At 71.9% G+C, this 55,758-nt stretch carries 52 protein-coding genes (1 of these 52 only partly in view); 23 read left to right on the top strand and 29 right to left on the bottom strand.

Translation table 11 applies throughout. The annotated features are described in order from the left end of the window. Nucleotides 1-163 precede the first annotated feature (163 nt). From ACZ6MZ_RS23290 to ACZ6MZ_RS23280, 3 genes are all read left to right on the top strand, one after another. Nucleotides 164-634, top strand: a complete 471-nt coding sequence (locus ACZ6MZ_RS23290) for a hypothetical protein (RefSeq protein WP_469354007.1) — start codon at nt 164-166, stop codon at nt 632-634. A gap of 209 nt (nt 635-843) precedes the next feature. After that, nucleotides 844-1,227 (top strand): hypothetical protein, encoded by a 384-nt coding sequence (locus tag ACZ6MZ_RS23285; RefSeq protein WP_469354006.1) that lies wholly within the window; start codon nt 844-846, stop codon nt 1,225-1,227. A gap of 107 nt (nt 1,228-1,334) precedes the next feature. Continuing rightward, the gene (locus ACZ6MZ_RS23280; RefSeq protein WP_469354004.1) at nt 1,335-2,432 is read left to right on the top strand and encodes a barstar family protein; all 1,098 of its coding nucleotides are present in this window, start codon (nt 1,335-1,337) and stop codon (nt 2,430-2,432) included. A 22-nt stretch (nt 2,433-2,454) separates the two neighbouring features. On the opposite strand, the gene ACZ6MZ_RS23275 is transcribed toward ACZ6MZ_RS23280, so the two are convergent. The 3 genes from ACZ6MZ_RS23275 to ACZ6MZ_RS23265 all read right to left on the bottom strand — a co-directional run bounded on the left by ACZ6MZ_RS23275 (nt 2,455) and on the right by ACZ6MZ_RS23265 (nt 4,824). Beyond that, nucleotides 2,455-2,994, bottom strand: coding sequence for a P-loop nucleotide/nucleoside kinase family protein (locus tag ACZ6MZ_RS23275; protein WP_469354002.1), 540 nt, complete (start codon nt 2,992-2,994; stop codon nt 2,455-2,457). 324 nt (nt 2,995-3,318) lie between these two features. Beyond that, nucleotides 3,319-4,116 carry a hypothetical protein gene (locus ACZ6MZ_RS23270; protein ID WP_469354000.1) on the bottom strand — a complete coding sequence of 266 codons (798 nt, stop codon included), beginning with the start codon at nt 4,114-4,116 and terminating at the stop codon, nt 3,319-3,321. An 81-nt stretch (nt 4,117-4,197) separates the two neighbouring features. Further along, on the bottom strand, nt 4,198-4,824 hold the full coding sequence (locus ACZ6MZ_RS23265; protein WP_469353997.1) for a TetR/AcrR family transcriptional regulator: 627 nt from the start codon (nt 4,822-4,824) through the stop codon (nt 4,198-4,200). A 119-nt stretch (nt 4,825-4,943) separates the two neighbouring features. Here ACZ6MZ_RS23265 and ACZ6MZ_RS23260 point away from each other — a divergent pair, with 119 nt between their 5' ends. From ACZ6MZ_RS23260 to ACZ6MZ_RS23250, 3 genes are all read left to right on the top strand, one after another. Beyond that, nucleotides 4,944-5,966, top strand: coding sequence for a hypothetical protein (locus tag ACZ6MZ_RS23260; protein WP_469353996.1), 1,023 nt, complete (start codon nt 4,944-4,946; stop codon nt 5,964-5,966). Nucleotides 5,967-6,164: 198 nt separating this feature from the next. After that, entirely contained in the window at nt 6,165-7,799 is a 1,635-nt protein-coding gene (locus ACZ6MZ_RS23255) for an SMI1/KNR4 family protein (RefSeq protein WP_469353995.1), read from the top strand. 122 nt (nt 7,800-7,921) lie between these two features. Further along, the gene (locus tag ACZ6MZ_RS23250) at nt 7,922-9,745 is read left to right on the top strand and encodes a hypothetical protein (RefSeq protein WP_469353994.1); all 1,824 of its coding nucleotides are present in this window, start codon (nt 7,922-7,924) and stop codon (nt 9,743-9,745) included. A gap of 47 nt (nt 9,746-9,792) precedes the next feature. Here ACZ6MZ_RS23250 and ACZ6MZ_RS23245 read toward each other — a convergent pair whose 3' ends face one another. Then, nucleotides 9,793-10,404 carry a TetR/AcrR family transcriptional regulator gene (locus tag ACZ6MZ_RS23245; protein WP_469353993.1) on the bottom strand — a complete coding sequence of 204 codons (612 nt, stop codon included), beginning with the start codon at nt 10,402-10,404 and terminating at the stop codon, nt 9,793-9,795. 89 nt (nt 10,405-10,493) lie between these two features. On the opposite strand from ACZ6MZ_RS23245, the gene ACZ6MZ_RS23240 reads away from it, so the two are divergent. The 5 genes from ACZ6MZ_RS23240 (at nt 10,494) to ACZ6MZ_RS23220 (ending at nt 16,134) form a co-directional block, all read left to right on the top strand. Continuing rightward, nucleotides 10,494-11,294, top strand: coding sequence for an SDR family NAD(P)-dependent oxidoreductase (locus ACZ6MZ_RS23240; RefSeq protein WP_469353991.1), 801 nt, complete (start codon nt 10,494-10,496; stop codon nt 11,292-11,294). A gap of 324 nt (nt 11,295-11,618) precedes the next feature. Next, complete coding sequence (locus ACZ6MZ_RS23235) at nt 11,619-12,440, top strand: hypothetical protein (RefSeq protein WP_469353989.1); 822 nt, start codon at nt 11,619-11,621, stop codon at nt 12,438-12,440. A 55-nt stretch (nt 12,441-12,495) separates the two neighbouring features. Then, nucleotides 12,496-13,707 (top strand): hypothetical protein, encoded by a 1,212-nt coding sequence (locus ACZ6MZ_RS23230; RefSeq protein WP_469353988.1) that lies wholly within the window; start codon nt 12,496-12,498, stop codon nt 13,705-13,707. Between the two features lie 102 nt (nt 13,708-13,809). Beyond that, nucleotides 13,810-14,673 carry a class I SAM-dependent methyltransferase gene (locus tag ACZ6MZ_RS23225; protein WP_469353986.1) on the top strand — a complete coding sequence of 288 codons (864 nt, stop codon included), beginning with the start codon at nt 13,810-13,812 and terminating at the stop codon, nt 14,671-14,673. 201 nt (nt 14,674-14,874) lie between these two features. After that, nucleotides 14,875-16,134: a serine hydrolase domain-containing protein gene (locus ACZ6MZ_RS23220; protein ID WP_469353984.1), complete on the top strand. Its 1,260-nt coding sequence runs from the start codon at nt 14,875-14,877 to the stop codon at nt 16,132-16,134. 10 nt (nt 16,135-16,144) lie between these two features. Here ACZ6MZ_RS23220 and ACZ6MZ_RS23215 read toward each other — a convergent pair whose 3' ends face one another. The 4 genes from ACZ6MZ_RS23215 to ACZ6MZ_RS23200 are packed head-to-tail and all read right to left on the bottom strand — an operon-like array spanning nt 16,145 to nt 20,342. Then, entirely contained in the window at nt 16,145-16,816 is a 672-nt protein-coding gene (locus ACZ6MZ_RS23215) for a response regulator (protein WP_384330067.1), read from the bottom strand. Further along, nucleotides 16,813-18,207, bottom strand: a complete 1,395-nt coding sequence (locus ACZ6MZ_RS23210; protein ID WP_469353983.1) for a sensor histidine kinase — start codon at nt 18,205-18,207, stop codon at nt 16,813-16,815. Before ACZ6MZ_RS23210 ends, ACZ6MZ_RS23215 begins: the two co-directional genes overlap by 4 nt. Nucleotides 18,208-18,217: 10 nt before the next feature. Then, the gene (locus ACZ6MZ_RS23205; protein ID WP_469353981.1) at nt 18,218-19,381 is read right to left on the bottom strand and encodes an acyltransferase family protein; all 1,164 of its coding nucleotides are present in this window, start codon (nt 19,379-19,381) and stop codon (nt 18,218-18,220) included. Next, nucleotides 19,374-20,342 (bottom strand): alpha/beta hydrolase, encoded by a 969-nt coding sequence (locus ACZ6MZ_RS23200; protein WP_469353979.1) that lies wholly within the window; start codon nt 20,340-20,342, stop codon nt 19,374-19,376. Before ACZ6MZ_RS23200 ends, ACZ6MZ_RS23205 begins: the two co-directional genes overlap by 8 nt. Before the next feature lie 226 nt (nt 20,343-20,568). On the opposite strand from ACZ6MZ_RS23200, the gene ACZ6MZ_RS23195 reads away from it, so the two are divergent. The 3 genes from ACZ6MZ_RS23195 to ACZ6MZ_RS23185 all read left to right on the top strand — a co-directional run bounded on the left by ACZ6MZ_RS23195 (nt 20,569) and on the right by ACZ6MZ_RS23185 (nt 23,781). Then, the gene (locus ACZ6MZ_RS23195; RefSeq protein ID WP_384185441.1) at nt 20,569-20,760 is read left to right on the top strand and encodes a DUF1059 domain-containing protein; all 192 of its coding nucleotides are present in this window, start codon (nt 20,569-20,571) and stop codon (nt 20,758-20,760) included. A gap of 105 nt (nt 20,761-20,865) precedes the next feature. Then, on the top strand, nt 20,866-22,752 hold the full coding sequence (gene recQ, locus ACZ6MZ_RS23190; protein ID WP_469353977.1) for a DNA helicase RecQ: 1,887 nt from the start codon (nt 20,866-20,868) through the stop codon (nt 22,750-22,752). 108 nt (nt 22,753-22,860) lie between these two features. After that, nucleotides 22,861-23,781: a DEAD/DEAH box helicase family protein gene (locus tag ACZ6MZ_RS23185; RefSeq protein ID WP_469353975.1), complete on the top strand. Its 921-nt coding sequence runs from the start codon at nt 22,861-22,863 to the stop codon at nt 23,779-23,781. A 25-nt stretch (nt 23,782-23,806) separates the two neighbouring features. On the opposite strand, the gene ACZ6MZ_RS23180 is transcribed toward ACZ6MZ_RS23185, so the two are convergent. Continuing rightward, nucleotides 23,807-24,382: a histidine phosphatase family protein gene (locus tag ACZ6MZ_RS23180; protein ID WP_384185433.1), complete on the bottom strand. Its 576-nt coding sequence runs from the start codon at nt 24,380-24,382 to the stop codon at nt 23,807-23,809. A 107-nt stretch (nt 24,383-24,489) separates the two neighbouring features. Continuing rightward, nucleotides 24,490-25,926, bottom strand: coding sequence for an aminotransferase-like domain-containing protein (locus ACZ6MZ_RS23175; RefSeq protein WP_469353973.1), 1,437 nt, complete (start codon nt 25,924-25,926; stop codon nt 24,490-24,492). Here ACZ6MZ_RS23175 and ACZ6MZ_RS23170 point away from each other — a divergent pair. After that, nucleotides 25,925-26,830 (top strand): DMT family transporter, encoded by a 906-nt coding sequence (locus ACZ6MZ_RS23170; protein WP_469353971.1) that lies wholly within the window; start codon nt 25,925-25,927, stop codon nt 26,828-26,830. The two genes, ACZ6MZ_RS23175 and ACZ6MZ_RS23170, sit on opposite strands and share 2 nt — an antisense overlap. Nucleotides 26,831-26,858: 28 nt before the next feature. Here ACZ6MZ_RS23170 and ACZ6MZ_RS23165 read toward each other — a convergent pair whose 3' ends face one another. Then, complete coding sequence (locus ACZ6MZ_RS23165) at nt 26,859-28,100, bottom strand: glycoside hydrolase family 10-like protein (protein ID WP_469353969.1); 1,242 nt, start codon at nt 28,098-28,100, stop codon at nt 26,859-26,861. Nucleotides 28,101-28,313: 213 nt separating this feature from the next. Between ACZ6MZ_RS23165 and ACZ6MZ_RS23160 the strand changes: the two genes are divergently transcribed. Continuing rightward, entirely contained in the window at nt 28,314-29,174 is an 861-nt protein-coding gene (locus ACZ6MZ_RS23160; RefSeq protein ID WP_384185594.1) for a 3-hydroxybutyryl-CoA dehydrogenase, read from the top strand. 59 nt (nt 29,175-29,233) lie between these two features. Here the strand turns inward: ACZ6MZ_RS23160 and ACZ6MZ_RS23155 are convergent, their stop codons facing one another. From ACZ6MZ_RS23155 to infC, 10 genes are all read right to left on the bottom strand, one after another. Further along, nucleotides 29,234-29,776 carry an NUDIX hydrolase gene (locus ACZ6MZ_RS23155; RefSeq protein ID WP_469353967.1) on the bottom strand — a complete coding sequence of 181 codons (543 nt, stop codon included), beginning with the start codon at nt 29,774-29,776 and terminating at the stop codon, nt 29,234-29,236. Nucleotides 29,777-29,839: 63 nt separating this feature from the next. Next, nucleotides 29,840-31,180, bottom strand: coding sequence for a transcriptional regulator (locus ACZ6MZ_RS23150; protein WP_469353965.1), 1,341 nt, complete (start codon nt 31,178-31,180; stop codon nt 29,840-29,842). Between the two features lie 285 nt (nt 31,181-31,465). Continuing rightward, nucleotides 31,466-32,482 carry a PP2C family protein-serine/threonine phosphatase gene (locus tag ACZ6MZ_RS23145; protein WP_469354089.1) on the bottom strand — a complete coding sequence of 339 codons (1,017 nt, stop codon included), beginning with the start codon at nt 32,480-32,482 and terminating at the stop codon, nt 31,466-31,468. A gap of 271 nt (nt 32,483-32,753) precedes the next feature. After that, complete coding sequence (gene pheT / locus ACZ6MZ_RS23140; protein ID WP_469353963.1) at nt 32,754-35,282, bottom strand: phenylalanine--tRNA ligase subunit beta; 2,529 nt, start codon at nt 35,280-35,282, stop codon at nt 32,754-32,756. Continuing rightward, a complete protein-coding gene (gene pheS, locus ACZ6MZ_RS23135) occupies nt 35,282-36,409 on the bottom strand; it encodes a phenylalanine--tRNA ligase subunit alpha (RefSeq protein WP_469353961.1) in 1,128 nt (375 codons plus the stop codon). The genes pheT and pheS overlap by 1 nt, the downstream gene beginning before the upstream one ends. Nucleotides 36,410-36,571: 162 nt before the next feature. Beyond that, on the bottom strand, nt 36,572-37,684 hold the full coding sequence (locus ACZ6MZ_RS23130) for a sensor histidine kinase (RefSeq protein WP_469353959.1): 1,113 nt from the start codon (nt 37,682-37,684) through the stop codon (nt 36,572-36,574). Nucleotides 37,685-37,767: 83 nt separating this feature from the next. Continuing rightward, nucleotides 37,768-38,607, bottom strand: coding sequence for a TrmH family RNA methyltransferase (locus tag ACZ6MZ_RS23125; RefSeq protein WP_384185408.1), 840 nt, complete (start codon nt 38,605-38,607; stop codon nt 37,768-37,770). A 170-nt stretch (nt 38,608-38,777) separates the two neighbouring features. Further along, entirely contained in the window at nt 38,778-39,164 is a 387-nt protein-coding gene (rplT, locus tag ACZ6MZ_RS23120) for a 50S ribosomal protein L20 (RefSeq protein WP_114626556.1), read from the bottom strand. A 104-nt stretch (nt 39,165-39,268) separates the two neighbouring features. Further along, the gene (rpmI, locus tag ACZ6MZ_RS23115; RefSeq protein ID WP_046504486.1) at nt 39,269-39,463 is read right to left on the bottom strand and encodes a 50S ribosomal protein L35; all 195 of its coding nucleotides are present in this window, start codon (nt 39,461-39,463) and stop codon (nt 39,269-39,271) included. 124 nt (nt 39,464-39,587) lie between these two features. Continuing rightward, a complete protein-coding gene (gene infC, locus ACZ6MZ_RS23110; RefSeq protein WP_384185404.1) occupies nt 39,588-40,274 on the bottom strand; it encodes a translation initiation factor IF-3 in 687 nt (228 codons plus the stop codon). A 351-nt stretch (nt 40,275-40,625) separates the two neighbouring features. Between infC and ACZ6MZ_RS23105 the strand changes: the two genes are divergently transcribed. Next, complete coding sequence (locus ACZ6MZ_RS23105; protein ID WP_384185402.1) at nt 40,626-40,988, top strand: DUF1844 domain-containing protein; 363 nt, start codon at nt 40,626-40,628, stop codon at nt 40,986-40,988. A gap of 48 nt (nt 40,989-41,036) precedes the next feature. On the opposite strand, the gene ACZ6MZ_RS23100 is transcribed toward ACZ6MZ_RS23105, so the two are convergent. Beyond that, nucleotides 41,037-41,768, bottom strand: a complete 732-nt coding sequence (locus tag ACZ6MZ_RS23100; RefSeq protein WP_469353956.1) for an SseB family protein — start codon at nt 41,766-41,768, stop codon at nt 41,037-41,039. Between the two features lie 92 nt (nt 41,769-41,860). On the opposite strand from ACZ6MZ_RS23100, the gene ACZ6MZ_RS23095 reads away from it, so the two are divergent. After that, on the top strand, nt 41,861-42,496 hold the full coding sequence (locus ACZ6MZ_RS23095; RefSeq protein WP_469353954.1) for a serine hydrolase: 636 nt from the start codon (nt 41,861-41,863) through the stop codon (nt 42,494-42,496). On the opposite strand, the gene mycP is transcribed toward ACZ6MZ_RS23095, so the two are convergent. Continuing rightward, nucleotides 42,471-43,685 (bottom strand): type VII secretion-associated serine protease mycosin, encoded by a 1,215-nt coding sequence (gene mycP / locus ACZ6MZ_RS23090; RefSeq protein WP_469353952.1) that lies wholly within the window; start codon nt 43,683-43,685, stop codon nt 42,471-42,473. The genes ACZ6MZ_RS23095 and mycP overlap by 26 nt on opposite strands. 17 nt (nt 43,686-43,702) lie before the next feature. Continuing rightward, entirely contained in the window at nt 43,703-44,509 is an 807-nt protein-coding gene (locus tag ACZ6MZ_RS23085; RefSeq protein WP_469353950.1) for a hypothetical protein, read from the bottom strand. A gap of 679 nt (nt 44,510-45,188) precedes the next feature. Here ACZ6MZ_RS23085 and ACZ6MZ_RS23080 point away from each other — a divergent pair. Then, nucleotides 45,189-46,391: an amino acid deaminase/aldolase gene (locus ACZ6MZ_RS23080; protein ID WP_469353948.1), complete on the top strand. Its 1,203-nt coding sequence runs from the start codon at nt 45,189-45,191 to the stop codon at nt 46,389-46,391. Between the two features lie 48 nt (nt 46,392-46,439). Here the strand turns inward: ACZ6MZ_RS23080 and ACZ6MZ_RS23075 are convergent, their stop codons facing one another. From ACZ6MZ_RS23075 to ACZ6MZ_RS23060, 4 genes are read right to left on the bottom strand one after another with little or no spacing between them, the layout of a single operon-like run. After that, on the bottom strand, nt 46,440-47,303 hold the full coding sequence (locus tag ACZ6MZ_RS23075; protein ID WP_469353946.1) for a DUF2510 domain-containing protein: 864 nt from the start codon (nt 47,301-47,303) through the stop codon (nt 46,440-46,442). Nucleotides 47,304-47,333: 30 nt separating this feature from the next. Continuing rightward, nucleotides 47,334-48,128: a 3-oxoacyl-ACP reductase gene (locus ACZ6MZ_RS23070; protein WP_384330026.1), complete on the bottom strand. Its 795-nt coding sequence runs from the start codon at nt 48,126-48,128 to the stop codon at nt 47,334-47,336. Nucleotides 48,129-48,134: 6 nt separating this feature from the next. After that, nucleotides 48,135-49,511: an aldehyde dehydrogenase family protein gene (locus ACZ6MZ_RS23065; RefSeq protein WP_469353945.1), complete on the bottom strand. Its 1,377-nt coding sequence runs from the start codon at nt 49,509-49,511 to the stop codon at nt 48,135-48,137. Between the two features lie 8 nt (nt 49,512-49,519). After that, nucleotides 49,520-50,884, bottom strand: a complete 1,365-nt coding sequence (locus ACZ6MZ_RS23060; RefSeq protein ID WP_389677238.1) for a glutamine synthetase family protein — start codon at nt 50,882-50,884, stop codon at nt 49,520-49,522. A 78-nt stretch (nt 50,885-50,962) separates the two neighbouring features. Here ACZ6MZ_RS23060 and ACZ6MZ_RS23055 point away from each other — a divergent pair, with 78 nt between their 5' ends. From ACZ6MZ_RS23055 to ACZ6MZ_RS23045, 3 genes are all read left to right on the top strand, one after another. Next, nucleotides 50,963-51,700 (top strand): FadR/GntR family transcriptional regulator, encoded by a 738-nt coding sequence (locus tag ACZ6MZ_RS23055; RefSeq protein WP_384330021.1) that lies wholly within the window; start codon nt 50,963-50,965, stop codon nt 51,698-51,700. Nucleotides 51,701-51,840: 140 nt separating this feature from the next. Next, nucleotides 51,841-53,310, top strand: coding sequence for an ethanolamine permease (gene eat / locus ACZ6MZ_RS23050; RefSeq protein ID WP_384185374.1), 1,470 nt, complete (start codon nt 51,841-51,843; stop codon nt 53,308-53,310). A gap of 41 nt (nt 53,311-53,351) precedes the next feature. Beyond that, complete coding sequence (locus ACZ6MZ_RS23045) at nt 53,352-54,059, top strand: gamma-glutamyl-gamma-aminobutyrate hydrolase family protein (protein WP_469353942.1); 708 nt, start codon at nt 53,352-53,354, stop codon at nt 54,057-54,059. 122 nt (nt 54,060-54,181) lie between these two features. Here ACZ6MZ_RS23045 and ACZ6MZ_RS23040 read toward each other — a convergent pair whose 3' ends face one another. Next, complete coding sequence (locus ACZ6MZ_RS23040) at nt 54,182-55,114, bottom strand: LysR family transcriptional regulator (protein WP_469353940.1); 933 nt, start codon at nt 55,112-55,114, stop codon at nt 54,182-54,184. Nucleotides 55,115-55,184: 70 nt separating this feature from the next. Between ACZ6MZ_RS23040 and ACZ6MZ_RS23035 the strand changes: the two genes are divergently transcribed. Next, nucleotides 55,185-55,758: the 5' end (the start) of a TDT family transporter gene (locus ACZ6MZ_RS23035; protein WP_469353939.1), read on the top strand. 590 nt of this gene lie beyond the right edge of the window; 574 of the gene's 1,164 nt are visible here — the first part of the coding sequence; the start codon lies at nt 55,185-55,187; the stop codon falls past the right edge of the window.

The raw sequence follows: 55,758 nt of genomic DNA, 5'->3' as shown, positions 1-55,758 counted from the left end.
CCTCTCAAGATCCGCCAACAAGAATCCTCGACGCGCTTCTGACCTCCACAGTTCAGATCATGATCCGCCAACTAACACTCTCGGTCACAACGGTGAGACTGAGCGCCTGGTCGGCCAGTGACACTATGGTGATCATCAACGCGCAGGCCTTGGAGGCTGACGATTGAGTTACGTACTCAAGGCGGTAGTCGCCGAGGCGGAACTGCTGACGGCCGCAGCCGCAGGACTCCCGTCGGCCCGGACCGCACCTCTGCGGCATGGGCTCGCGCTGCTGCCCATGGTCGGCGCTTTCTTCCGCGAACTGATCACGGACTCCTCCGGCGTCTATCCGGGGTTCTGGGACCTGCCCGCCGGCCTGGTCCCCACGCTTGCCGAGTGGTCGAAGGTCGGCCCGGTGGCCTATGTCGAATCCGAGTACTTTGGCGGAACGGGCGAGGAGAACACCGCCGTCTGGCGGGACGGACGCCTGGCCCTAGGCCCGTTGCATCTCCTCGAAGGAGATCCCGTCTCCGCCCAGGGGTCACCGGTCGCGCGGGCGCTTCGCGAGCTCGGGATCCAGCCCGCCGGTTCAAGCGACGAGTTCGCCGTAGCCGGACTTGACCAGCACCGTGAGAGCGAGAGCTGGCTCTCCTGAACATCGTGCCAACAGCTTCATCCGAGCCGCCTGCCACCGCGAATCGCCCGGCAGACTGCCCGCCGCTTTCGGGAGACTGAGCGGCTGAGTTGGCCCGTGAGCGGGGGAGTTGGACCGTTGGGTCTCTGTACTCCGCGTTCTTCGCGCAGCAGGTCTTCCGCTCGCGATATGCCGTAGCTGTCGGGCGGCCCGGCGGGCAGACTGCGCACATGCAGCTCCCCGCCGAAGCCGTTGCCGCCACCGATCTGATCGAGGTCGTCAGGATCTCCGCCCTTCCGACCGAGCGGGGCGTTCCCTACCCCGGCAGGGCGGTCGCCCACTGGATCGGGAGTGAGGCCACCGACGTCCTGACCTTGATCGAGAACCTGCCCGGCAGCGAACAGCACCGCTGCGGCTTCTCGCCGGGCTGGAGTGTCCGGGCGTACGAGGACTCTCTCGATCTGGCGCTGTTCGAGGCAGCGTTCTGTTTCAGCTGCCACGAGGTCCACATGCACGGAACGGCCGTGCCACCCGCGCTGGCCACGCAGTTCTTCGACGCGGACACCACGCCGGCCCAGACCCTCCTGGCCCTCTTCCGAGCGGCGGCCCCGTAGCCGGCCGACACCGAGCGAGCGCCGCCGGCCAAGGGCGGCCCCTGCCTGTGTGCCCGGCGGGAGCGCCCGGCTTCGGCGCCGGAGCGTGGTCGAAGCGTGGTCGGAGCATGATTCCCACCGTGTATGACGATGAGAACCATGGCGGGCACACGCGGTACACGTTGACCGAGACAGAGCATGGCCATGCCTGGGGCGTCTGCGTCGAGGCGGAGGGTCTGTTCGGGAGCCCCCGGCGTGGGACGTACGAGATGCTCGGCTGGGTGCCGGACAGAGCTGAGGTGCACGGCTGGGTCGGCAGCCGGGTGTGGCTGGTGCCGGACGACGAGGCACTTGAGCCCTGGCTGCTGGAGGACGCGGAGAGCCTGGGGCAGCTCGCCGGGGCGGACAGTCTCGTGCTCACCGGCCTGGACGACTACGAAGGCCCGCCGGAGGGACACACGGGCCCCGTCCGCGTACACGACGGGCACCGGTGGCTCGGCTCGTGCCAGGAATTCGCCCGTGTCCTGCCGCACGAGCAGGCGGCGCCTCCGCTCGTCCTGCGAGGACTCGCCCCGGGTGATCAGCTGCGGGCGGCGCTGATGAAGGGCACTCGGCGGGCGCTGGATCTGGCGGAGGCCGCCCTTGAGATATGGGATGACCAGGGCGAGCCGCTCACCCAATGCCTGCTGTGGAGCCGAGTCAGCGCCTGGCGTCCTTCCTCCTACGGGACGGATCTGATCGACCTGGAGCTCGACGGAGAGCTCTTCACGCCCGTTCCCGAATACGCCCGGCCCGTCTGGGAGCGATGGCTCGCCGGGCCGCCGGACACCCTGGGCGCCTGGGACAGCCTCGACACCCGACTCCGCGGGGTCTGGCTCGAACTCGTACGGGAGCGGGCCTGCCGACGCGCCCATCATGACCGGCCGGCCGGGCACGCATACGAACTCGACGGCCGCCACATCACCGATGAGGCGGGCCTTTACCTGGCGCTCGGCGAGGCGGTGAACGGGCCCGGCGGCTACTTCGGCGGTTGCCTGGCCGCCCTGGACGACTGCCTGCGCGGCACGTTCGGCTACACCGCCCCCGGCGCCTTGCTCTGGCGGAACGCTGCGACCGCACGCGAGCACCTGTCCCAGACCCTGAAAGCGGACGGCCGGCCCTACGACCTGTTCTCCGAGGTCCTCGACGTCCTGGCCGAGGGCGGCATGCACGTCACCTTGGCATGACTTCGCCCCGCCCGCCCGGTACCTACGACTCCCCGCCCCTCTCCGTCTTGACGGCCTCTGCGATCTGTAGCGCGGCCTGGGCGGGCGTGAGGTGCGTGGTGTCGACGACCTCGGCCTCGCCGTGCAGCCACGTGCGGGCCGCCTCGGCATAGGGCTCAAGGTATGTGAGACGGAATGAGGAGGGGCCAAGAACAGCGTCCCCCTCGATGCGCCCGCGAAGGGTGTCCTGGTCAGCGTGGAGGACGAAGTGCCTTACCGGGATCGCATGTTGGGCGAGGCCCGTGCTGATCTCGCGCCAGTACTGCTCGACCAGGACAGTCATGGGCATCACCAGGGTGCCGCCGGTGTAGTCGAGTACGCGCCGGGCGGTCTCTACGACCAGCTGCCGCCACGGCGGCCAGTCCTGGAAGTTGCCCGTCCAGGGCAGCCCCGGCGTGACGTCCATGAGCGTCTCGCCGACCTTCTCGGCGTCGAACACCCGTGAATCCGGGATCAGCTGCTGCACGAGTGCACTGGTTGTCGTCTTGCCTGCGCCGTGGGTGCCGTTGAGCCATACGATCATGGGCCCGACGCTAGCGGTGTGCGGACCGCAGGCCGGTGCCCATCACGTCACAGAACGGGCACGGCAGAAGACCGTACGGCCTCGGCGTCTCATCGGCGCCGGTCACCGGACGTTGGGCGGATCGTGTCGTCGGGATCGACGACGTCCGAGTCGACGTCACGACGACGCGGACCCCGGAGCCGGTGCCGGTGGCCTGCAGGCCGAGGTCGACGTGGGCGGTGAAGGGGTGTGCCGCGAGCCGTTCCGCGTGGAGGCTGCGCCCGTAGCGGTCGTAGGTCTCGACCGGGCGGGGCCGCTCGGCGAGCGATGAGGAGTGCCGCGGGATCAGAGCGGGAGTACCGGCCGGGTGGAGAAGTCCTCGTAGATGCCTTCACCGTCCGGGCCGTACGCGAACTCGGCCATATAAGGGTTGCGGTTGGCGGTGGCCAGGGGCAGCCACGCCAGCATGTAGCCATATCCCCCGCACACCGACTCGCCGCCGTCACCACCGTGGACCGCGGTGACGTCGCTCGTCAGCTCCGTCCGGTAGGTGTCGTAGGCGATGTGCAGGCCGAACCCGCTTGGCTGCTCATGCGGGCCGATGCGGTCCCCATAGGGGATACGGTCGAGGGGACAGTCATTGCCCCACCGGAACAGAGTGTCCGCGCCCGCTCCACAGGCGTGCTCCCACTCGTCCGAGCTCGGCATCCGTAGGCCACGAGCCGCAAGGACGGCCGGCATGTCGGCAGGCGGTTCGGTCAGGTCCTCGTCCTCCACAGCCATGAGCACAGTGGCCAGGACGGCACTCCGGCGGGGGCTGAGTAGCTGCGCGAGGTGGGCCCGGAGATCGGAGCCGTAGCCAAAGCCCTGATCCAGGCTCTCCGCATAGTCGGCGACCTGCCCGGGCGTCGGCTGCCAGGCGTCGAGATCGAATCCGAGCGTCACTGCGCCGCCGGGTATCAGGGCGAATTCCTGCCTGTCCCGCTCGATCCGAACGCGGTGCAGCGGAGCGCCGAGGTGCTCAACCGTCTCCACGACGGTCACGCGGCCATCCACCCGGTGGGCCGCCTCCTGGGCGACGCGACGTGCGGCAGACAGCTCGAAGGACCGCCACTGGTCGAGACTGAGATCAGCGAAAGACATGGGCCGCAGTGTCGCACTCAGGTCTGACACAGATCACCAACCATCGGTCTTCGTCACACCCCCTGAGTGGCCGCAGGGGGCTCAGCCGGGTGGCGTGGCGCGTTGGCGGATCAGCGGTAGGTAGACCTCGTCGACGATCTCGATGAGGACCTCGTCGGGTGCGGTGGGGACTCCGCGTACGACGAACTCGTTGCGGAGCAGAACCATGGCCACCGTGGCGACCCGGGGATGGAGCGCTTCAGGGGTGGCCTCGCCGCGGGCGACCGCGCGTCCCAGGATGGTCAGCCAGGTGGCGGCTACGGCGTCGGTGGACTGCTCGGGCAGCTGCGCCACGAACTCCGACGCGCCGCCGGCCGCGGACATGAGGTCGCGCAGGACTTTGCCGAGCGGGGAACTCCAGTGGCGGTTCGCCCGGCGGAGCAGTTCGAGGACGTCGCCGCGCAGATCGCCGGTGTCGGGGGATTGGACCGTCGTGGCCAGTCGCCGGTAGGCGGCGATGCCGAGCGCGAGGCGGTTGGGCCAGCGGCGGTAGATCGCGTTCTTGTTGGTGCCGGCGCGTCGGGCGACCCGGTCCATGGTCAGCCCGGCGTATCCGGACTCGGTGAGTTCGTCGGCTGCGGCGCGCAGGATTGCCTCTTCCAGGGCGGCGCCGCGGCGCCGCGTCTGTCCGGTGCCTGGCTGCTTCGTCGGATCGTCATCGTCCGCCATGGCCTCTCCCCTGCACTGCGGTACCGAAGGTTCCTCCTCACTTTGGGCTTGATCCCAGACCACACGCAAGTAAGGTACTACGCGTACCTAATTCGGTCCGATGGAAAGGGGCATGACACGTGCGTGCCAAAGGCATCACCTACGACACCGGCTTCGTCCGCTACGGCATGAACTCCCGCGAGCGTTTCGACCCGGAGCTGGTCGAGCGTGAGCTACGCGTCATCCGTGACGACCTGCACTGCAACACGGTCCGCGTCACCGGCGGTGACCCCGAACGGTTGGAGCTCATCGCGGGATTCGCCGCCGACCTGGGTCTGGGGGTCTGGTTCTCGCCGTATCCGCTCGAGCTGACCACCGACGAGATGCTGTCGCTGTTCGCCGACTGCGCCGAGCGGGCCGAACGGCTCCGACAGCGCGGCGGCGAGGTCGTGTTCGTCACCGGTGCCGAGCTGAGCCTGATGAACAAAGGGTTCCTGCCCGGCGACACCCTCGACGAGCGGGTCGAACTGCTGACCCGGCCGGACCGCCTGCGCGAGCAGATCGCCGAGGTCGGTGCGCGTGTCAACGACTTCCTCGGCACGGCCGCGGCCCTCGTCCGCCAGCGGTTCGGCGGCAAGATCACCTACGCCGCCGTACCGCTGGAGCGCGTCGACTGGGCCCCCTTCGACATCGTCTCCCTGGATCTCTACCGGACGGCCGGGACCGCCGGCCAGTTCACCGAGGGCGTCCGCGGCCTCGTCGCGCAGGGAAAGCCGGTCGCGATCACCGAGTTCGGCGCCGCCAGCTACCGCGGCGCGGGCGATGTGGGCGCTCGCGGTCTGGAGATCGTCGAGTACGACAAGGACGCCGGACCGGTCCGCCTGAACGGCGCGTACGACCGCGACGAGCCCGGACAGGCCGCGTATCTGCGCGAGCTGCTCGAGGTCTTCGACGCCGAAGGCGTCGACAGTGCCTTCGTGTTCATCTTCGCGCTCTACGACCATGTGCACCGCCCCGGCGGCGACCCCCGCGACGACCTGGACCTGGCCAGCTACGGCATCGTCAAGGTCTTCGACAACGGCCACGGAGACACCTACCCCGACATGCCGTGGGAGCCCAAGGCCGCCTTCACCGCACTTGCCGAGTACTACCAAGAGCACTGAGGCGTCGTGTGCGTCTCGGCCTCGGCGAGCGGAGCGCGGGGCCGCACCGCCGGGCAGATCGACGCCCGCGGCAGGCCCACGCTCGCCGGCCCGCCGGGCCATCCATAACGCTCAGCCATACCGCTCAACTTCATCTGGTCGGCTCTGCGATCATGACCGCTTCGCAGGCAGGACAGGAGCGAGACATGGGGGCGGGACATGGTTGAGCAGGCTGCGCGGCGGATCGTCGAGGAGATCGTCGCGAGTGCGCCGGCGGGCTGGACGCGGGCGCTACTGGCCAGCACCGCGGGCGGGGGCAGCGTCTCGGTGGCCGGCGGCTACGCCGTCCCCGGCTCGCCCCTGTGGGGCAACCAGGTACCCAGCCTCTTCGAGGAACTGGGCAGGCTGGCGGACGCGTTGCGGAAGGTGCGGGGCTGGGAGCGCACCAGCCTGGAGATCGAATGCCGGCCGTCCGGAGCGTACGGACTGGTCGCGACCACGGACGCGATCACCAGCCTGCGCGGACGGGACGGCGGTTTCCAGGCCATCCTGGACCCCGGCTACCGGCTGCCTCAGCCCGGTGTTGAGCAGGAGGAGGGGACGGCCGCACCGGGAGGCGACCCGACGCTGGCGGTGGCGCGGTTCCGTACGTACATGGAGCGGCGCGCCGCGATCCTCGGGCGGCCCGAGCGACTGCCGCCGCCCGTGTCCGCCGCCGCACTCGACGAGGCCGAACGCCGCATCGGCCGGCCCCTGCCCGCCGACCTGCGGGCGCTGTACCTGATCGCTGACGGCGACGGCGTCGACCACGACCACCTCTACCTGCTCGGGGGCAACGCCTGGATGGCGCTGGAACGTCTGGTCGCCGTCCACAGCGACCAGCGCGAACCGGCCTGGCACAGCTGGGAACTGAGCTGGTACTCGGTCGTCTTCGACGCCGAACCGCACGAGAGCGTCCGGCGTTGCGACGGGCACCCGGCGTGGCTGCCCTTCGCCACCGGCGAGGACGGCAACTACCTCGCGGTGGACCTGTCCCCGGCCCGCAACGGCCGCCCCGGCCAGGTGATCGCCATCGGCCGCGACTACGGCGACGGCCCCGCCTACGTCGCCGACTCGATAACCTCTCTGCTCGGCCACCACCTGGATCAGCTGGAGCAGGGAGCCTACGAGCTGGAGCAAGGAGCCTACGAGAAGGACGGCGACCGCCTCTTTCTGCTGGAGCCCGCCGGCAGCCCCGGCACCCGGAGGATCATCGGCGGTATCCCCGACGAGGTCCCGCCCACCCTTCAGGCCATCCATATCAACGACGCCGCCGGCCCGGTCGATCTCGCCCCGCTCACCGCCGGCCCGCACCTGCGGCTGCTGCACCTCAACCGCTGCGCCACCGCTTCCCTGACACCGATTCGTACGATGCCGGTCGAGGCTGTGCGCGTCACCCTGGACGGCGGCGGCGACCTCACCCCGTTGGAAGGGCACCGCACCCTCACCTCCCTGGACCTGGGGACCACCGCCACCTCCCTGGACCTGGGGACCACCGCTCCGATCGACATCGCCCCGCTGCGCACCGTCCCGAACCTGCGCGGCCTGGACCTCTCCCGGGCCACCGTCCGCGACCTGACTGTCCTGACCGACGTGCCCGACCTGCGCTACCTGGCCCTCACCGCTCGGCAGTGGACCACCTTGCTGGACGCGGGCGCGGCACCGCCCACCCTCGCCGCGGCCCGCCTGGCCGACGACGACGTCACCCTAGACGACGTCACACTCGACGATGCCCTGACCTGGGCGGCCCGCCTCGGCCCCCACACCCAGGACGCAGTCCGCGTCACCGGCACCCTCGGATCTGACGGCGAGTGAGCCCCGGCTGCGTTCCGGGCCGGTCACCTTCGCCGTCGCAGACGGCGCAATTCCTTCGACAGAGCGCGAACCGGCTGGCAGGCTACGCACATGACCTATGGAATCGAGTCCCACCGCGCCCGGTGAGCGCCCAGGAAGAGCGCGACGCGCTCACCCTCCCGCCCAGCCTGTACGAGCACGCTCTGCACCTGCTCCGCGAGGCCCCCGACGGGATCCCGCCCCGGCGCGGCTACCCCCTCCCCCAGAAACCAGAACCGGGCGAGGCCCCGCTGTCCCACGAAGAGGCGGCGAACGCCATCCGCGACGCGCTGAACCCGCTGCCGGACGACTCCGCGACCCTTCACCGCCGCTTCGCCCGCCTCGGCATCCGGGACCGCCACACGTACTTGGTCCGGTCCGCCGTCGCCGGGCTGCCGCTGCCGGCCGGGCAGCGGGACGCGGCCCGCTCCCTGGGCCGGCAGCTGACCCGGACCGGCACCACCGCGCCCGCCGTCACCGCGGGTCTCGCCCTGCTCATCCGCCTCGGCGAGCCCGAGGACGTCCCGTATCTCTCCGTTCTCGGCCTGTTCCGGGAGTTCGTACGCCCGGCCGTCGACGCCCTCGACACCCTCGACCGCCCGTGCGCCGCCGTCGTCTGGCTCGCCGGCTACACCCGCCGCGATGAGCTGCGGCCGCTCGTCCGCGCCCTGTGGACGGGAGACCGACAGGCCGTCCGTACAGAGCTGGTCACGTTCCCCGCCACGCCCCGGTTCGTCAGTACCACGGTCGCCCGCCGTATCGCGGAGGCCGCCCGGCTGCCCGAGCTGCTCGACCAACATCCCTCCGACACGGCCCTGTTCGCCCGGGCGGGCAGGCTCCTCGTCCGGATGGGGTCCACGCGCGACTACCGGACCGACCTCCTCACCTACGACGACGCGCTCATCCTGTACGAGAGCGTCGTCACCCGGGCCGGCCAGCTGCCGCCCACCCTCGACCACCACGCCACCCTGCTCTCGCTCGCCCTGGACCTGAGCAGCGGCACCGGCGTACTGCTGGACTGGCCTCCGGGCCGGCGCGCGACGCTGCTGGAATCACTCGGGCGGCAGCTGGCCGGGCCCCGGTGGGCCTCGCCGGCGAACACCGACGGAGGTGAGGCGGACCAGCGGCTGCGGGCCGGCTGGATCCGGCGCACCGGGCGGCGGCCCTTCACGCGTCAGGCCACGCCCGGCAGGCTGCGCGTCGAGGTGGTGGCGGGCGACCTCGTGGATCGTGAACCCGTCGAGACCCGCATTCTCCTCGACGGGCGTCCCGTGGTCCCGGAGTTCTTCGCCCACGGTCCCGCCCGTAGCCCCGAGTACCTGCTGGACGACGGCCGGCTCCGGGCCGGGCCCGAGCCCCGGGAGGTACAGCTCGCGGAGGCGTACTGCACCGAGGGGTGCTGTGGCGCGCTCTACGTCACCATCCGTCGCGACGGAGACCAAGTGGTGTGGGAGGACTGGCGGCGGCCGCAGGACATGCCAGGTTCCCGGGAGCCCGCGCCCGAGCTGCCCGCCTACAGGTTTGACGCCGCCGCCTACGACGCGGAGATCGTCCGGGCGGAGAGCGACCGCTCCTGGTCGTGGCCGGCCCGCACCGTGGCCCGCCTGATCAAAACGGGGCTGATGGAACGGCCGGACCTGCTGAGCCGATGGGATGCCAACCGGGGCTGGATCAGCAGCGGCTTCGAGGACCCGGACACCACCGTGGTCACCTTCTCGTACGCGCCGGGACTCGCCGCCGGGAAGCAGGACGGCATCCCCCTCCAGTTCCGCTGGGTCGTACCGGACGACGGTACTCCACCCGAGGCGCAGGCCGACGCCGCCCTGCGCCGACTGGCCGAGGAGGACCCGAAAACGTACGCACAGGTGTGCGGCGGCAGCCGCGAACGCGCCGAGGAACTCGGCTTCCCCTGGCCCGACAACGCCTGAGCCGCGGGAATCGGTCGCGACGGAACCACCCGCCGGCCCGGAAACGGTCACGAGGCAGACGGCCCACCGCGACTGGCTCCCGCGAAGATCGCGACCATGCCGGTGACTTCATCGGTGACGCTGCGGTGCCATACGTAGCGGCCCTGGCGGCGGCGGCCCGCGACGATGCCGTGGAGAGCAGTCCACAACTGCTCGGCCCGCTCCAGGGCACCCGCTTTGTCGTCGACCGCACCGGCGGCCAGCAAGTCGTCCGCCATGGCCGCGACGTGCTCCTCCAGTGACGCACGGACCGCATCGGTTCCCTTGAGCCAGTCGATGCTCTCGAAAAGCAGCTGGTACGGGCCTTGGTGTGCGAGTCCCCAGTTCACAAAGGCCAGCGCGAACGCGTCGAGCCGCTCGCGGGACGGCCCGGCGGCGGCCGTCGCGGCCTCGATCTGGGTACGGGCATCGGTGAAGTGCTGTTCGAGTACGGCCTCGATGAGTGCGGTCCACGAGTCGAAGTGCAGGTACACGGCAGTCGCCGAGACGTTGCACGCGCGGGCCACGGCACGCAGCGAAGGGGCGGGAGCCCGGGGGGTCTCCTGGAGCATCGCCGAAGCGGCGTCGATCAGGGCCTGGCGCAGATCGCGGCGGCCTCCGCCTGATGTGTCAGCGGTCATGCGCCGCCCTCTCTCAGCTGCTGCCCGGTTGCCGGTTAACAGGTGTCAATGTAGCGTGGTTAACACCCGTCAACCTGATGAGGAGTCTCATGACACGGACCACAGTCGTCACCGGAGCGAGTTCGGGGATAGGCAAGGAGTTCGCGCGCCGCTTCGCGCAGCGCGGCGATGACGTGGTTCTCGTGGCCCGGCGCCTGGAGCGGCTCGAAAGCCTGGCCGTGGAGCTGCGCGAGCGGTACGCGGTGACGGTGACGCCCGTCCCGCTCGACCTCACCGCACCCCGCCCGGGCGCGGAGCTGCACGCTCGGCTCGCGGAACACGGAATCGTCGCGGGCGCGCTGGTGAACTGCGCGGGCTTCGGCAGAACCGAACTGTTCTCGGACGCCGATGACAGCGACATCGCGGACCAGCTCGCGGTCGGCGTCACCGCCCTGGTCGATCTGACGAAAGCCTTTTACGCCGACCTGCAGGACGCCGAGGCGGGTCTCCTCATCAACGTGGCCAGCATGACGGGCTACGCGCCCATCCCCGGGATGGCCGTCTACGCGGCGGCGAAGGCATTCGTGATCTCCTTCACCGAAGCCTTGTGGGTGGAGGCCCGCGGCAGCCGGCTGCGCGTCCTGTGTCTCTCACCGGGAGCAACCAGCAGCGAGTTCTACACCACCTCGGGCACCTCCACCGAAGGCATCCGCTTCCAGACTCCCCGTCAGGTTGTCGACACGGCCTTCCACGCACTGGACACCAGCCGGCGCCCCACCATCGTGTCGGGCCGCGCCAACGCCCTCCTCGCCGGCCTCATGCGCACGCTGCCCAAGAGGCTCGTCCTCGCCCTCGCGGCACGCCAGGCACCCAAGCCCGCCGCCGTCGCCGCAGCCCGAACGCGCCACTAGAGGCCGGGTGCGGGTGGCCGTACGACAGCAGGCCGCTACTCCGGCTGTGTCACAGTCAGCGCCCACCGAATCGTCTCTGCCGAGGCGTCAACAGCCACAGAGAAAGAACCCGGACGGACCACGCCGGGATCACGCGGCGGGCCGCCGGGCTGCTGGGTTTCGCCGTGCCGGCGATAGTGGCGCTCACGGCGGACCGGCCGGTCGGCGACTATGTCCTGGCGGGCGGCTGGCTCGTCCACGCGGCCTGGGACTTCGCCCATTACCGCGCCGACAGAATTGTCCCGCGAGCCGCTGGACGCTCACCGGCGTGGAATGCTCTGGTCCGTGACCGACTCGACTCCCTATGACGACGAACGCGGCTCGTACTCCCGGGAGGCGCTGGCCCGCCTGGTGCTCTCCGATCGGGCGTCAGGTCTCTCCGAGGCCGCCGGCGGCCTGGCGGTCACCCGCTACGACAGGTACACCGGCCCCGGCGGCCGCGTCAGCGAGGCTCTGCAGCTGGCCCGGATCGCGGAACGGCTGCTGGCCGGCGCTGTGGTGTACGAGCGGGAGCGCGGCAGCTCCTGGGAGGACATCGCCCGATACCTGGATGTCGAGGCCGACGTGGCACAGGAGCGGTTCTCTCCCGACTTTGAACGGTGGAACGCCGCGTTCGATGTGCCCTACCGACTCGATGAGACCGGCGGCAAGCGCATTCCCCAGCTGCCCACCGCCGCCTACGACCCCCACAGCGCCTGTAGACGTCTCGACCTCTGGGCCAACGTGCGCCTGAGTTTCGACGACAAGCATGCCGTGAGCGCCGGGCTGGGCGCTGACGTGCGGGCGGACGCAACGGCTGGGCCGGCACAGTACGAGATCGACGGTCGGATAGGGCGACGGAACCTCGAAGCCTTCCTGGCCCTGCTGTCGCAGTACGTCGGCCAGGACCCCGACGAGGCGGACTGGGACATCGTGAAGCTGGGCCTTGAGACCACCGACGACGAGGACCCGGGGAGCTGGTACTCGTTTCCCATGGTCGGTGTCTCTCAGTCACTTGAGATCCGGCTGGCGAACGCGGTCGGAAGTGACGTGCTGTCCGTCGTCGTCGGCGGTGCCGACTCGGCCGTACTGCGTCTGAGAATCGACACGCTCCTGGCTGCCCTCTGATCTTGGTCGGCGGCGCGGTCTGGTGGAATGGGACCGGCGGGCGGAAACTCCGGGGATGAGCGCATTACGGGTGGGCGAGGGGGGCGGGTCGGATCGCCGGGCCGCCAGGGGGCCGGGCGGGCGGGAGCGCGGCGGGCAGGCCAGTGTCGACTGGGGCCGCTGGTTCGGCCCGGCCGGGCGGACGGACTATGACCGGTACGCACGTCAGTACGTCCAGCGGCTGCTTGACGAGGGCCGGATCGAGGAGCTGCGGTCGGCGGCCCTCACCGGTACGGCCTTGGCCCGCGCACGGCTCGCGGAGTTCTACGCCGCGCAGGGCAGGATCGAGGAGCTGCGGGATCTCGCCGGCACCGAGAACGCGCGCCTGGCACTCCTGCTGGCCGGCACACTGGCCGACACGATGGCCGGGCAGGACGGCCTTGAAGCGGCGGTCGCCGTGCTGAAGGTGCGCCTGGAGATCCGCGAGAAGGACGCCCGTGACCAGTTGATCGAGCTGCTTCGCGCGCAGGACCGGGTCGAGGAGGCCGTCACCTTCCTCCAGGCACGCCCGGATGAGAATGACTACGCCGGATGGCACCTGCTGGTCCATCTGCTTCTCGTCCAGGTCCGTATCGAGGACGTACGGGCGATGGCCGGCGACAGCGCGCGTCCTTACGCCCGCTCTTCGGTGGCGGACATCTTCGCCGAGCAGGGCAGGATCGAGGAGTTGCGGGCACTCGCCGCTCCTGGCCATACGGGTCTCGCTCTCCTGCTGGCCCGCACGCTGGCCGGGCAGGGACGCGTGGATGAGGGAATCGCCGTGATGCAGGAGCGCGTCGACGCCAACGAGGAGTACGCCCGCGACTGGCTGATCGATCTGCTGGTGGAGCAAGGGCGCGCCGATCAGGCCGTGACCGTCCTGGAGGGCATGCCGTACGCGCCGTACACATCGATCTCCACGGCCCCTATCAACGTGGCCCGGCTCCTGGATGAACAGGGCCGCGCCGAGGACGCGATCAGAATCCTGCGGACCCGCGGGCCCGCGCCTCGGCAACTCGCCGCGCTGCTGGCCGGGCAGGGCCGTACCGACGAGGCCGTCCAGGTCCTCGACCGCGCCATGGCCGACGCCAAGCACTCATCCGTCATTGAGGAGTTGGCCGAGGTCCTGGCCGAGCTGCTCATCGAGCACGGCCGGATCGATGAGCTGCACACCCGCGCCGAGACGGGCCACCGGGCATTCGGGAGGCGGCTGGCGGCGTATCTGGCGGAGCCCGGCCGGACCGGTTGAGCGCGTGGTCACGGTGGCCAGCCATGGAATGATCGGCCTGGTGCACACGCCGCGTACGGTGCGTCCGCACGAGGAGAAGCGGAAGAAGGAGCGGAAGTCGGCATGCCCGAGGGCTGGGAGTGGGACGAAACGCTGTTTCTGGGTTCGGCCCGCTACTACCGGCGCGGGAGGCTTCCGTACGCTCCGGGCCTTCCGGACGTGCTGGCCGAGGCTCTCCCGCTCGACGGCCGGGGACGCCTGCTCGACGTGGGGTGCGGACCGGGCACCCTGGCGCTGAGTCTGACGCACTTGTTCGGCGACATCGTCGGCGTGGACGCGGACACCGGGATGGTCGCCGAGGCCGAGCGCCGGGCCACCGAGGCAGGCGTATCCGGCAGAACGCGCTGGGTCCGGGCCCGAGCCGAGGAGCTGCCCGCGGACCTCGGGACGTTCACCGTCGCGACCTTCGGCCAGTCCTTCCACTGGATGGACCGTGACGCGGTGGCGGCGACCGTGAAGGGCATGCTCGGGCCCGGCGGGGCCTTCGTACACATCTCGGATCTGCAAACGGAGACCCTGTCCGTCGAGGGTCTCCCGTATCCGGCGGTGCCCTACGCGGCCATCAAGGAGCTGACCGAGCGGTACCTCGGGCCGGTCCGGCGGGCCGGCCGTGGGGTGCTGCTCCACGGCACACCCGGTGGTGAGGCCGCCGTGCTCACTCGCGCCGGGTTCGTCGGTTTTGAGCGGCATGTCGTGCCCGGCGGGCAGGCTCTGGAACGCTCTTGCGCGGATGTCGTCGCATGGGTGTTCTCGACGTCGTTCTCCGCACCGCATCTGTTCGGCGGGCGTCGCGACGACTTCGAGGCAGACCTCGGCCGGCTGCTCCGGGAGGTCTCCCCTGCGGGCCGGTTCTCCGAACGTCAGCCGAGCACCGAGGTCTTCGTCTGGCGCAAGCCCGCGCCGGCGCCCGGGCGGCCTCCGGCGTAAGCACGGCCGGCGGGGCGACCCCAGAGGGCGCGACCCTAGGGGGCAACCCTGACAACTCGCCGTTCGGGCAGCCCAGTTGGCCGGGGACTCACCGGGGTCGGCGCCGTCCTTTGCGATGATCCGGGGCGTCGGTGCGCTCGGCAGGATGAACCGCGTACGGAACTCCGTACGGACAAACCGGTTCACACCACGGAGCGTCTCTTGAGGATCCGCATACATACCGCCCTGGCCGCCACCCTCGCGCTGGGCCTCGGCGTGGGCACGTCGGCCGCGGCGCCCGCCCTGGCCGCAGAACCCGGCGCCCGGGTGGCAGCCGCCCAGGTCGCAGTGAGTCCGTCGCACGGACCGGACCGGGAGGCTTTGCAGGCAGCCCTTCTCGGGCTCCCTGACACGAACGCGACCGCGGCCCTCGTACGCGTCGGCGGCCACGGAAGCTGGCGCGGAAGCGCGGGGGTGCACCATCTGGGGGGAGACCGCAGGGCTGTCGAAGGGGCTCGCTTCCGGGCGGGATCCACCACCAAAGTGGTCACCTCGGCCATCGTGCTGCAACTCGCCGCGGAGCGGAGAGTAGATCTCGACGGCACCGTCCAGAGGTATCTGCCGGATCTGTTGTCGGACGCCTTCGAACCGATCACCGTACGGCAGTTGCTCACGTTCACCAGTGGGCTCCAGCCGGGTGCTTCCCTCGGCCCGGAGAACGCCGAAGGGTACGAGAACCGGTTCACGACCCTGCCCCCCGAGGACGTCGTCGCGGCGTCCGTCGCCAAGGGCCCCTACCGGGGACCGGGCGAGGGCCCGGGCAAGAAGCAGCGCTATGCGAATATCGACTACACCGTCCTCGGCATGCTGATCGAGAAGATCACCGGCGACTCTTACGAGCACCAGGCGCAGGCGCGTATCTTCCGGCCGGCCGGCATGCGGGACACGTCGTTCCCAGGCGGCCCCGACCCGCGCATCCACGGCCCGCACAATCGGGGCTACCAGAAACTGGCGGACGGCAGGGTCGTGGACGCGACGGAGTGGAACATGTCGGACCGGTGGGCGGCGGGTGACATGATCTCCACCACCGCCGACCTGGAGAAGTTCCTCTTCGCGCTGTTCAAGGGAGAGCTCGTCCCTCAACCACTCCTGGAGAGGGAGATGTTCACCCTGCCGGATGTCGAGGGCGCCGAGATGAGCGCGGGACTGCAGTGCTTCGACGCGGGCGACGGACAGATTCTCTGGCTCAAGTCAGGATCCCGGCCGGGCTACAGCACCCTCCTCGCGGCGACCAGGGACCTGTCGAGGACCCTGGTCTACTCGGTCAACGCGCTCGACGCCAAGGCCGAAACCATGAATCCGGTCGGCGAGCGCATCGTACGGGCCACCTTCATGCCCACCGGTGGTGGCCCGTGCGTGTCCCAGAAGTCCCGTGTCCAGAAGTCCCGCCCCGCGCTCGACGCCTTCCGGACGTTTCAGTAGCCGGCCGGGCTCAGTAGCCGGCCGGGCGGACCAGGCCCGATTCGTAGGCGAAGACCGCGACTTGGGTGCGGTCCCGGAGGCCCAGCTTCACCAGGATCCGGCTCACATGGGTCTTCACGGTCTGTTCCGCCACCACCAGACGCACGGCGATCTCCGCGTTCGACAGGCCCTGCGCGATCAGTGAGAGGACCTCGGTCTCGCGTTCCGTCAGGTCGCCGACGCGGTCCTTGAGCGGCGGGCGCGGGGCGCCGGTCATGCGGGAGAACTCGGCGATGAGGCGCTTAGTGATGTTCGGGGCGAGCAGGGCGTCGCCGGCCGCCACTACCCGTACCGCCTGGGCGAGTTCGGCGGCCGACGCGTCCTTCAGCAGAAACCCGGACGCGCCCGCGCGCAGCGCCTCGTACACGTACTCGTCGAGATCGAAGGTGGTCAGTACGAGGACCTTGACGGTGGCGCCGGGGGGTTGGGTGATGCGGCGCGTCGCCTCGATACCGCCGAGTTCGGGCATCCGTATGTCCATCAGGACGACGTCGGGGGCGAGTTCGGCGACCTTGGCGAGGGCGTCGAGGCCGTCCACGGCCTGGCCGACGACCTCGATGCCCGGTTCGGCGTTGAGCAGCACCGTGAAGCCCTGGCGGACCATCATCTGGTCGTCGGCGATCAGCACGCGGATGGTCGTCATGGGGTGTCCTCAACAGAAGCGGCAGGGGCGGCGGAGGCGGCGGGCGCCCCGGGGGTGGCAGGCGCGGCAAAGGGCTTCGTGGGCAGCATCGCGGTCACCTCGTAGCCGCCGTCCCGCGTGGCCCCGGTGGCCAGCTCGCCCCCCAGCATCGCAGTGCGCTCGCGCATGCCCAGTAGACCGTGGCCGGCGCCCGGCGAGGGTGCGGCGGGGCGGTCCGGCGCGGTGTTGGTGACCCGGACCGTGACCCCGGACGCGTGATAGCCGATCTCCACCCGCACCTCCGCTCCCGGCGCGTGCCGCATCGCGTTGCTGAGCGCCTCCTGAACGATACGGAACGCCGAGAGATCGAGGCCCGGCGGCAGCGCGTGCGGCTCCCCGGCGATCTCGGTGGTGACCCTGAGCCCCGCGCCGCGCACATTGCCGACCAACTCGTCCAGCCGGCCGAGGGTGGGCTGCGGGGCGTGCCGAGCGCCCTCAGCCACGGCGTCCTCCGAGCGCAGGACGCCGAGCACCCGGCGCAGTTCGGTGAGCGCCTCGACGGCGTTCTCCCGTATGCCCGCGAGGTTCTCCTTCAGCTCCTCGGACGGGTTCTCGACCAGGTGCGGGGCGACCTGCGCCTGGATGGAGATCACCGACATGTGGTGGGCGACCACGTCGTGCAGCTCGCGGGCGATCCGGTTGCGCTCCTCCAGGAGGGTGCGCCGGGCCCGCTCCTCGGTGGTGATCTCTTCCTGTACGACCAGTTTCGTACGGGCCACCTGGAGGCCGCGCAGCGAGGCGCCGACCACCACGGTGATCGCGAGGACCGCGATGGCCAGGTAGGCACCGGTGTCGCGGCCGGAGAAGAGCGGGCCGGAGAAGAAAGGACCGGCGACGCGGGGGCCGGCGACGAGCGCGCCGCAGACCTGGCCCGTCAGCACGCTGATCACCAGTACTTCGGCCGCGACCCGGGGGCGGGCCCGCAGCGCGACCAGGAACAGGACCCAGGCCAGTACGGCGAGTTCACCGCCGGTCCAGGGGAACACCGTGCCGACGGCGGCGTCCGCGTCCACGGACAGCGCGATCACGGCCAGCACGACCGTCGACGCCCACCAGGCCAGGATCGGGCGGAACAGCGCGACGACGACCGCCGCCGACTGGATCCCGGCGAGCAGCAGGGCGACCCGTACGTCCATCCCGAAGTCACCCACGTACTGATTCGCGTTGGCGACGACCAGGAACGCCGCGCACAGCACCAGCGGCACCACGAACGCCGGCAGCCAGTCCAGCCAGCGCGGCCGCCCCACGCGCGGCAGCGGATCGGCGGCCGCCGTCCACAGGTCCTCGCGCAGGGTGCGCGGCACCGCCCGCGCGACCTTCACCAGCCGCTTCGCCACGCCGTGCCCCTTCACACGCTGCACCTTAGGCACGCCGCACCGCCTTCTCCAGGGCAGGACGTCCCTCGCGCACGATCCGGCCGTTCTTTCGCGGCCGCCCCTGTTCGTACGTACGGAACGCGGCCCAGCAGATCAACAGCGCCACGGCGAAGACCGGCAGCCAGGCCAGCCGGCCGAGCACCCAGCCCACGGAGTCGGGCACGGTGTGCAGTCCTGGCAGAGCCTCGCCCGCGAGCAGGCCGGTCGCGGTGACCGCCATCATCGCGGTCTGGTGCCAGAGGAAAATGGTCATCGCGGAGAGGTTGACCAGTGCCACCGCCGCCCAGGCGGCGGGCCGCGCGAGCGCCCGCCGCAGCGGGCCGAGCAGCAGCAGGGCCGCTCCGGACTGGGCGAGGCCGAAGGTGACCGCCGCGAGGGTGGGCGGGTTGAGGTTGGAGATCCCGGCGCCGGGCACCCCGACCATGGCGGCGGGGTAGCCGGCCCACAGGACCAGCCCTGCGGTGGCGGCCGCGCCGCCCAGCAGCAGCGCCCATCCGGCGGTTCGGCCCGGCAGGCCGCCCCGGGCCCAGACCGCGCCCAGGCAGTACGGCACCAGCCAGCCGGCCGCCACATTGATCCAGCCGAGCCAGGAGGGGCCGCCGAGGCCGAACCGGAACAGGTCCACGTGCAGGACCACCGCGAGCGCCCACAGCGGGTGCACCCTCGTGACCAGCGGGGTCGCCGCCGTCAGTGCCGCGAAGACCAGCAGGAACCAGAGCGGCGAGAGGACCAGCTTGCCGAGGGTGTGTACGGTCTCGAAACCGGCCCCCGTCGCCAGCATCGCGCCCGCCGTCACGGTCCACACCACCAGCACCGCGGCGACCGGTCTGAACAGCCGGGCCATCCTGGCGCCGAGCCACTGCCCGTACGTCGTACCCCGGGCGCGGGCCGACGCGTAACTCTTCGCGCCCATGTGCCCGCCCACCAGGAAGAAGACGGCGAGGGTCTGGAACACCCAGGATATGAAGGCCAGTTGGGGCATGAACTGGAGCGGGCTCGCCGCGCGCACCGTGCCGCTGTCGGCGACCAGGGCGGTCACCAGCCAGTGACCGAGCACCACGCCGAGGATGGCGAAGGCGCGCAGGGCGTCGACGGCACGGTCCCGGTGGGGCGGGGTGGCGGACTCGATCCGCCGGACGAGCTCACGCATGACGGCCCTCCTCGGAACCTGTCTCTCCGGAGACGATCAGGGCGATGTTCCGCAGGGATACGGAACCGGGCTTCAGGTAGTCGCTGTGGCCGCCTGCGCCCGCGTCGAAGACGCGGGCACCGAACCCCTTCGACACCGGGTCGGCCCCGAACCCGAGCGTGGCGAAGGGCAGTTGGAGCCGCGCATGCGGCACGTCCGCGATCCAGTCGCCGGCGCCCCGGCCCGCCCAGACGGTGGCCCGGGTGTGAAACCGGCCGACGTGGTCGACACCGGTGCCGGGGCTGCCGCACAGGACGATGTCGGCGACCCGCAGGCCCGGGGCGGCCCGGGCGCAGACGACCGAGCCGTAGGAGTGGCAGAGCAGCGAGGTCCGGGCGGCGGGCTTGGCCGCACTCAACTCCCGTACGAACGTACGGAGTCGAGGGGCCGCGTCGTCGGCGAGCGCGGGCGTCAGCACCTCGGGGCTCACCGTGCCCGGTGTCGGGTAACCGAGCCAGGCGACGACGGCGGCCCTGCCGCCCAGCGCCTGCTGGAGCGCCCTGGCGCCGGTCCTGAACCGCTCGTACCGGTCGAGGCCGGTGTCCGAGCCCGGCACCAGCACGGCGATCCGCTCGGCCTGCGACAGGTCACCGAAGACCTCGGCGGTGCGGCCGCCGTCGCGGCCGTCGAAGGCGAGGAAGTGGCGTGCCGGGTCCGCCATGGCGCGCAGCACGGCGGCCCGCCTCCGGTCGCCGTGGCCCGCCGCCATCCGCTCGGCCGCCCGGATGCCGTCGCGGTGGGCGGCGTACCGCTCGTCGAGGGCGGCGGGGGTCGCGGCCCGCAGCGGGGCAAGCACGGCGGGGGCGGGCGCCGGGACGGCGGCCGGGCGGGCAGCGCCCGACACCGGGACGGCCACCGAGGCGGTGACGAGTATGGCGAGCAGGGTGCGGCGAAGGCGGCTGTCGCGCGGGCGGGACGCCATGGAGGGTGGTCCTTCCGTACCGGAGGTGTGCGGGGTGTGCGGGGTTTCCGGTACCGAAGGTATGAATCACGTCGTGTGGTCGGCGTCCCCCCGGGGAGTGCACCTTCGCCATAGCTCCGAAGTACTACGGGTAGCGGTCCGGACTCCGGGAAGCGGTCCGGACTACGGGTTCTCCGTATGGCGCCGAGCGGACATACGGGTTGACACTGGTATGAGGAGGTGCATCATGCGCAAGACAGCCGACTGCCGGGATTTTCCCAGTGAAACGAATTGCACCCTTGCCATATCCGGTGAGGAGGACGAAGTCGTCCAGGCCGCCAGTGAACACGCCGTGTCGATGCACGGGCACACAGACAGCCCGGAGCTTCGGCAGCAGCTCAGGTCCGCGCTGAAGGACGAGATGCCGCAGCACGCCTGAGAGCCCGAGTCGCGGCGGCGCGGTGCGGCGCGGATTCCGGCGCCCCCGGGTTCCGCATTCCGGATCGAACGGATCGGGGCGGCGGGAGCCTCGTAGAATCGCCGGATGAGCGCTTCCGATCAAGACACCCGCCCGGAGACACCTCCCGAGAGCCATCCCGAGGGCCGTCCCGAGGCGAGTGAGGCGCAGCGCGTGCTGCACCGCGTCTTCGGATACGACTCCTTCCGCGGGAGCCAGCAGGAGATCATCGATCATGTGGTCGCCGGGGGCGATGCCCTGGTACTCATGCCGACCGGCGGGGGCAAGTCGCTCTGCTACCAGATCCCCGCGCTGGTACGGAAGGGCGTCGGCGTCGTCGTATCGCCGCTGATCGCGCTCATGCAGGACCAGGTCGACGCGCTGCGGGCGCTCGGCGTGCGCGCCGGGTTCCTCAACTCCACGCAGGATCTGGACGAACGGCGCCTGGTGGAGGCCGAGTTCCTCGCGGGTGAGTTGGATCTGCTCTATCTGGCGCCGGAGCGGCTGCGCGTCGAGTCGACGGTACGGCTGCTGGAGCGCGGCACGGTCTCCCTGTTCGCCATCGACGAGGCGCACTGCGTGGCCCAGTGGGGCCACGACTTCCGGCCGGACTACCTGGCCCTGTCCGCGCTGCACGAGCGCTGGCCCGATGTGCCGCGTATCGCGCTGACCGCGACGGCCACCGAGGCCACGCACACGGAGATCGCCTCCCGGCTCAAGCTCCAGGACGCCCGGCACTTCGTGGCGAGCTTCGACCGGCCCAACATCCAGTACCGCATCGCGCCGAAGAACGACCCCAAGCGGCAGCTGCTGCAGCTGCTGCGCACCGAGCATCCCGGCGACGCGGGCATTGTCTACTGCCTCTCCCGCGCCTCCGTGGAGAAGACCGCCGAATTCCTCGTGAAGAACGGGGTCGACGCGCTCCCGTACCACGCGGGGCTCGACGCCCGGATGAGGGCCGACCACCAGGCGCGCTTCCTGCGGGAGGACGGGATGGTCATGGTCGCGACGATCGCGTTCGGGATGGGCATCGACAAGCCCGACGTGCGGTTCGTCGCCCATCTCGACCTGCCGAAGTCCGTCGAGGGGTACTACCAGGAGACCGGGCGTGCCGGGCGTGACGGGCAGCCGTCCACCGCCTGGCTGGCGTACGGACTGCAGGACGTCGTCCAGCAGCGGAAGATGATCGAGACCTCGGAGGGCGACGACGCGCACCGGCGGCGGCTGAGCGCGCATGTCGACGCGATGCTCGCGCTGTGCGAGACGGTCGAGTGCCGTCGCGTCCGGCTGCTCGCGTACTTCGGCCAGGACAGCACCGCGTGCGGCAACTGCGACACGTGTCTGACGCCCGCGGAGTCCTGGGACGGCACGGTCCCCGCGCAGAAGCTGCTGTCGACCGTGGTCAGGCTGAAGCGCGAGCGCAACCAGAAGTTCGGGGCGGGGCAGATCACCGACATTCTGCTGGGCAAGAAGACGGCCAAGGTCATCCAGTTCGACCATGACGCGCTCAGTGTGTTCGGTATCGGTACGGAGCTGCGCGAGGCGGAGTGGCGGAGCGTGGCGCGGCAGCTGCTGGCGCAGGGCCTGATCGCCGTCGAGGGCGACTACGGGACGCTGGTCCTCACGGACGACAGCGGCGAAGTGCTGGGCGGGCGGCGTCCGGTCATGCTGCGGCGCGAGCCCGAGCAGGCGGCCAGGCCGGCGCGGGCGGAGAAGACGGCCAAGCAGCGTTCGGCGCCCGTCGATCTGCCGGAAGCGGCGGTGCCGGTGTTCGAGACGCTGCGCGCCTGGCGCGGCGCCACGGCGAAGGAGCAGGGCGTGCCCGCGTATGTCGTCTTCCATGACGCGACGCTGCGCGAGATCGCGGTCCTGGCCCCGTCGACGCTGGCGGAGCTCGGCACGGTGAACGGCGTCGGCGAGAACAAGTTGGCGAAGTACGGGGAGCAGATCCTGGAGACGCTCGGTACGGCGTGATCGCGGGACCGCCCTCGCGGGACCGTGCTCGCGGGACCGTGCTCGCGGAACCGTGATGGCGGAACCGTGATGGCGGGGAACGGTGGCACACGCGTGAGAATGACCGGCATGCCGCCGCGCCCCGCACCGACGCCCGCGTCCCCGCAGCCCGAGTCCCCGCTGCCAGTGCCCTCGCTGCCCCATGTCCTGTGGATCGGTGGCCCGCCCGGCGCCGGCAAGACGACCGTGGCCCGGCTGCTCGCCCGGCGGCACGGACTGCGCTGGTACAACGCCGACGCCCACACCTGGGAGCACCGCGACCGGGCCATCGCCGCCGGTCACCCGGGTGCGGTCCGGTGGGAGGCGCTGCCGCGCGAGGAACGCTGGTCCGCTCCCCCGGCGGAGCTGCTCGCCATGTCCCTGCACCATGAGCGCGGGCGGATGATCGTCGACGATCTCCGTGCGCTGCCCGCGACTCCGCTGACCGTCGCGGAGGGCACCCCGGTCACCCCGCCGGTGGTCGACGCGGTCGCGGGCGCGGATACGGGCACCGGCAGGGGCAGCCGCGCCGTATGGCTGCTGCCGTCGGTCGAGGTCCAGCAAGCCCGGCTCCATGAACGCGGCCTCGGCCTGCCGCCGGGCACGCACACGCTCTACCGGTCGCTGGCCAGGGAGATCGCGTCGGAGGTGGCGGAGTACGGCGCCAGGAAACTGGTCGTCGACGGGCGAAGCAGCGTGGCGCGGACGGTTGCGGCGGTCGAGAAGATCTTCGCCGACGCCCTGCGGGCGGGCCCGGTCGCGGCCACGGCGACCGAGCGCGGCCGTCTGCTGCGGTACGCCAACCGGGCCACGGTCTCGCAGTACGAGGCGTTCTTCGCCCGCCCGTGGTCCCCGGGGAACGCCGGGACGACCGTCCTCGCCTTCGCCTGCGAATGCGGAAGGGCCGGCTGCGAGGAAAACGTCAGAGTCACCGTCGCGGACTTCCCGCCCCCACCCGACACCGCCACGTCCCCACCACTCCTCGCCCCAGGACACCTCCCCGAAGGCTGAGCCCCCGGCGCTCCCGGGCGCTCGCTCAAGACCTGGCGTCCAGGCGGAGGGTCCAGCGGCCGGGGGCGCCGCTCAGGGTGACGGTGGAGAGGGGGCGGACGTCCACGGACCAGTACGCGCGGGGCGGGGCCTTCAGCGCGTAGATCAGGGCGGCTCGTACGACGGCCGGTTCGGCGACCGCGACGATGGCGGCGATGTCCTCGGCGGGGCGGGTGTCCAGCCAGCCGCCTATCCGGGAGATGAAGGCGAGCAGGGGCTCTCCGCCGTGCGGGGCCGAGCGCGGGTCGGCCAGCCAGGCGTCGAGGGCGGCCGGCTCGCGGGCCGCCACCTCGGCGAGGGTGAAGCCGCGCCAGCGGCCCATGTCGCAGTCCCGCAGGGCGGGCTGGACGAGCGGCGCGTAGCCCAGGGCGTCGCCGGTGGCGCGGCTGCGCAGCGTCGGCGAGCAGTAGCGGAGATCGGCGGCGGCCAGCGGGATCAGCGCGTGGGCGACGAGCTGCATCTCGTGCCAGCCGGCCTGGTCGAGGGGGCGGTCGTCGTCGAAGCGCTCGTCGAACAGGTCCGAGCTGCGCGCGGCGGCGACCAACGTGACCCGAACACTCATGGGCGTGATCGTGGGGCCGGAAGGCCGGTGGGTCAAGAGGCACTCGGCCCTGGCGGTGAAACGGTTCAGCATGCTCCGGCCGTTCCGGGGCCGCAGCCGCCGGGTGTTCAGCCGAGCGCCTCGTCGCAGGCGGTGCGCAACCGCCGTACGCCTTCGGTGATCTCGGCCGGGCCCGCTACCGCCGCGAAGCTCAGCCGCAGCTGGGCGGCCGGCGGTTCGGCGCTGAAATACGGGCGGCCGGGGGCGACCGCCACGCCGGCGCGCAGGGCGGCGGAGACGACGGCCTGTTCGTCGGTGCCGTCCGGGAGGCGGGTCCAGAGGTGGTAGCCGCCGGACGGGATGTGCGGGAGCGCCAGCTCGGGCAAGGCGGTGCGCAGCGCGCCGGTCAGGGTGTCCCTGCGGGTCTTCAGCTCGGTGGAGACGGAGCGCAGATGGCGGTTCCAGGCGGCGGATCCCACCAGCTCCAGGGCCGCTTCCTGGAGCGGGCGCGGCACGAAGAAGGTGTCGACGACATGGATGGCGCGCAGCCGTTCGAGCACCGGGCCGCGCGCCGCGAGCACCCCGACCCGCAGGCTCGGTGAGGTGGCCTTGGTGAGGGAGCAGACATGGACGACGACGCCGTCCGGGTCGTCGGCGGCGAGCGGCGCGGGCAGCGGGCCCGCGTCCGCGTGCACCATCCGCCGCGCGAAGTCGTCCTCGACGACAAAGGCGCCGGCCTGCCGGGCGATCCACAGCACCTCGGGCCTGCGGGCCGGGGACAGTACGGCGCCGGTGGGGTTCTGGAAGAGCGGCTGGCAGACGAAGACCCGGGCTCCGGTGGCCCGGAAGGCGGCGGCGAGCAGGTCGGGGCGTACGCCGTCGGGGTCCACCGGCACCGGCACCGGCCGCAGTCCGGCGGCGCGGGCAATGGCCAGCATCCCCGGATAGGTGGGTGATTCGACGAGGACGGGCGCACCGGGCGGCGCGAGTGCCCGCAGCGCGGTGGTCAGCGCGCTCTGGCCGCCGGCCGTGACCAGGACTTCCGCGGCCGTGCAGGTGTCGGCGATGCCCCGGGCGAACCATTCGCGCAGTTCGGGGAGTCCGTCGGTGGGTGGCCGGCCCCAGGCGCCCGGCCGGCGGCCGGCCCGTGCCAGGGCGGCGGCCATCGCCTGTTCCGGCTGGAGCGAGGGGTGCAGATAGCCGCCGTTGAACTCGATGACGCCGGGCGGCGGGGCGGCGAGGGTGACCAGGACCCCGGAGGCGTCGACGGCGCGCGGTACGAGCTCGGTGGCGGCGTCGGCGCTGAGGGTGACCTCCTGCCAGGAGGTGTCACCGGACGGCGGCGTCCCGGCCCTGGCGGCCGCGCGGAAGGCTCCCGCGCCGGGGCGGGTGACGACAAGACCCTCGGAGGCGAGCCGGGCGAGCGCGCGGGAGACGGTCACCGGGGAGACCCGGTAGCGCTCGACCAGCGCCCTGCTCGATGGCAGTTTCTCACCGGGTGAGTAGCGGTGCAGCTCACTCTTCAGGGAATTCGCCAGCTCTGCCACACTGCTACGCTCGTGCATGACAGTACAGGATAGCGCTACTCCCACCCCTGCGATAGCGGTCAGCGGCGCCGGCGGCGGCACCCTGCTCGCCTCGCTGGGCGTCGTCGCCTTCTCGCTCACCTTCCCCTCCACCGTGTGGGGCCTGGAGAGCTTCGGCCCCTGGTCCCTGGTCGCCGTACGGAGCGGGCTCGCCGCGCTCATCGCGGGGTGCTTTCTGCTGACGCTGCGCGTCCCGGTCCCCGACCGCCGGCACTGGGGCGGGCTCGCGGTGGTCGGCGGCGGGGTCGTGGTGGGCTTCCCGCTGCTGACGACGCTGGCCCTGGAGACCTCCACCACCTCGCACGCGGCCGTGGTGGTCGGGCTGCTGCCGCTCACCACGGCCGCGTTCGCCGCCGTCCGTACGGGCCGCCGGCCCTCCCGTACCTTCTGGTGCGCCGCGCTCGCCGGCGCGGCCGTGGTGATCGCTTTCGCGGTGCAGCAGAGCGGCGGGGCGCTCTCCGCCGGCGATCTGTATCTCTTCGGCGCGCTGCTGGTGTGCGCGGCGGGCTATACGGAGGGCGGCAGGCTGGCCCGGGTGATGCCCGGCTGGCAGGTGATCGGCTGGGCGCTGATCGGGTGCCTGCCGCTCTCGGTGGCGGGCGCGGCGCTGGCCCTGCCCTTCGAACCGGTGCGGCTGACGGCCCACGGGATGATCGGGCTCCTCTGGGTCGCGGCGGGCTCGACCTTCTTCGGCCTGTACGTCTGGTACCGCGGCATGGCGTCCATCGGTATCGCCAGGGCGAGTCAGCTCCAGCTCGCCCAGCCGGTGCTGACCCTCGTCTGGTCCGTGCTCCTGCTGGGCGAGCACCTCACGCCGGCCGCTCCGGTGGCGGCCGTGGCCGTGCTGGTCTGTATCGCGGTCACTCAGCGGTCCAGCGCCTGAAGGCTTCTGCGGGGCGAGCCCGCGTGACTCACCCCCGCAGCCGCGCCCGGGTGCCGTAGTGGTCCGCCACCACCCTGGTCATCGCCCCGATCGGGTCCGCGCCGACCTCCTTCGCCGAGAAGAAGCAGTGGCCGCGCACCCCCGCGTACTCCTTGGCCAGGGTGAGATGCCGGGACAGTTCGGCCGGGTCCTGCCAGGCGGCGGGCTGCGCCGGGTCGGCCACCTTGTAGAGGGCCTCACCGATGTACAGATCGACGCCCGTCCCCCGTACGACCCCATCCCACCAGTGCACCAGCTTCGCGTAGTCGGCCACGGCGAAGCCGATGTTCCAGTACAGCTGCGGGACGATGTAGTCGATCCAGCCCTGCTGGACCCACTTGAGGGTGTCGGCGTGCAGATGGTCGTAGGTCTGCACGCCGGCCTGGGTGTCGGAGCCGCGCGGATCGGTGGCGACGTTGCGCCACACCCCGAACGGGCTGATCCCGAAGCGCACGTGCTTCTTGACCTTCTTGATCTTCGCGGACATCTCCCGCACCAGCCGGTCGGTGTTGTCCCGCCGCCAGGCCGCCTTGTCCGGGAAGCCCGCGCCGTAGCGCGCGTAGGTCTCGTCGTCCTCGAAGACCTGTCCCGCGACCGGATACGGATAGAAGTAGTCGTCCCAGTGCACGGCGTCGATGTCGTAGCGCCGGACGGCGTCCAGCATCGCGTCCTGGACAAAGCTTCTGACCTCGGGCAGCCCCGGGTTGTAGTAGAGCTTCCCGCCGTAGGGAAGGATCCAGTCCGGGTGGAGCCTGGCGGGGTGCCGCTCCGACAGCCGCGACGGGTCGGTGTGGTTCGCGACGCGGTACGGGTTGAACCAGGCGTGCAGCTCCAGACCGCGCGCGTGCGCCTCACGCACCGCCGTGCCCAGCGGATCCCAGCCCGGGTCCTTGCCCTGGACGCCGGTCAGACACTCGGCCCATGGCTCGTACGGCGACGGCCACAGGGCGTCCGCGGTCGGTCTGACCTGGAAGATGACGGCGTTCAGCTTGCGGGCCACGGCCGTGTCCAGATGCCCGATCAGCTCGGCCCGTTGCTGATCCGCCGTCAGCCCCGGTACCGAAGGCCAGTCACGGTTGGCGACGCTCGCGAGCCACATCCCCCGCAACCGCGCGCGCGGAGTGTGAGGGCGCCCCACCGCTTCCGTGGCGACCGCGTCCCCCGAGGCCAGGACCGAGGCCACCAGTCCCGTCGCGGCCGCCACGAACGCTCTTCTGCCGATCTGTCCCATGCGATGTCCCTTGTCCGGTCCGTGCGGACCGCTGGACGATCACGGTCCGCCGTTCCCGCTGAGCATGCCCGCCCCGGCCCCGTGGCGCACCACCCCAGCGGAGTAACGTGCTGTCACCCTGGCGGAGTAACGTCCTGTCCCAGGCGGGCGCCGGAACCACACGGGGGACCTGCCGGGAAACGGACCAGCGAAAGGCACGAAGTGACCGACTCCCTGACCGATATCACCCGCGTCGGTGTGGTGGGCTGCGGCCAGATGGGCGCAGGCATCGCCGAGGTCGCCGCACGCAGCGGCCTGGAGGTGAGGGTCGCCGAGACCACCGGCGAGGCCCTGGAGATCGGCCGTACCCGCCTCCACAATTCGCTGTCGAAGGCCGCGGAGCGCGGCAAGATCACCGAGGCGGAGCGCGACGCGGCGCTCGGCCGGCTCAGCTTCACCACCGACCTCGGGGAGTTCGCCGACCGCGACCTGGTCATCGAGGCCGTCGTGGAGAACGAGCAGGTCAAGACGGAGATCTTCCAGGTGCTCGACCAGGTGGTGACCCGCCCCGACGCGATCCTGGCCTCCAACACCTCCTCCATTCCGCTGGTCAAGCTGGCCGTCGCGACCTCCCGCCCCGACCAGGTCATCGGCATCCACTTCTTCAACCCGGCCCCCGTGCAGCAGCTCGTCGAGCTGATCCCCGCGCTGACGACCTCCGACGAGACGGTCAGGCGGGCCGAGACCGTGGTCGAGAAGGTGCTCGGCAAGCACGCGATCCGGGCTCAGGACCGCTCGGGCTTCGTGGTGAACGCCCTGCTCATCCCGTATCTGCTCTCCGCGATCCGGATGTTCGAGTCGGGCATAGCGAGCCGCGAGGACATCGACAACGGCATGGAGCTGGGCTGCGCCCATCCGATGGGCCCGCTCAAGCTCTCCGACCTGATCGGCCTGGACACCGTGGCCTCGGTGGCCGACTCGATGTACATGGAGTTCAAGGAGCCGCTGTACGCCGCTCCCCCGCTGCTCCAGCGGATGGTGGACGCCGGCCGCCTTGGCCGTAAGTCGGGGGCGGGCTTCTACCCGTACTCCTGACGCGCCCGGACCGGCGGGCAGGGCCATGGCACCGGACCCGCCCCCGGCACGGACAGCGCCTACGGGGTGTCCTGGCCCAGCCGTAGGTGATGCAGCATCAGCAGCCCCGCCGCCATGCCGGCGGCCGGGACCTCACCCCGGGCGACCAGGTCGGGCACCAGCTTGAGCGGGATCCACTCACGGCGCGAGGACTCGAAGTCGTCCTCGGGGGGCCCGGTGTACGTGGCGTCCTGCGCCCAGTAGAGATGGTGCCGGGCGTCGGTCAGACCGTTGGACGGCTCGACCGTGAGCAGATGACGGAGGGGGCCGGGGCGCCACCCGGTCTCCTCCTCCATCTCCCGCGCGGCCGCGCTCTCGATGTCCTCGCCGTCCTCGACGACGCCCGCGGCCAGCTCCCAGCCCCAGCTGTCGGTGATGAAGCGGTGCCGCCAGAGCATCAGCACCTCGTTGGCGGCGTTGACCGCGGTCGCGACGGCGACCGGGCGGAGCCGGATGAGGTAGTGGTCCAGGTGCCGGCCGTCGGGGAGTTCGACATCCGCCAGATTGACGCGGAGCCAGCGGTTTTCATACACAATCTGTTCGCTTAACTTCGTCCACTGCACGTTTTTGCCACCTTCCGACAAGTTGATGGCAATATCGCAGCAGCACCTCACTCGGCGGGAGCCTCACAGGGGGACGCGCAGCGCCCCCTCGATGACATCGGCCGCTTCCCCGGCCACGGTGGATCCGCTGGCCACCAGCTGCTCACGCACCGCCCGCAGCCGGTCCCGCAGCCGCTGGGACTCCATGCCCCTCGCCCGCTCGGCCATCTCCCGCGCCGTCACCGCGGCCCGGTCGGGCTCGCCCTGCCGGAGCTCGATATGGCAGAGCATGGCGAGCCGGTGGACCCTGCCGCGGTCGTGCGCCGGGGTGTTGACGGCCGCCGCGGCGTGCACCCGCGCGGCCGCCGGATCACCGAGGCTGAGCAGCGCCTCCGCCACTTGTACGTTCACCAGGCCGGGCTGGACATAGCCCGTCTCGTCCGGCTCCCGTCCGGGCCGGATGCGCTCCGCCTCCGTCTCCGCGCGCCGGATACAGCCGAGCGCGCCGCCGCCGTCGCCGAGATGGGCGTACGACTTGGCCTGCATCGCGTACAGATCCGCAGCGAGCGCCGGGGTGATCCGGCGCCCGGCCGTCCGCAGCGCCGCCTCGGCGAAGGCGACGGCGAGGCGGTACTCCCCCATGAACAGCGACTGGTTGACCAGCAGCGCGATCACATAGGCGCCGAGCCCCCGGTCACCGCTGGCCTTGGCCAGGCGCAGCGCCTGATGGAAGTAGCGCTGGGCGAGTCCCTGGGCGTCGGAGTCGTACGCGCAGATGCCGGCCACCGCGACCAGACCGCCCGTGGCGCGGTGCAGCCGGCGGCCCAGGGCGTCGCTGCACCCGCCGCGCAGCAGCGGGGCGGTCTCGGCGTTGAGGAAGCCGACGATCCGGGCGCGGGTGGCGACCCCGCCCGTTCTCCGGTACATCAGTTCGTAGTGTGACCTGGCCGCCCGGAGCAACTCGATGTCGGCGGGCCCGACCCTGGTGCGGCCACCGCGCGAGACATCGGAGTCCTCCGGGGGGTTCTCCCACTCCCAGACGGGCATGACGGCCGGGGTGCCGGTGAGGGCGGGGGCGCCCACTATGTGCGGCCGCTGCTGTTCGTCGTGGCGCCACAGGGCGGTGGCCCGCTCGACGAAACCGGAGAGCGGGGTACAGCCGGGCACGAACGGCTCCCCGGGCACACCGAGCCCGATGTCGTCCAGGGTGAGCGAGCGGCGCAGCCGGTCGCTCAAAACCCCGCAGATCAGGTCGGGCACCTGGCCGCGCGGCCGCTGGCCCTTCAGCCACCGTGACACGGCGGTGTGTTCGTATCGCAGGGCAAGGCCCCTGGCCCGGCCCGCCTGGTTGACCCGCGCGGCGAGGCCGGCATGGGAGATCCCCGCCTCGTCGAGCAGGGAATCGAGCAGGGTGTTGGGCTGCATGTGCCCCTCCGGTGGCTCGGCACGCCAGGACCAGTAAAGCGGCAAACGCACGGGGTGTGAACGGAATGCCCGTATCCGCACCTTGTGCACTCTCCCGCCGGGACCGCCGGGCCGATTGACTGAAGCGCCTCGCAAAAGAGGCGGCCGGGCCGCCGGCTCCCCCTCGTACAGTGCGGTGGCCCCCAACCGCGTCGTCCGTCCCGTCGACCTGCCCGACACTCCGCGGCGGGACGGGCGACGCGTGCAGCGCGGGCCCGGGGCCGGAGGTACGGCGCGCGCCGCCGGTCAGCCGCACTGCGCCGCCACCCGCGGGCGGTCGTTGCGCAGGACCAGCAGCGCCATGTCGTCGGTGATCCGCCCGCCGGTGTGCCGCAGCAGCGCCGTGTGCACCTGCCGCACCACGGCCGCGGGCGGCAGCGGCGTACCGGACACGACGTCCACGAGCGCTTCCCGCAGGCCGAAGAACCGTCCCGCGGAGTCCCTGGCGTCCGTCGCCCCGTCGGTGTGCAGGAACAGGGCCTCGCCGGGCAGCAGCGGACCGCAGCGGCGCGGCGGCAGGTCGGCCGGCAGCGGAAAGGCGCCCAGCGGCGGCAGCGGCTCCCCGGTGGCCAGTGGCACCGCGCCCTCGCCGAGCCGGTAGGGCCACGGATGGCCGCAGTTGAGGGCCCGTACGTCCGCGTCGGCCCCGATCTCCAGCAGCAGTACGGTGACGAACTCCTCCGCCGAGGGGCAGTCCGCCGACGCCCCCACCCGCTGCCGCAGATGGCGCTGGTGCGCCCGGTCCAGCCTGCGCAGGACGCCGTCGAGTCCGGCCTCGTCATGGGCCGCCTCCCGGAAGCTGCCGAGGACCGCGGCCACCGCCCCGACGGCGGGCAGTCCGTGGCCGCGCACATCACCGATGACGACACGGACGCCGTGCTCGGTGGCCACCGCCTCGTACAGATCTCCGCCGATGTCGGCGCCCCGGGAGGCGGAGAGCTGGCGAGCGGAAAGCGTCAGCCCATCGAGCAGCGGCGGCAGCGGCCGGATCAGCGCCTCCTGGGCGGCCCGCGCCACCGCGCGGACGCGCCGCAGCTCCCGGATGGGACCGCGCTGTACGCCGGCGAGCAGATACGCCACCACCAGGAGGAAGGCCGCGCAGGTCGCGATGCGCGCCGCCACGCTGTCGTGCACGGCCAGCGGGCAGGTCAGCTCCCAGGTGACCACCAGCGTGAGCCAGGTCCCCGGGACCGCGAATTCGACGACGGACCGCGAGGACAGCGAGTCCACGGGCGCGTCTTCCTCTGCCCTGCTACGGATCATGCGGTCGGCCCCTCTCGGCCGCCTGGCCGCCTGGCGTACGTCGACCGTCATGGCCGTATCGATGGTGTCGATGACCGTTGTGGCCGGATCGATTGTGTCGATGACCGCCATGGCCGGATCGATTGTGTCGATCACTTGGGTCAGTTGGCGTATCCCGCCCGTACTTGCCACTCGAACGAGTGAGGGGCGCGTCCGGAGATCCGGACACGCCCCTCAGTGGTCGACCATCTGTCCGACCGCGCTGCTCACATAACCGGACAGCTCTTATGCGCTATGCGCCGCGCAGGACCGCTCCGGTCCGCTCGGCGGCGAGGGCGATCGCGGCGTCACGCGCGGCCGTGGCCTCCTCGACCGTCAGCGTGCGGTCCGCCGCGCGGAAGCGCAGCGCGTACGCGAGCGACTTGTGCCCCTCGCCGATCTGCTCACCGGCGAAGACGTCGAACAGCCGCAGGGACTCCAGCAGTTCACCAGCGCCCTCGTGCAGCGCCCGCTCCACCTCGGCGGCCGGCACATCGCGCGGGACGACCAGCGCGACATCCTGGGTGGCCACCGGGTAGGTGGAGATCCGCGGGGCCTGGAGCGCGCCGGCGCCCGCCTGCTCCAGGAGGTCGAGCTCGATCTCCATGGCGCAGGTGCGGTCCGGCAGTCCGAGCGCCTTGACGACGCGCGGGTGCAGCTCTCCCGCGTGGCCGACGAGCGTCTCCTCGCCGTTCACCGTGGCGAGCAGCGCCGCGCAGCGGCCGGGGTGCCACGGCTCGTGCCGGCCGGCCCGTACGACGAGCTCGACGCCCGCCTCCCGGGCGACGGTACGGGCCGCCTCGACGGCGTCCGCCCACTCGGCCGGGCGGCCCTTGCCCCACCAGCCGGCCTGCTCGCGCGCTCCGGCCAGGACGACCGCGGCGCGGCGCGGCTGGCGCGGCAGCGCGGTGTCGAGCCGGGCCACCTCCTCGTCGGTGGGCCGCCGGTCGACAGGCAGCCGTACCGGCACGGTCTCGTCGCCCGTGGGCCGGAAGACCAGGCCGGTCTCGAAGAGCGCCAGATCGTGCGAGCCACGGCCGTCGTTGCGGCGCAGCGCCGTGAGGAGGCCGGGCAGCAGCGTGGTGCGCAGCGCCGGCTCCTCGTCGGAGAGCGGGTTGACGAGCGTGACCGTACGGCGGCGGGCGTCGTCGGCAGGCAGCCCGAAGGCGTCGAGCACGGCGTCGCCGATGAACGGGTAGTTCAGCGCCTCGACATAGCCGGCGCCGGCCAGGGCGCGGCCGACGCGGCGGTGCAGCCGCTGCCGCTCGGTGAGACCGCGGCCGGACGGCGGGGTGGGCAGCGTGGAGGGGAGGTTCTCGTACCCCTCCAGACGGATGACCTCCTCGGCGAGGTCGTTGGGCGCGTCGAGGTCGGGCCGCCAGGACGGCACGGTGACGACCAGCTCGTCCACTCCCGAGACGTCGCAGCCGATCTCCTGGAGCCGCCGTACGACGGTCTCCCGGCCGTAACCGACACCCGCGACCCGGTCGGGGTGGTCGGCGGGCATGGTGATGGTCCGCGGCGCGGAGGGCGCGACGATCTCCGTGACGCCGGCCCCGGCGGAGCCGCCCGCGAGCAGCACCAGCAGATCGACGGTCCGCTGCGCGGCGGCGGCCGCGGCCCGCGGGTCGACTCCGCGCTCGAAGCGCTTGGACGCCTCGGAGGCCAGCTTGTGGCGGCGTGCGGTACGGGCGATGGAGATCGCGTCGAAGTGCGCGGCCTCGATGACCACCTCGGTGGTGCCGTGCACCTCCCCCGTCCCGGGGTGCGTGGTGACATCGGCGATCTCGGTGTTCGCGCCGCCCATCACGCCCGCGAGGCCGATGGGCCCGCGGTCGTCGGTGATGACCAGGTCCTGGGCGTCCAGGACCCGCTTCGCACCGTCGAGCGTGGTGATCTTCTCGCCGGCCGTGGCACGGCGGACGCCGATCGGCCCCTCCAGCCGGGAGCGGTCGTAGGCGTGCAGCGGCTGGCCCAGCTCCAGCATCACGTAGTTGGTGATGTCGACAGCGAGCGAGATGGGCCGCATCCCGGCCTTCTGCAGCCGGCGCCGCAGCCAGATGGGGCTGTGGGCCTCGGGGTCGAGGCCGGTGACCGTACGGGCGGTGAAGCGGTCGCAGCCGCTCGGGTCGGCGATCTTCACCGGGTACCCGAAGGAATTCGGGGCGGGGACGTCGAGGAGGGCCGGGTCGCGCAGCGGCAGGCCGTAGGCGATGGCGGTCTCGCGGGCGACCCCGCGCAGCGAGAGGCAGTAGCCGCGGTCGGGCGTGACGGCGATGTCGAGGACCTCGTCGACCAGTTCCAGCAGCTCGATGGCGTCGGTGCCGGCCTCGTGCTCCGGCGGCAGCACGATGATGCCGCCCGAGCCGTCGTCGCCCATGCCCAGCTCGTCGCCGGAGCAGATCATGCCGTGCGAGGTCCTGCCGTACGTCGTGCGCGCGGAGATCGCGAAGCCGCCGGGGAGGACCGCGCCGGGGAGGACCACGACGACCTTGTCGCCCGCGACGAAGTTCCGCGCGCCGCAGACGACCTCCTGCGGCTCGCCGGTGCCGTTGGCCGTGCCGACGTCGACGGTGCAGAAGCGGATGGGCTTCTTGAAGCCCTCCAGCTCCTCGACGGTGAGTACCTTGCCGACGACGAGGGGGCCCTTGAGGCCGGCGCCGAGCTGCTCGACCGCCTCGACCTCCAGACCCGCGGAGACGAGCTTGGCCTGGACGTCACGGCCGGTCTCCGTCGCCGGCAGGTCGACGTACTCCCGCAGCCAGGAAAGCGGGACGCGCATCAGATCTCCATCCCGAACGGCCGGGTGAACCGGACGTCACCCTCGACCATGTCTCGCATGTCTTCGACGTTGTGGCGGAACATCAGCATCCGTTCGATGCCGAACCCGAAGGCGAATCCGCTGTACTTCTCGGGGTCGACGCCGCAGGCGACGAGCACCTTGGGGTTGACCATGCCGCAGCCGCCCAGCTCGATCCAGCCCTCGCTGCCGCAGGTACGGCAGGGCCGGTCGGGGTTGCCGACCGAGGCGCCGCGGCACACGTAGCAGACCATGTCCATCTCGGCGGACGGCTCGGTGAAGGGGAAGAAGTTCGGGCGGAGCCGGGTCGTCATGTCCGGGCCGAAGAGCGCCTGGACCATGTGGTCGAGCGTGCCCTTGAGGTCGGCCATGGTGAGGCCCTCGTCGACGGCGAGCAGCTCGATCTGGTGGAAGACCGGGGTGTGCGTGGCGTCCAGCTCGTCGGTGCGGTAGACCCGCCCGGGACAGACGACATAGACGGGCGGCTCGCGGTCGATCAGGGTGCGGGCCTGTACCGGCGAGGTGTGCGTACGGAGCACGACACCGGACTCGTCGCCTTCGGTCCCCGCCGGGCCCTGGACGAAGAAGGTGTCCTGCATCTGGCGTGCCGGGTGGTCGGGCACGAAGTTGAGCGCGTCGAAGTTGAACCACTCCGCCTCGGCCTCGGGGCCTTCCGCGACCTCGTAGCCCATGGCCACGAAGACATCCGCGACCCGCTCCATGAACGTGGTCAGCGGGTGGCGGGCGCCGGCCGGGACGCGGTCGTACGGCAGCGTGATATCCACCGCCTCCTCGACCAGCACCCGGGCGTCACGCTCGGCCTCCAGCTCCGCCTGACGGGCGGCGAGGGCCTTGCTGACGGCGCCGCGGGCCTGGCCCACGCGCTTGCCCGCCTCGGCCTTGGCCTGCGGCGGCAGCGCGCCGATCTCCCGGTTGGCGAGGGCGAGCGGCGAGGTGCCACCGGTGTGCGCGGTCTTCTCGTGGACGAGCGCGTCGAGATCCCCGGCGGCGGCGAAGGCGGCGAGCGCCTCGTCCCGCATCCGCTCGATCTCTTCCGGTTTCAGCGCCTCGACCTCGACTGGGTCGTACGACTTGTTGGGTGCCGACATCTCTTCCCGTACTTCCGATTGGCTGGCGAAACGACCCTGCTCGATCACTTCGGTCACTCACGATCACTTCGGTCACTCACGATCAGTGCGATCACCGAGGACGCAAAGGTGCCAAAGGTCGAGTCTAAAGGTCGTACGGAGGTGAAGTAGCCCGCGGGCCGCTCAGGTCAGATAGGCCGGAGCGCCGACGGGCAGGATAAACCGGAACCGGGCGCCGCCGCCGGGTCCGCGGTCCACGGTGATCGTCCCGCCGTGCGCCTCGACGATGCCCTTGACGATATAGAGGCCGAGGCCGGTCCCGCCGCGCTTGCTCCCCCGCCAGAAGCGGGTGAAGACACGGCCCATCGACTCCTCGGGGATGCCGGGACCTTCGTCGCACACGGTGACGGCCGTTCCTTTCTCGTCGTTCTTGGCGGGGGCGGGTGCCACCTCAATGGTGACGGTTCCCTCCCCGTGGCGCACCGCGTTTTCCAGCAGGTTGCTCAGGATCTGGTCGATCTTGTCGGGGTCGGCCCACAGATCGGGCAGCGGCCGCCGGATCCGTACGAGGAACCGGTCCGGCGACTGCCCAGAGGCGGTGTGCGACTGGATGTGGCGGCCGACGGCCGTGGCGATGTCGACCGGCTGGCGGCGCACCTCCAGCCGGCCCGAGTCGATCCGGGAGATGTCCAGCAGCTCGGCGATCAGCCGGGTCACACGGTTGGCGTCGGCGTCGACCGTCTCCAGCATCAGCTTCTTCTGGTCGTCGGTGAACCGCTCCCACTTGGCGAGCAGCGTCGCCGTGAACCCCTTCACCGAGGTCAGCGGGGAGCGCAGCTCATGGGCGACGGTGGCGATCAGCTCCGCGTGGCTGCGCTCGGTGCGGCGCCGCGCCTCGGTGCCGCGGATGCAGATGACCAGCCGGCTGACGGGCCCGGTCGGATACGCGCGCACATAACGGGCGGAGACCAGGACCTCACGGCCGCCGGGCAGCAGCAGATTGCGCTCGGGCTGGCCGACCCGGGTGGCGAGCCCGCCGTACGGATCGGTCAGCGTCCACCAGCGGCGGCCCTTCAGGTCCTCCAGCGGCAGCGCCAGGTCGAGCGGCCGGCCGAGGGCGTCGGAGAGCGGTACGGCGGTGATACGGACGGCGGCCGCGTTGAAGCAGATCACCCGGCCGGTCTCGTCGGCGACGACCAGCCCGTCGGGGAGGTCGTCGGGGTCGATCCCGGACTCACCGGAGGCAGCAGAACCGGACCCCCGGACCGCGGCGGGCCTGCTCGTACCGACAGCCATCCCCGTATCCCACCTCTTCCGCGTCGCTCAGTGGGCCCCCGAAAGCGCAACACTACTAGCTGAACGTGACGGAGCGGACCCCCTCAGCTCGTAGCGCGGACGCGCTGGGCGCGCGCCGAGGCGTAGAGACATACGGCCGCGGCGGTCGCGAGGTTCAGACTCTCGGCCTTTCCGTGGATCGGCACCCGCACCACGGCGTCCGCGAGGGCGCGGGTCTCGGCCGGCAGCCCCCAGGCCTCGTTGCCGAAGATCCAGGCGGTGGGACCGCCCATGGTGCCCGCGTCCAGCTCGTCGTCCAGGTCGTTGTCGCCCGCGCCGTCGGCGGCGAGGATACGGACGCCCGCGTCCTGGAGCCCCTGGACGGCCTGTTCGACGGGGACACCGACGGCGACCGGCAGATGGAAGAGCGAACCGACCGACGCCCGGACCGACTTGGGGTTGTAGAGGTCGACGGAGGCATCGGTGAGGACGACGGCGTCGGCGCCCGCGGCGTCCGCGCAGCGCAGCACCGTACCGGCGTTCCCCGGGTCGCGGACATGCGCCAGGACGGCGACGAGCCGGGGGCGGGCCCGCAGGATGTCCTCGAACGGCGAGTCGAGGAAGCGGCAGACGCCCAGCAGTCCCTGGGGGGTGACGGTCTGGGACACCTCGGCGAGCACCGCGTCGGGCGCGAAGTGCACCCGGGCCCCGGTGGCGCGGGCCGCGTCGACGATGCCGGCGTACCGCTCGGCGGCGTCGGCGGTGGTGAACAGCTCGATCAGCGTGGGCTCCCCGTCGTGGCCGCGGTGGGCCACCGCTTCGCGTACGGCCTGCGGACCCTCGGCGATGAACCGGCGTTCCTTGCCGCGGAAGGCACGCTTGGCGAGCCTTCGCGCGGCCGTGACGCGCGGGGAGCGCGGGGAGATCAGCTCGGGGGTGCCCATGGGCTGCGGCTCTCACTTCTCGTACGGGGAGGAACGGGTGGGACGGGGTGCGGGGCGCGGGGGAACGGGCCGGACGGGGAACGGGCCGGACGGGTGCGGGGCGGAACGCACCGGACCCGCAGGCGTGGTGCCTGCGGGTCCGGCGGGAAAGGATGCGGTCCTGACGGAGGTCAGGCAGCGGCCTTCGGGGCGTTGACGTCGCTGGGGAGGGCCTTCTGGGCGACCTCGACGAGCGCGGCGAACGCGTTCGCGTCATTGACGGCCAGCTCGGCGAGGATCTTGCGGTCCACCTCGACGTTGGCGGCCTTCAGACCCTGGATGAAGCGGTTGTAGGTGATGCCGTTGGCGCGGGCAGCGGCGTTGATCCGCTGGATCCACAGCTGACGGAAGTCGCCCTTGCGCTTCTTGCGGTCGTTGTAGTTGTAAACGAGGGAGTGGGTGACCTGCTCCTTCGCCTTCCGGTACAGGCGCGAGCGCTGGCCGCGGTAACCGCTGGCCGCCTCGAGGATTGCCCGGCGCTTCTTGTGGGCGTTGACTGCCCGCTTGACGCGTGCCACGTGTTAACTCCTTGTAGCGGGGCCGTGGTCTGTACTCACACGGCCCGGAAACGAATATGGTCCCGGTCCTGATGCCGTGCCCCCGGTCACCGGGGGCGCCGACATCACTTGCCGAGAAGCTTCTTGATCTTCTTGGCGTCGCCCGGGGCCATCTCGGCGTTGCCGGTGAGGCGACGCGTCAGCTTGGACGACTTGTGCTCGAGCAGGTGGCGCTTGCCGGCCCGCTCGCGCAGCACCTTGCCGGAGCCGGTGATCTTGAAGCGCTTGCTGGCACCGCTGTGCGTCTTGTTCTTCGGCATAGCGCCGTTCTCTCCTCGTCAGTGGCGCTCCCTGCCGGCGGTGGGGCCGGCGCGCGGGAGCGTCAGATCTCTGGTGTGTGGTTCCGGACCGGAGCCGAGGGTGCCTGGCTGGCACCCCCTCGGATCACGCTTCGGAAGATGCCTCGGCCGGGGCTTCGGCAGCGGCCTCGGCCGGAGCCTCAGCCTCGGTGTCCGCCGACTCCTCGGTCGCGTAACCCTGACGCTCCGCCTTGCGGGCGGCCTGCGCCTCGCGGGCCTCGGCCATGGCTTCGGTCTTCTTCTTGTGCGGGCCAAGAACCATGATCATGTTCCGGCCGTCCTGCTTCGGGTTCGACTCGATGAAGCCGAGCTCCTCGACATCCGAAGCGAGACGCTGGAGCAGTCGGAAGCCGAGTTCGGGGCGGGACTGCTCACGACCACGGAACATGATCGTGATCTTGACCTTGTCGCCCTGCTTGAGGAACCGGACGACATGACCCTTCTTGGTGTCATAGTCGTGCGGGTCGATCTTCGGCCGGAGCTTCATCTCCTTGATGACCGTGTGCGCCTGGTTCTTGCGCGCTTCACGGGCCTTCATGGCCGACTCGTACTTGAACTTCCCGTAGTCCATGAGCTTGCACACGGGCGGACGTGCGGTCGCCGCGACCTCGACCAGGTCAAGGTCGTACTCCTGCGCCAGCTCCAGGGCCTTCGCAAGCGGCACGATGCCGACCTGCTCGCCGCTGGGGCCGACGAGTCGGACCTCGGGAACGCGAATCCGGTCGTTAATGCGGGGCTCGGCGCTGATGGATCCTCCTCGGTAGCACCACACGACTGTCTGGCAGACAGCCGCGTAACGTCTGTTTTCAGACCAACCGTGGCGGAACAAGAAAAATGCCCCGGACGGAACACAGGCAGGAGCTCCTCGAATACCGGAGCACCGCCGTGTACGTGCCACGGGGCGCATCGGGCGGCTCCATCGTCCGTACGGAACGATGGGGACCACCTGACCGGTGACCCGCCGCCCGAAAGAGGGCAGCCAGGTGGGAGATCGGAGCCTCCACTTGTGGGCCGGACACGCTCATGTCCAGCCGGTCGTCACTCCAGGTTAGCAGCTACCGCCCGAAGGAGCTAACCGACGGCGGGAGCGGGCCCCAGCCACCCGGGGCCTATCGTGTGGGGCATGAGTGACGCGACCTCCCCCCAGGACTCCCCCGACTTCGACTCCATGACCCGTGACATCGCGGAAGTCCCCGCCGTCGAGGTGATCGTCACGGTCGCGGTGAATCTGATGAGCGCGGCCGCCGTGAAGCTCGGCCTGACCGAGGACGGCGACGACCACAAGGACCTGGACGAGGCGCGCAAGCTGGTCCAGGCGCTGGCCGGGCTGCTGGACGCGAGCGTGACGGAGATCAGTTCCTTCCACGCGGCGCCGCTGCGCGACGGTCTGAAGTCGCTACAGCTGGCGTTCCGAGAGGCTTCGGTCGTACCGGACGAGCCGGGGCAGGGTCCTGGCGAGAAGTACACGGGCCCGGTCTACGGCTGACCGCGGCGCACGGCCGTTCCCTTCGTGTCACCCGCGTCACCCGCTCTTTTACTCGCGGACGAAAAGGGGCTCGCCGGGCGGCATGGTCCCGGCCGGCAGCAGGGCCAGGTCGAGTCCGCGTACCAGGCGGGCCCTCAGTACGTCATCGGCCGCGAGCGACCCGGCGAGCCTGCGGGCCGCCTCGGCGGGGCTCGTGTCCGGCGCCAGGACGAGCGCGAGAGTGCCGTCCGCACTGCCGGGGCCGAGATGGGCGCGGCGCACCGCGGGCTCGGCCGCGACGGCGGACCGTACGGCCGCGACGACGGCGGGATCGTCGAGCGGATCGGTGCTGGTGCGGCCCTCGGCGGCGGCGAGCAGAGCGGCCCCGGTGAGCTGGTACGGGACAGGTCCAGCGAGGTCGAGCACGACGGTGTCCGCCTGCTCGTGAGCGGCCGCCTGGAGCGCCTGGTGCAGCGGTACGGCGACGGGGCGGGCCTCGGGATCCCAGCGGGCCAGCGCCGCGACGGACGTGAAGGCGGGCAGCGCGCGCCGGTCGCCGGCCCGGAGGGTCGGCACGGCCATGTCGCTGGTCTTCTCACGGCGCAGACCGCTCTCGTCCTCCTCCGTCTCGCCGAGGACGGCGACGACGGGGACCAGCAGCCGGGCGCCCTTCAGCGCCGCCAGGACCTGCCGCTCGGCCGACCGGTCCTCGGCCCAGGCGGCGAGGGCCGCCGTCAGCGCGGGATCGGCGGTGCCGTCGTCGTCGGAGAAGCCGGAGTCGGGGATGTTCTTGAGGGCCACGGGTCGAGCCTAGGGCCTGTCCTGTACAGAGCGCCGTCCGCCCCTGGGGCGGGGCTCGGACAGGGCGTGGGCCGTGGACGTACGGTCGTGGGGTGGATCTCTCGGTCGCGGCGTGCGACATGACCGGCCGGCGCGAGGTGGCGTACGGCGAGGACCGGACGTATGTCACCGCCAGCGTCGTGAAGGTCGCCGTCCTGGCGGCGGTGCTGCTGCGGGCGCGGGACGCCGGACGGTGGCTGACGGCCGAGGAGGAGCGACTCTCGGCGGCCATGATCGAGCGTAGCGACAACGACGCCGCCACCGCGCTGCGGGCCACGGCAGGCGGTGTGGCGGGGCTGGACGAGGCGCATGCGCGGCTGGGGATGACCCATACATCGGCGGCGCCCGCCTGGGGGCTGACCCGGACCACCGCGCGCGATCAGCTGACCCTGCTGAAGGCGGTGTTCGGCGCGCGTTCCGCGCTGGACGGGCGGGCGCGCCGCTATCTGGCGGGGCTGATGGGGCGGGTGGTGCCGGGGCAGGACTGGGGCGTGTCCGCGGCGGGCGACGGCTGGGCGCTGAAGAACGGATGGCTACCGAGAGACGGGAGCGGGCTGTGGGTCGTGCATTCGGTGGGGCGGGCGCGTGGCTGCCTGGTCGCGGTGCTGTCCGACGGGCATGCGTCGCGGGAGGAGGGGATCGCGCGGGTGGAGGAGGCCGCGGTCAGCGCCGTACGCCGGATCGTCTGACGCCGCCGCGCCACAGCGCCACCGCGCCCGCCAGCAGCAGGGCGCCGGCCCCGCCCGCCGCCGGGGCGAGCCAGGCGGCCGGTTCCGGCTCCTCGCGCGGGACGTCGGGACCGCTGCCGAAGTACTTCTTGCCGTAGCCCGAGCCGGCGGCTTCGCTCGTCGCGTCCGTACGGCGCAGTTTCCCCCCTGCCTCGATCGCGGCGGCCGGGTCGACCAGGCCGTAGCCCTTGGCGTCGTCGTGGCCGTCCTTCGGGGCGTCGCGCGCGGTGTCCGCGAGGAGCTTCTTGATCTGCGCGGGGGTCAGGTCGGGATGGGCGGAGCGTACGAGGGCGACGGCGCCGGAAACGAACGCGGCGGCGGCGCTGGTCCCCCAGCCCTCGTAGTAGCCGCGGTCGGGGTCGGCGATGACGACATCGACGCCGGGGGCGCTGACGGTGGCGTACCAGCGACGGGTGGAGAAGGCGGCGTGCGTGCCGTAGCGGTCGACGGCCGTCACCGCGATCACCCCGGGGTAGGCCGCGGGGTAGGAGATGTGGTCGCCCTTCTCGCCGCCATTGCCGGCCGAGGCGACGACGACGGCGCCCTTGGCCAGGGCGTACTGGACGGCCGCGTCCTCGCCCGGTTCCGGATGGGCCGACTCGCTGTCGTCGCCGAGGGAGAGATTGATGACGTCGGCGCCGTTGTCGGCGGCCCAGCGGATGCCTTCGGCAAGGGCGCCGCCCCGGGAGGTACGGGCCTTGGAGCGGGCCGGGTCGGTGCCTTCGAGGATGACCCGGACGGGGAGGATCTTCGCCTCGGGCGCGATACCGAGGACTCCCTCGGAGCGGTCGGACCCGTGGCCGTGGCCCGCGATGATGCCGGCCATGGCCGTGCCGTGCCGGGCCCAGGCCCGGTCGCCGCCGGCGGCGCCGAAGCCTATGAGGTCCTTGCCGGGCAGCACCTGGCCCGCGAGGTCGGGATGGGTGTCGTCGACGCCGGTGTCGAGGACCGCGACCGTGACGCCCGTGCCCTGGGCGGTGCGCCAGGCCTGTTCGGTGTGCAGGGCTTCGAGGGCCCACTGCTGGGCACGGATCGCGTCGGCGTGCGCGGGGGTGGCGGGCACGAGCAGGAAGGACGTGGCGGCGAGCGCGACGGCGACGCGGTGAGCGCGCCGCGAGGTCCTCGGCGTGCTCGGTGCACTCGGGCTCATGGGGGCCCTCGACGTCATCACGGCACCACCGTGCGCGCGCTGATGGTCGTGCGCAGCCCTCGCTCGATACGGTCCGCCACGCCCTTCGCGTCATGGCCGAGGCCGGCCTGCGCGGGTGCGGTCGTGGCCCGGGCGGCGGTGGCCTTGCCGACGGGCTGGGGAGTGGTGACGGTACGTCCGTCGGCGAAGCCGGAGACGGCGTACACGACGACGGGCGCCTCGGTGAGGACGTTCACCGTCCAGCTCGCGCGCTGGGCGTCACCGAATCCGGCGGCGACCGTGCCCTTGACGGGGAAGGTGCGGGGCATGAGATCGGCGCGTTCTGCGAGCTTCTCGTCCCGGAAGCGGGTGTGCAAGGCGTCCATCCCGGTGGCGTCGCCCCGGGTGAAGACGAGCCCGACCGTGGTGACGCTGCTGGAGGTGGCGTCGGCGTACGTCGCGCGCAGTACCCGCCCGCAGCCGACCGGGCGCAGCGTGCCCAGCAGCAGGGGGTCGAGGGCGCCGGCGCAGCCGCTGTCGGGCGCCACGCCTATCCGGGTCCATTGACGGTCCGCGCCGCCGGGCCCCGCGCCGTCCCCTGTGAGGGTGCGCGGAAAGAGTGTGTCGACGGGAACGCTGTGCCAGAGGGTGCGTGCCGTGGTGTATCCGTCGCGGACGGCGGGCTCGGCGGCCGAGTTCCCGGTCAGCCAGCTGCCGGTGGCGGCGCCGCCGATCAGGCCGAGTCCGAGTACGGCGCAGGCCAGGGCGGCGGCCGTCCTGGCGGGACGCCGGGCGGGCACGGGCCGCAGCCGCGTGGTGGTCTCGGCGGGGGTCTCGGGAGGCACCCCGCCCCAGGAGTACCCCGGCGCCGGGCGTCCAGGACCGGCCGGATGTACGGGGCCGGCCTGATGTACGGGGCCGGCCTGATGTAGGGGACCGGCCGGATGTACGGGGGGCGCGGGCGGCAGCACGGGCCCCGGGGGCACGGGCCGCAGCCGGGTGGTGGTCTCGGCGGGCGACGGCTCCGCGGATCGTGCCGGCGGCACGGCGGGCGCCGGCGGCACAGGACGCAGCCGCATGGTGGTCTCGGCGGCCGGCGGAGGGCCGGGCGGTGGCGGAGGTATCCGCGGGCGTCCGGGCGAGGGAAGCGGGGGCTCGGCACCGCGGGACGCGGTCGCCCGCGGGGCGGCCGTCGAAGCGTCTCCCGGCCGGTCGGCCGAGGCGTCCTCCGAGGCGTCAGGCCCGGTCGCGGCGGGCACGGAAGGGGGTGTTGTGGGGCGGGGCGGTACGGGAGCGCGTCGTGCTTCGGTGCTCATCCGTCCCCCTGTCCCGCCTGTACAGACCGATCCACGCACGCCGATCCATCGCACGCCGATCCGCCGTACGGGACAGGCCCGTTCGTCGCCGCGTGTGGTCACTCTACGGGCTGGAGCGGGCCCGGCGGGAACGAGACCGGAGGCCCGGGTGGATCTGCCCAGATCATCCCCCCTACCGCGCGGTAATCGTGTCTGGCAGGCTCGGGCCATGACTCCGCGCGCCACTGACCGGGCCCGGTACGACCGGGCCACCGCTCATCTCGACGCCCCGCTCGCCCTCGTCGATCTCGACGCGTTCGACGCCAACGCCGACGATCTCGTCCGGCGGGCCGCGGGCAAACCGGTCCGGGTGGCGAGCAAGTCGGTGCGCTGCCGGACCCTGCTGGAGCGGGTGCTGGCGCGCGACGGCTTCGCGGGGATCATGTCGTTCACGCTGGCGGAGTCGCTGTGGCTGGCGCGGGCCGGGTTCGACGACGTACTCCTCGCCTATCCGTCGGCGGACCGCGCCGCCTACGCGGAGCTCGCCGCCGACCCCGAGCTCGCCGCCGCCGTCACCGTGATGGCCGACAACCCGGCGCAGCTCGATCTCATCGACGCGTCGCGCGCCGGCGGCCGCGAGGAGATCCGGGTCTGTCTTGAACTGGACACGTCCTTGCGGCTGTTCGGCGGGCGGGTACGGGTCGGCGCCCTGCGCTCCCCGTTGCGCGAGCCCGCCCAGCTGGCCGAGCTGGCCAGGTCGGTCGCCCGGCGCCCCGGCTTCCGGCTGGTCGGACTGATGGCGTACGAAGGCCATGTGGCGGGTGTCGGGGACGCCCTGGCCGGGCGGCCGCTGCGGTCGCGGGCGATCCGGCTGATGCAGTCCGCCGCCCGCCGGGAGCTGGCCGAGCGGCGTGCGGCGGTGGTGCGGGCGGTACGGGCCGTGGCGCCGGAGCTGGAGTTCGTCAACGGCGGCGGTACGGGCAGCGTGCAGCACACGGCCGCCGAGGAGGCGGTGACGGAGATCGCTGCGGGCTCGGGGCTGTATATGCCGCGGCTGTTCGACAACTACACGTCCTTCACGGGCCGACCGGCGGCGCTGTTCGCCCAGCCCGTGGTGCGCATGCCGGGCGTCGGGGTGGTGACGGTGCTCGGGGGTGGCTATCCGGCGTCGGGGGCGGCGGGCCGGGACCGGCTGCCCGTTCCGTATCTGCCGGAGGGGCTGCGCTACGACGGGCAGGAGGGCCCCGGCGAGGTGCAGACCCCGCTGCTGGGCTCGGCCGCCGACGATCTGCTGATCGGCGACAAGGTGTGGTTCCGGCATGCCAAGGCCGGTGAGATGTGCGAGCGCTTCGACACCTTGCGGCTGGTGGAGGGCGACCGCGTGGTGGCGTCCGTACCGACCTACCGGGGCGAGGGCCGTACGTTCCTCTGAGGGCCTGGCCCCGCCGGGTCGAGCCCAGCGGGGTCGAGCCCATCAGGATCAGGGGCCGATGGAGCTGCCCACGCCGCCCGAGACGTCGCCGATCGGACGGATCCCCTTGGTGATCTTGTCCATCCCGCCGACCGGCGGCCCCGCGGGGCCCGCGTCGAAGGCGAAGCGCACGATGACCAGCGACTCCGTGCCGATGGTCGAGGGAAAGACCAGCGACTGGACATAGCCGCCGGGCCCGACCCCCGTGGTGACCTGCCACCGCACCAGATAGCCGGTGCGGCCCGCGACCACGGCGGGCTCGGACCTGAGCTCCTTGTGGGACTCGATGCCGCCGTAGAAGTTGTTGCCGACGCTGTCCTCCTCGTACGCGGCGTCGGCCGCGAGGGAGATGTCCTCCTTGGCCAGCGCCTCGGCGGAGGCCGCGTCGGTCCCGCCGGCGCTACGGGTCGTCACCGTGCCCGCGTGGCAGCGCATCCCGGCGTCGCCCGGGCACTCGTAGGTGTCCGCCACCGACATGGTGACGCCGCCGCCGAGGCCGCCGGCCGGCCGCTCCCAGCCGTCCGGGATCGGCAGGGTGATGCCGTTCAGCTGATCGGTGAGGACGGTCGGGTCCTCGCTGGGTTCCGGGACGGCTGTCGCGCTGTCGCTGTCCTCCGGCGTGGAGGGCAGGGGCGCGCCGCTCTGCCGGGCCGGCGGCCGGGTTCCGGGATCGTCGTCACCGAGCACGACGACTCCGGCGGCTGTCGCCGCGGCGAGGACGACACCGGCGGCGACGACCACGAGCGGACCGCGCCGCCGACGGCGACCGCCCGGCGCCCGGGTGTGCCCGGTCCAGGCGGTCCCGTCCCACCAGCGTTCGGTGGACGGGGCGCCCGGATCGGGATACCAGCCTGGCGGTGTTGTCATGCTCATCAGGCCACCCTAGTGGGCAGGCCAATGCACCTACATGGGGGTGACGTACGCCCCCGAGATGCCGCCGTCGACCAGGAAGTCCGATGCGTTCACGAAGGACGAGTCGTCGCTCGCGAGGAAGGCGACGGCCGCCGCGATCTCGTCCGCCTCGGCGAACCGTCCCACCGGGATGTGCACCAGCCGGCGCGCGGCCCGCTCCGGATCCTTGGCGAACAGCTCCCGCAGCAGCGGGGTGTTGACCGGCCCCGGGCACAGCGCGTTCACCCGGATCCCCTCCCGGGCGAACTGAACCCCCAGTTCGCGGGACATCGCGAGCACCCCGCCCTTGGACGCGGTGTACGAGATCTGCGAGGTCGCCGCCCCCATCCTGGCCACGAAGGACGCGGTGTTGATGATCGAGCCCCGGCCCTGGCGCTGCATGTAGGGGATGGCGGCCTTGCAGCAGAGGTAGACCGAGGTGAGGTTGACCTCCTGGACCCGCTGCCACGCCTCGAGGCCGGTGGTGAGGATCGAGTCGTCGTCGGGCGGTGAGATACCCGCGTTGTTGAAGGCGATGTCGACGCTGCCGTAGGTCTCGTACGCGGTCCTGAACAGCGCGTCGACCTCGTCGGCGTCGGTGACGTCGACCCGTACGAAGGTGCCGCCGGCCTGTTCGGCCGCGGCCTTGCCCGCGGTCTCGTCGATGTCGCCGCAGACGACGTGCGCGCCCTCGGAGGCGAGCCGGCGCGCGGTGGCCAGGCCGATGCCGCTGCCGGCTCCGGTGATGACGGCGGTGCGGCCGGTCAGGCGGCGGCAGACGAAGGGGTCGGTCAGGGGGGCGGTCATGGTCGCTCAGGCCTCCGTGCTGATGAAGACGTTCTTGGTTTCGGTGAAGGCGGCGAGGGCGTCGGGGCCCAGTTCGCGGCCGAGTCCGGACTGTTTGTAGCCGCCGAACGGTGTCCCGTAGCGGACGCTGCTGTGGGAGTTGACGGACAGATTGCCCGCGGCGACGGCGCGCGAGACCCGCAGGGCGCGGCCCACGTCGCGGGTCCAGATCGATCCGGCGAGGCCGTAGTCGGTGGCGTTGGCGAGCCGGACCGCGTCCTCCTCGTCGTCGAAGGGCAGGACGACGGCGACCGGTCCGAAGACCTCCTCGGTGGCGGCCGGGGAGTCGGCGGCGGCGTCGGTGAGGACGGTCGGCGGGAACCAGAAGCCGGGGCCCCGGGGGGCGACGCCGCGCATGCCCTTCGCGCCCTCGGGGACGTAGGACCGTACGCGCTCCAGCTGGACGGCCGAGATCAGCGGGCCCATCTGGGTCCGCTCGTCGGACGGGTCGCCGACGACGACCGACTCGACGGCGGGGGCGAGCAGTTCCAGGAACCGGTCGTGGACCTCCCGCTGGACGAGGATGCGGGTACGGGCGCAGCAGTCCTGGCCGGAGTTGTCGAGGAAGGCCATCGGCGCCGTGGCGGCGGCCTGTTCGAGATCGGAGTCGGCGAAGACGATGTTGGGGCTCTTGCCGCCGAGTTCGAGGGTCACGCGCTTCACCAGCGCGGCGCTCTTCGCCATGATCCGCTTGCCGACCAGGGTGGATCCGGTGAACACGATCTTGGCGACGCCCGGGTGCTCGACCAGGGCGTTGCCCGCCACCTCGCCGGCGCCGGGCAGGACCTGGAAGAGATGCTCGGGAAGCCCTGCCTCCAGGGCGAGTTCGGCCAGTCGGAGGGCGGTGAGCGGGGTGGTCTCCGCGGGCTTGAGGATGACCGCGTTGCCGGCCGCGAGGGCAGGGGCGGTGCCCCAGGCGGCGATCGGCATGGGGAAGTTCCAGGGCGCGATCACCCCGACGACGCCGAGCGGTTCCAGGAGGGTGATGTCGAGGCCGCCGGCGACCGGGATCTGCCGGCCGCTCAGCCGCTCCACTCCCCCGGCGGAGTAGTCCAGGAGATCGCGGACATTGCCGGCCTCCCAGCGGGCGTTGCCGATCGTGTGGCCCGCCTCGCGGACCTCCAGTCCCGCCAGTTCCTCGGTGTGCCCGTCGACCACGGAGGCGAAGCGGCGCAGCAGCCGTGCGCGGTCGGCGGGGGCGGCGGCCGCCCAGCCGCGCTGGGCCGCCGCGGCCCGTACGACCGCGGCGTCGACCTCCTCCGTAGTGGTCGCCGCGATCGTCGCGATGACCTCGCCGGTGGCGGGGTTGAGGATCTGATGTCCGGCTGTGCGGTGCTCGTGCACGTCGTTCCTCACAGGCGTTCGAAGGAGCGGCGAAGCTCCCAGTCGGTCACCGCGGCGTCGAATGCCTCCACCTCGACGCGCGCCATATTGCGGTAGTGGGCGACGACTTCGTCGCCGAAGGCGGCGCGGGCGATGGGGCTGTTCTCCCAGAGCTCGGCGGCTTCGCGCAGGGTGGTGGGGACCTGCTCGTACCCGGCGCTGTAGGCGTTCCCCGCGCAGGCCTCGGGGAGTTCCAGTTCGTTCTCTATCCCGTACAGCCCCGCGGCGACCAGGCCCGCGACGGCGAGGTGCGGATTGACGTCCCCGCCGGGCAGCCGGTTCTCGAAGCGCATGGACCGGCCGTGGCCGACGACCCGCAGCGAGCAGGTGCGGTTGTCGTAGCCCCAGGCGACGGCGGTGGGGGCGAAGGAGCCGGGCTGGAAGCGCTTGTACGAGTTGATGGTGGGCGCGTAAAGCAGGGAGAAGTCGCGCAGCGCGGCGAGCTGGCCCGCCAGGAAGTGGCGCATCACGGGGGACATTCCGCCGGGGCCGTCCCCGGCCATGACGTTGGTGCCGTCCTCGTCCTGGAGCGAGAGATGGATGTGGCAGGAGTTGCCCTCCCGCTCGTTGTACTTGGCCATGAAGGTGAGCGAGACCCCCTCCTGGGAGGCGATCTCCTTCGCGCCGGTCTTGTAGACGGCGTGCTGGTCGCAGGTGACGAGCGCTTCGTCGTACTTGAAGGCGATCTCGTGCTGGCCGGGGTTGCACTCGCCCTTGGCGGACTCGACGGTCAGTCCCGCGGCCGCCATCTCGTTGCGGATCCGGCGCAGCAGGGGCTCGATACGGCCGGTGCCGAGGACGGAGTAGTCGACGTTGTACTGGTTGGCGGGGGTCAGGCCGCGGTAGTGGCTGTCCCAGGCCTGCTCGAAGGTGTCCTTGAAGACGATGAACTCCAGCTCCGTGCCCACGTGCGCGGTGTAGCCGTGCTCGGCGAGACGCTCCAGCTGGCGGCGCAGGATCTGGCGGGGCGCCGCGACGACGGGCGAGCCGTCGCTCCACGCGAGGTCGGCGATGAGCAGCGCCGTACCCTCGTTCCAGGGGATCCGGCGCAGGGTGGAGAGGTCGGGGCGCATGGCGAAGTCGCCGTAGCCGCGGTCCCAGGAGGACATCGCGTAGCCGTCGACGGTGTTCATCTCGGTGTCGACGGCGAGGAGGTAGTTGCATCCCTCGCTGCCGTGTTCCAGGACCTCTTCGAGGAAGAAGGGCGCGGCGAACCGCTTGCCCTGGAGCCGGCCCTGCATATCGGGGAAGGCCAGGACGACCGTGTCGATCTCGCCGCTCTCCACGAGGATGCGAAGTTCCTCGACGCCGAGCGGGGGTGTGCGGTCTGCCACGGGATTACTCCTCCTTCGGTCAGCCGGAGGTCATAAGGTATTCCTGGAGACCTTTGGTTGGGAAGGGGAAACGGCGACATGGTGAAGAAGAACCTGCCGATGGACCCGCTGACTCCGGTGCTGCGGCCCGTGCGGGCGGGAAACGGTTTCGAGGAGGCCCTGGAGCAGATCCTCCAGGTCGTACGGCTCGGTCTGGTGGCCGGCGGCGAACGGCTGCCCGCCGAGCGGGAGTTGTCCGACCGGCTGCGGATCAGCCGGGTGACGCTGCGCGAGGTGCTCAAGGTCCTCCAGGACCAGGGACTGGTGGAGAGCCGGCGCGGCAGATACGGCGGGACGTTCGTACGGCCACGGCCCGGCGCCCCGGCCCAGGGCGCCGGGGAGGAGCTGCGGCGCCGGGTGGCGGGCGTGGACATGGAGGACATCCTGCGCTTCCGGGAGGTGCTGGAGGTCGGCGCGGCGGGGCTGTGCGCGGCGCACGGGCTGACCGGTGAGCAGTCGGAGCGGCTGCGGTCGGCGCTGGCCGCGACGCACGACGCACCGCTGACGGAGTACCGCAGGCTGGACACGCTGCTGCATCTCACGCTCGCCGAGCTGTCCGGCTCCGCGACCCTGGCCGCGCAGTACGCGGCCGTGCGGGCGACGGCGAACGATCTCCTGGACTGCATCCCGCTGCTCGTACGGAATCTGGAGCACTCACAGCGGCAGCACACCGCACTGGTCGGGGCGGTGCTGGACGGGGACGCGGACGGGGCGCGGGAGATAGCGCGCGAACACTGCGGCGGCACGGCCGCGCTGCTGCGGGGCTTTCTCACCTGAGAGCCGGTCGGACGGCCTCCGAGGGCGGGGCGGGCCGCGGCGCCCATCCGTAACAGCCGTTTAACGCAGGGGGCTTGCGCACAGCTGTTCCGGCGGCAATGGTATGGCCTCACTCCATTACCCCGAGGCAGGAGCTGCTCATGTCCGACGGCACCGACTCGCGCGTCCCACCCCCCGCGGCGGCCGAAGGCGCCGCTCCGCCGGACGCCGACTATCTGAAGCGGCGCACGCTGCGCCGTGGCAGCGCCGGCTGGCTGCTGCTCACCGGTCTCGGCGTCGCCTATGTCGTCTCCGGGGACTTCTCGGGCTGGAACATCGGTCTCTCCGAGGGCGGCTTCGGCGGCCTCGCCATCGCCACGCTGCTGATGGGCGTGATGTACGCCTGTCTGGTCTTCTCGCTCGCCGAGCTGTCCGCCATCCTGCCCACCGCGGGCGGTGGTTATGGCTTCGCCCGGCGCGCTCTCGGCACCTGGGGCGGCTTCCTCACCGGTACGGCCATCCTCATCGAGTACATCCTCGCGCCGGCCGCGATCTCCATCTTCATCGGCGACTATGTCGAGTCGCTCAATCTCTTCGGGCTGACGGCCGGCTGGCCGGTCTATCTGGCCTGCTTCGCGATCTTCATCGGGATCCATCTCTGGGGCGTCGGCGAGGCGCTGCGCTTCAGTCTGGTGGTGACGGCCGTCGCGGTGGCGGCGCTGCTGATCTTCGCGGTCGGCGCCTTCACCGAGTTCGACGCGAGCGGCCTCAACGACATCCCCGTCGACCAGGACGCGTTCGGCTCGGGCTCCTGGCTGCCGTACGGCGTGCTGGGCATCTGGGCGGCCTTCCCGTTCGGCATGTGGTTCTTCCTCGGTGTGGAGGGTGTGCCGCTGGCCGCCGAGGAGGCCAAGGACCCGGTGCGGTCGATGCCCAGGGCGCTGTCCATCTCCATGGGCGTGCTGGTGCTGCTCGCGCTGATCACCTTCTTCGCGGCGACCGGCGCGCGCGGCTCGGCCGCTGTGCAGGACGCGGGCAATCCGCTGGTGGTCGCGCTCCAGGGGGACGGCGATCCGACACCGCTGAGCCGGTTCGTGAACTACGCGGGTCTGGCCGGTCTCGTCGCCTCCTTCTTCTCCCTCATCTACGCCGGATCCCGGCAGCTGTTCGCGCTCTCCCGCGCCGGCTATCTGCCCCGCTTCCTCTCCCTGACCAGCGGCCGTAAAGCCCCCTATCTGGGTCTGCTGATCCCGGGCGCGATCGGCTTCGCCCTCGCGGCGGGCAGCGGCGACGGCGGACGGATGCTGAATGTCGCGGTGTTCGGCGCCACCATCTCGTACGCCCTGATGGCCCTGTCCCATCTCGTGCTGCGCCGCCGCGAGCCGGGGCTGCCCCGCCCCTACCGCACGCCCGGCGGCATGCTCACCTCCGGCGTGGCGTTCGTGCTGGCCCTGTCCGCGCTGGTCGCGACCTTCCTGGTGGACAAGGACGCGGCATTCATCGCACTCGGCGTCTATGTCGTCGCACTCGCGTACTTCACCTTCTACAGTCGGCACCGGCTGGTCGCGGCCGCCCCCGAGGAGGAGTTCGCGGCCCTGGCTGCGGCCGAGGCCGAACTCGAACGCGACTGACCGAAGCCGAAGCCCGCACGAGAACGACGGAGGACCGATCTGTGAAGCCGCTCATCGGCGTCAGCACCTATCTGGAGGCGTCCGCCGCCTGGGGTGTCTGGAATCTGCCCGCGGCGCTGCTGCCCGCCGGCTATCCCCGGCTGGTCCAGCGGGCCGGCGGGCTGGCCGTGATGCTCCCGCCGGACGAGCCGGCCTCGGCGGCCGCGGTGGTGGCGCGGCTCGACGGGGTGGTGATCGCGGGCGGCCCGGACGTGGAGCCCGTACGGTACGGAGCCGAGCCGCACCCCCGCACCGGACCGCCGGCCCGGGAGCGGGACGCCTGGGAGCTCGCCCTGATCGAGGCCGCCCTGGCCTCTGGCACCCCGCTGCTGGGGATCTGCCGGGGGATGCAGCTGCTCAATGTGGCGCTGGGCGGGACGCTCCTCCAGCATGTGGAGGGGCACACCTCGCCGGTCACCGGCACCTTCGGCGAGCATCCGGTGACACCGGTGCCGGGCACCCGCTACGGCGATCTGGTGCCGGAGGAGTCCGCTGTCCCGACGCACCACCATCAGACGGTCGACCGGCTCGGTAAGGGGCTGACCGTGTCGGCGTTCGCGGCGGACGGCACGGTCGAGGCGGTCGAACTGCCGGACCCACGGTGGGCGCTGGGCGTCCAGTGGCATCCGGAGATGGGCGAGGACACCCGGGTGATGACCGCGCTGGTCCGGGCCGCGCAGGTCCGGGCCGCTCCGGTCGGCGCCGCGTAGGTCGTGTCCGGCCCTGAGGCGGGTACGGCTCTGAGGCGGGTACGGCCCTGAGGCGGGTACGGCCCTGAGGCGTGTACGGCCCTGATCCCTGCTGCCAGGGCCGTACGGAGGGCCGGTCGTCGTCAGCCGAGGGCCGACCCGCGCGTCAGGGCCAGCAGGTCGCGGGCCGGGCCCGCCGGGCGGGTGCCGGCCGGCCAGACCGCGCGCAGGTCGCGGCGCAGCCGTACGCCCTCCACCGGCACCCTGACGAGCCGGCGGGCCGCCAGCTCCTCGCCGACCGCGAGCTCGCTGAGCACACAGGGCCCGGCCCCGCTGACCGCGGCGGCCTTCAGCGCGGTGGTGGAGGCCAGTTCGAGCAGCGGCTCGGCGAGGCCGCCGTACGCGGCGAGCCCCGCGTCCAGCACCTGACGCGTGCCGGACCCGGGTTCGCGCAGGATCAGCGGGGTCCTGGCCAGCTCCGCCGGATCGAGCGGCGTGCCACGGCGGGCCCAGGGATGGCCGGGAGCGGCGACGAGGACCAGCCGGTCGTGCCCGATGACGGCGGAGTCGAGTCCGCCGGGCGCGGCCAGGCCCTCGACGAAGCCGAGGTCCGCCTCATGGGTGAGGAGCCGCTCCGCGACGGCGGCGGAGTTGCCCGCCCGCAGCGAGACGGCGGTGCCGGGGCGGGCCCGGCGGAGCGCTATCAGCCAGCCGGGCAGCAGGTATTCGGCGATCGTCATGCTGGCCACGACGCGCAGCCGGGAGTCCCTGCGGTCGCGCAGCGCCTGTGCTCCCGCGTCGAACGCCTCGGCGGCCTCCACGACACGCCGGGCCCAGTCGGTGACCAGGGTTCCGGCCTCGGTGAGCCGGGAGCCGCGGGGCGAGCGGTCCACCAGGGCCACCCCGAGCTGGCGTTCCATGGCCCGGATACGGCTGCTGGCGGCGGGCTGCGTGATGCCGGTCTCCCGGGCGGCCCGGCCGAGGCTGCCCAGCCGGGCGACGGCGAGCAGCAGCTCCAGCGCGCCGAGGTCGGGCACCCGGTGGGCGAGGGGGGCATCGACAGGCACGTCAGTCATAAGCTCAGGTTATGACCTCATAGGAACAATGGGGCTGGTGGGGGTCGTGCGGGGCCACGACAGTGGACGCATGGCCGCCCTCGCGCACTCCTCCGTGGACTCCTTCGCACGCGCTCCGGGCGCCGTCCCCGGGGTACGGCTGCCCCGGCTCCGGCAGCTCGGACCCAACTGGTACGCGACGGTGATGGGGACCGCGATCGTGGCGAGCGCGGGGGCCGGGCTCCCCCTGGACATCCCCGCGCTGCGGCCGGCCTGGGTGGTGGTGTGGGCCCTGTCGGCGGCGCTGCTCGCCGTCGTGCTGACCGCGCGCGCCGGACACTGGCTGTACCACCGCGACCAGGCGCGCGCCCAGCTGCTCGACCCGGCGGTGGCGCCCTTCTACGGATGTATGGCGATGGCGCTGCTGGCCGTCGGAGCCGCCACCCTCACCGTGGGCCGGGACGTCCTCGGTGTGCGGGCCGCGGTGGCCGTGGACGCGGTGCTGTTCGGCGCGGGAACGCTCCTCGGGCTCGCGGTCGCCGTGACGATTCCGTATCTGATGGTCGTACGCCACCGGCTGGAACCGGCGGACGTGTCGCCGGTCTGGCTGCTGCCGGTGGTGACGCCGATGGTCTCGGCGGCGACAGGACCGCTGCTGGCGCCGC

The organism is Streptomyces sp. NPDC042201 (assembly GCF_055582185.1).
Note: the sequence above shows the minus strand (reverse complement) of the source record. Positions and strands in the feature narration are given on the sequence as shown.

Coding starts and splice junctions, on each gene's coding strand:
- ACZ6MZ_RS23285 (WP_469354006.1), top strand. CDS start 844: ATGCAGCTCCCCGCCGAAGCCGTTGCCGCCACCGATCTGATCGAGGTC.
- ACZ6MZ_RS23280 (WP_469354004.1), top strand. CDS start 1,335: ATGATTCCCACCGTGTATGACGATGAGAACCATGGCGGGCACACGCGG.
- ACZ6MZ_RS23275 (WP_469354002.1), bottom strand. CDS start 2,994: ATGATCGTATGGCTCAACGGCACCCACGGCGCAGGCAAGACGACAACC.
- ACZ6MZ_RS23270 (WP_469354000.1), bottom strand. CDS start 4,116: ATGTCTTTCGCTGATCTCAGTCTCGACCAGTGGCGGTCCTTCGAGCTG.
- ACZ6MZ_RS23265 (WP_469353997.1), bottom strand. CDS start 4,824: ATGGCGGACGATGACGATCCGACGAAGCAGCCAGGCACCGGACAGACG.
- ACZ6MZ_RS23255 (WP_469353995.1), top strand. CDS start 6,165: ATGGTTGAGCAGGCTGCGCGGCGGATCGTCGAGGAGATCGTCGCGAGT.
- ACZ6MZ_RS23245 (WP_469353993.1), bottom strand. CDS start 10,404: ATGACCGCTGACACATCAGGCGGAGGCCGCCGCGATCTGCGCCAGGCC.
- ACZ6MZ_RS23240 (WP_469353991.1), top strand. CDS start 10,494: ATGACACGGACCACAGTCGTCACCGGAGCGAGTTCGGGGATAGGCAAG.
- ACZ6MZ_RS23230 (WP_469353988.1), top strand. CDS start 12,496: ATGAGCGCATTACGGGTGGGCGAGGGGGGCGGGTCGGATCGCCGGGCC.
- ACZ6MZ_RS23225 (WP_469353986.1), top strand. CDS start 13,810: ATGCCCGAGGGCTGGGAGTGGGACGAAACGCTGTTTCTGGGTTCGGCC.
- ACZ6MZ_RS23215 (WP_384330067.1), bottom strand. CDS start 16,816: ATGACGACCATCCGCGTGCTGATCGCCGACGACCAGATGATGGTCCGC.
- ACZ6MZ_RS23205 (WP_469353981.1), bottom strand. CDS start 19,381: ATGCGTGAGCTCGTCCGGCGGATCGAGTCCGCCACCCCGCCCCACCGG.
- ACZ6MZ_RS23200 (WP_469353979.1), bottom strand. CDS start 20,342: ATGGCGTCCCGCCCGCGCGACAGCCGCCTTCGCCGCACCCTGCTCGCC.
- ACZ6MZ_RS23195 (WP_384185441.1), top strand. CDS start 20,569: ATGCGCAAGACAGCCGACTGCCGGGATTTTCCCAGTGAAACGAATTGC.
- recQ (WP_469353977.1), top strand. CDS start 20,866: ATGAGCGCTTCCGATCAAGACACCCGCCCGGAGACACCTCCCGAGAGC.
- ACZ6MZ_RS23185 (WP_469353975.1), top strand. CDS start 22,861: ATGCCGCCGCGCCCCGCACCGACGCCCGCGTCCCCGCAGCCCGAGTCC.
- ACZ6MZ_RS23180 (WP_384185433.1), bottom strand. CDS start 24,382: ATGAGTGTTCGGGTCACGTTGGTCGCCGCCGCGCGCAGCTCGGACCTG.
- ACZ6MZ_RS23170 (WP_469353971.1), top strand. CDS start 25,925: ATGACAGTACAGGATAGCGCTACTCCCACCCCTGCGATAGCGGTCAGC.
- ACZ6MZ_RS23175 (WP_469353973.1), bottom strand. CDS start 25,926: ATGCACGAGCGTAGCAGTGTGGCAGAGCTGGCGAATTCCCTGAAGAGT.
- ACZ6MZ_RS23165 (WP_469353969.1), bottom strand. CDS start 28,100: ATGGGACAGATCGGCAGAAGAGCGTTCGTGGCGGCCGCGACGGGACTG.
- ACZ6MZ_RS23150 (WP_469353965.1), bottom strand. CDS start 31,180: ATGCAGCCCAACACCCTGCTCGATTCCCTGCTCGACGAGGCGGGGATC.
- ACZ6MZ_RS23145 (WP_469354089.1), bottom strand. CDS start 32,482: ATGATCCGTAGCAGGGCAGAGGAAGACGCGCCCGTGGACTCGCTGTCC.
- pheT (WP_469353963.1), bottom strand. CDS start 35,282: ATGCGCGTCCCGCTTTCCTGGCTGCGGGAGTACGTCGACCTGCCGGCG.
- pheS (WP_469353961.1), bottom strand. CDS start 36,409: ATGTCGGCACCCAACAAGTCGTACGACCCAGTCGAGGTCGAGGCGCTG.
- ACZ6MZ_RS23130 (WP_469353959.1), bottom strand. CDS start 37,684: ATGGCTGTCGGTACGAGCAGGCCCGCCGCGGTCCGGGGGTCCGGTTCT.
- ACZ6MZ_RS23125 (WP_384185408.1), bottom strand. CDS start 38,607: ATGGGCACCCCCGAGCTGATCTCCCCGCGCTCCCCGCGCGTCACGGCC.
- rpmI (WP_046504486.1), bottom strand. CDS start 39,463: ATGCCGAAGAACAAGACGCACAGCGGTGCCAGCAAGCGCTTCAAGATC.
- ACZ6MZ_RS23105 (WP_384185402.1), top strand. CDS start 40,626: ATGAGTGACGCGACCTCCCCCCAGGACTCCCCCGACTTCGACTCCATG.
- mycP (WP_469353952.1), bottom strand. CDS start 43,685: ATGAGCCCGAGTGCACCGAGCACGCCGAGGACCTCGCGGCGCGCTCAC.
- ACZ6MZ_RS23080 (WP_469353948.1), top strand. CDS start 45,189: ATGACTCCGCGCGCCACTGACCGGGCCCGGTACGACCGGGCCACCGCT.
- ACZ6MZ_RS23075 (WP_469353946.1), bottom strand. CDS start 47,303: ATGAGCATGACAACACCGCCAGGCTGGTATCCCGATCCGGGCGCCCCG.
- ACZ6MZ_RS23070 (WP_384330026.1), bottom strand. CDS start 48,128: ATGACCGCCCCCCTGACCGACCCCTTCGTCTGCCGCCGCCTGACCGGC.
- ACZ6MZ_RS23055 (WP_384330021.1), top strand. CDS start 50,963: ATGGTGAAGAAGAACCTGCCGATGGACCCGCTGACTCCGGTGCTGCGG.
- eat (WP_384185374.1), top strand. CDS start 51,841: ATGTCCGACGGCACCGACTCGCGCGTCCCACCCCCCGCGGCGGCCGAA.
- ACZ6MZ_RS23040 (WP_469353940.1), bottom strand. CDS start 55,114: ATGACTGACGTGCCTGTCGATGCCCCCCTCGCCCACCGGGTGCCCGAC.